Genomic DNA, 56,196 nt, shown 5'->3' on the forward strand with positions numbered 1-56,196 from the left:
TAGGATTTCGCTATGGCCAACACTTCACCAATCCGAACAACCCCGATGATTTCAGCAAACGCATCTACAGCTTTACCCACGCCAGTGGCTACCAATACGGCAGCAACTACCTGAACCTGGATGTGTTCCTGTCCGACAGCCACGACCCGCGCAAGGGCACCGACCATGGCGGCAGTGAGGTCTACGCCGTTTACCGGCATCAACTGTATGCATCGCGGGTGTTTGATGTGCCGCTCGGCACTGGGTTGATCAAGGATTACGCGCTGACACTGGGCTTTGATGCCAACCGCAACAACAACGTCGCCTCAGCCAAAAAGCGCGCACTCGTGATCGGCCCGACGCTGAAGTTCAACACGGTCGGTGTGTTGGACCTGAGCCTGATGTACTACAAGGAAAAGAACCACACCGGCATCCCCGGCGCGCAGGAGTCAAACCATACGTTTGACGACACCTACATGCTCAACCTGACGTGGATGCGCCCGTTCGACATCGCCAACCATGCGGCGAAATTCCAGGGTTTTATCAATTACGTCGGGGACAAAGGCGAGGACTACCATGGCCGCGACACCGCGCCAGAAACGCTGATGCGCACCGCGCTGATGGTGGCGGTGCGGCCGGGTAAAAACGTGAAGCCGAACCTGTATCTCGGGGTGGGCTATGAGTACTGGCACAACAAGTTCGGCGTGGACGGCGGCCGGGGGACTCGGACTTCCACGCCAACGCTGAACATGGAAGTCACGTTCTAACCCCTGAAGAAACCCAATCAACTGTGGGAGCTGGCTTGCCTGCGATGCAGACACCTGAGTACTTCGGAATCACCGAGGCGATGCTATCGCAGGCAAGCCAGCTCCCACATTTTTGATCGCAGTGCAGATTTAAGCGTTTGCGAGTTCCGAGTTATCCGTCTTCGGCCGCGCCAGCCAATACCCCAGCACCGCCAACGGCGCCGTTGCGAGCATCACAATCACGGTGATCAGCAACGGCTGGTCAATCATCGACGACACCAGCAGGCTGCTGAGAAAGCACAGCCCCAGCTGCAGGGTGTTTTGCAGTGCCGCTGCCTTGCCGGAATTTTCCGCAAACGGCATCAGCGCATTCGCCACCACGATCGGGTAACTGGCACCGTTGACCAGCGCCATCAGGCAGAACGGAATCAGCAAGGTGGTCAGGGTGGGCACGGTCAACGTGGCGACCAGGTACAACGCCACCATGCTGATGCAGTACGCCACCAGTAACCAGGGCAGCAGGGTTTTGCCCTGATAGCGCTGCAATGCGCTGCGGCAGCTGTAACCACCAATCAGAAACGCCAACGTCGGCAGCACGTAGCTCAGGCCGATGTCATTCGGGCTGTAACCCATGTCGCCCAAAATGAAGGGCGAAGCCGTCAACCAGGCAAAGAAACTGGCCGAGCAGGCAGCGAAGATCATCACGTTGCCGGTGAACACGCGGGAGGTCAGCAACTGCCCATAACCGAGGCGCGAAGGTTCGCCCTCCTCTGCCCGACGTTTGGGCATTTTGCGCAGCAACAACGTCGGCAGCAGCAACAGCAGCGACACGCCCAGCAGTACACCGAAGATCGCCTGCCAGCCGAAGTGATTCAACACCATGGCGCCCAGCAACGGCGCCAGGGCCGGTGACAGCGACATCAGCGGCATGATGCTGGCGAACACGCGATGCGCCTTATCGGCCGGATATCGGTCGATCACCAGTGCCTGCCAGCTCACCGCCGCAGAACACACGCCAATCGCTTGCATAAAACGCAACGCCAGCAGTTGCGGCGCGGTTTCGACCCAGAACATGCCCAGGCAACCCACTACAAACAGGCTCAGGCCCGCCAGCAGTATCGGCTTGCGCCCGAGGCGGTCGGACAACGGCCCCCACAACAACTGCCCCACCGCAAAACCGGCGAGGAAAATACTCAAGCTGGCGCCCACGGCACCCGCACTGATCTGCAACTGCTCGCCCATGGCGCCGAACGCCGGCAAGTACATATCCATGGCGAGATAACCGAGCATGCTCAGCCCCGCCAGGTACCACGTGAAACCAAAAGAATTTTTCATTGAAGCCTTGCTGAACTTGCCATCAAACTATTTGCTGACTGGCGCCCATTATGAAGCTGACAGTTTTGGTGTGAAGCGATAATAATTGGACACCTCTATCAAATATTTTGAAGGCAAACATCATGTGGTCCGAATACTCGCTGGATGTGGTGGATGCCGTGGCGCGCCACGGCAGCTTCAGCGCGGCCGCCCAGGAACTGCACCGCGTGCCTTCGGCCATCAGCTATACGGTGCGTCAGCTCGAGGAATGGCTGGCGGTGCCGCTGTTTGTGCGGCGACATCGTGACGTGGAGCTGACCCCGGCCGGCCGTCTATTTATAGACGAAGCCCGCGGCGTGATGAAAAAAATGCTCGGTACACGGCGTTTGTGCCAGCAGGTGGCGAATGGCTGGAGCGGCCAATTGAAGGTTGCGGTGGATTCCATCGTCAAACCCCAGCGCTGCCGGCAACTGGTGCTGGACTTCTATCGGCAGTTTCCCGAGGTGGAATTGCTGTTGGAATACGAGGTGTACAACGGCGTATGGGATGCCCTGGCCGATGAACGCACCGACATTGTGATCGGCGCCACCAGCGCGGTGCCGGTGGCCAGCCACTTCACCTTTCGCGACATGGGCCTGCTGAACTGGCTGTGTGTGGTCAGCGCCAGGCATCCGCTGGCGGCGCTGGACGGCTTGCTCAGTGACGATCAACTGCGGCCGTTCGCCTCGCTGTGCATGACCGACACCTCGCGCAACCTGCCCAAGCGCGACACCTGGACCCTGGATAACCAACGCCGGCTGGTGGTACCCAACTGGTCCTCGGCGCTTGATTGCCTGCGCGATGGCCTGTGCGTGGGCATGGCGCCGGCGCATCAGGTGTTGCCGTGGATCGAATGTGGCGAGCTGGTCGCGCTGCAATTGCGTCGGCCGTTCCCGGCCAGCCCATCGTGCGTGGCCTGGGCGCAGAGCAAATTGTCGCCGGCGATGAGTTGGTTGCTGGAGTACCTGGGCGATACCGACACCATGAATCAGGAGTGGCTCAACGGCCCAGATCTGTGAAAGTCACACGGATTCAATGTGGGCATGTGTGGGAGCTGGCTTGCCTGCGATGCAAGCGCCTCGGTCTTAATGTCAGACCGAGGTGATGCTATCGCAGGCAAGCCAGCTCCCACACTTTTACCGGGTTTCAGTCCAATAAGCGGGCGATGGCCCTTACGATCATCTCCACCTCCTTGGCCTCCAGCGTCAGCGGCGGCAGCAGGCGGATGATCTTGCCGCGCGTCACATTGATCAGCAGGCCGTGCTCGTGCGCTGCGCGATAGGCCAGATCGCGATAAGGCTGTGCCAGTTCGATCCCGACCATCAGGCCTTGCCCGCGAATCGCCAGCACCTGCGGATGCTCGCTCAACTCCACACGCAGCCGCGCCAACAGCCGCTCGCCCTGTTGCGCGGCGTTCTGCAGCAGGCCTTGCTCTTCAATAATGTCCAGCACCGTGCAGCCCACGCGGCAGGCCAGCGGGTTGCCGCCGAATGTGCTGCCGTGGCTGCCGGGTGTGAACAGCTGGGCCACAGCGGCCCGGGCCAGGCAGGCGCCGATGGGCACGCCATTGCCAAGGCCTTTGGCCAGCGTCATCACGTCCGGCACGATGCCTTCATGCTGGAAAGCAAACCATGCGCCGGTGCGGCCGATGCCGGTCTGGATTTCATCGAGCATCATCAGCCAGCCGTGGCGCGTGCAATGCTCGCGCAGGGCTTTGAGGTAGCCGGGCGGCGCTGGCAGCACGCCACTCTCGCCCTGGATCGGTTCCATCAGCACCGCGGCAATGCGCGGGCCGAATTGTTGCGTGATGGCTTCCAGCGCCGCCAGGTCGCCAAACCCGACCTTGAGAAAATCCCCCGGCAAGCGCTGAAACCCCAGGCGCACCGACGGCCCGTCGCTGGCCGCCATGGTGCCAAGGGTGCGCCCGTGAAACGCATTTTCCATCACGACCACCAGCGGCTCTTCGATGCCCTTTTTCCAGCCATGCAGCCGTGCGAGTTTCAGCGCTGTTTCGTTGGCTTCGGCGCCGGAGTTGTTGAAGAACGCACGGTCAAGGCCAGACAACTGTGCCAGGCGCTGGGCCAGTCGTTGCTGCCAATCAATGTTGTAGAGGTTGGAGGTGTGCAGCAACAGGCCCGCCTGTTCACTGATCGCAGTCACCAGCCGAGGGTGGGAATGCCCGACATTGGTCACCGCCACGCCGGCGACCGCGTCGAGGTATTCACGGCCCTGCTGGTCCCACAGGCGCGTACCCAGGCCGCGGGTGAAGCTCAGGGCCAAGGGTTGATACGTGGTCATCAGGCAGGCGGCGGTCATGGTGGCAGGCTCCAGTGCATCATGGTGATGGCACCAGTATCGTTAGCCACCCGAGCTGGATAAACTGCGCATTCCTGTAATGACTTTAAACCAAGGCTTGATAATGGATCTGTTCCAGGCAATGTCGGTGTACGTCAAGGTGGTGGAGAGCGGCAGCATGACGGCCGCCGCGCAGGAATGCGGGATGTCGACCACCATGGTCGGCAATCACCTCCGCGCCCTGGAGCAGCGCCTGGGCGTCAGCCTGCTCAAGCGCACCACGCGCAAGCAAAGCCTCACCGAGTTTGGTGGGCAGTATTACCAGCGCTGCCTGGAGGTACTGGGGCTGGTTGCCGACTCTGAAGTGTTGGCGGAGCAGGCCCACAGCGAAACGCCCAAGGGCAACCTGCGCATTACCGCGCCACCGGTATTCGGCACCGAACGCCTGACGCCTGCCCTGAGCGAATTTTCTCAGCGCTACCCGCTGATCAACCTCTACGTGGTGCTCAGCAACGAGCGGATGGACCTGGTCGACAGCGGCTTCGACGTAGCAATCCGCCTTGGTGAGCTGGAAACCTCCAGCCTGATCGCCCGGCCCATGCAGGCCTACACCCTCACCCTCTGCGCTTCACCGGATTACCTGGCACGCCGCGGCACGCCGCAGACACCCAGTGACCTGCAGCACCATGACTGCCTGGCGTTCGCCTACCCCGCGACCGACAACTGGCGCGACTCCGACAAACTCTGGCGCTTGACTGGCGGGGAAGGCGAGGTGGAGGTGCCGGTGTCCGGGTCATTGACCATCAACAGCTCGCAAGGCCTGCGCCAGGCGGCCCTGAACGGCATGGGCATCATCATGTTGGCCGATGCCCTGGTACAACCGGACCTGGAGAGCGGCAAGCTGGTAGCCTTGTTAACGTCCTACACGCTACCCCGCCGCCCCATGCACCTGCTTTACAGACAGGACCGCTACCGCCTGCCCAAGCTGCGCGCCTTTGTGGATTTCGCCATGGAAAAATGGGCGCGCTAAAAGTCCACGCCCAACGCCCGCAGGCGCGCCGCAGTACGCTCGGCCGACACGTGATGAATACCTTGCCAACCGAGGGCGACGGCGGCCTCGACATTGCCCGCCACGTCGTCGATAAACACCACCTCGCCCGGCTGGATATCCGGCAGATGGGCGCGCACCTGGCCGAGGCTCGCGTGATAGATCGCCGCGTCCGGCTTAATTTGCTTCAGCTCGCCGGAGACCACAATGTCGCGCAAATACTGCAGGAACGGGTAGTTGGCCCGCGCATAGGGAAAGGTTTCAGCCGACCAGTTGGTCAGCCCGAACAGCGGCATACCGGCTTGATGCAACGCCTCGAGAATCGCCACACCTTCTGGCAACGCGCCGCGCAGCATTTCGTGCCAACGGTCGTAATAGGCCTGGATCAAGGGTGCGTGTTCCGGGTACTGCTCGATCAGGTGGCGCGTGCCTTCGGCCAGGCTGCGACCGGCGTCCTGCTCGGTGTTCCAGGCTTGGGTGCAAATGGTGTCGAGAAAGTGTTGCCGCTCGTGATCGTCGGCAATCAGCTGGCGGTACAGGTGGTGCGGGTTCCAGTCGAACAGGACACCGCCGAAATCAAAAACTACTGCACGAATCGTCATCAGATCCTCCGTTAGCGTGGCTTGATAGCCGAAGGAGTCTGGCAGATTAAGGGCAGTGGCGGGAGCGCGATGGCGTTTAGGAGGGTTTTGAGTTCACACAAAGCAAATGTGGGAGCGGGCTTGCTCGCGAAAGCGGAGTGTCAGCCCCTGTATCTGATACTGACATACCGCATTCGCGAGCAAGCCCGCTCCCACATTTTTTGACCGTGTTTAGGCTTGGATCAGGCCTTTGATCTTCACGGTCGGGTTCACATCAGCTTCGTAATCAACGCCGTCGATTTCAAAACCGAACAAACGCAGGAACTCAGCCTTGTAACCGGCGAAGTCGCTGATTTCGTTAACGTTGTCGTCAGTCACCTGGTTCCACAGCGCCGCCACGGCGTCCTGGACTTTGGGCTCCAGCTCAGCCAGGTCGGCACGCAGGCGGCCGTCGGCATCCAGTTTCGGCTCTTTGCCGTACAGGCTGTCCTTGAACAGGCCGTAGACCTGCTCGATGCAGCCTTCGTGGGTACCCTGCTCTTTCATCACTTTGAACAGCAGCGACAGGTACAGCGGCATGATCGGGATCGCCGAACTGGCCTGGGTGACCACCGCCTTGAGCACCGACACACGGGCGTCGCCCTTGAGTGCAGCAAGGTTGTCGCGCAGGGTCAGGACTTTCTTGTCGAGGTCTTTCTTGGCTTCGCCGATGGAGCCGTTCCAGTAGATGTCCTGGGTCAGCTTTTCACCGAGGTAGGTGAAGGCGGTGGTCTTGGCGCCTTCAGCCAGCACGTCGGCGTCACGCAGCGCGTCGATCCACAGCTGCCAGTCCTCGCCGCCCATGACTTTCACGGTGCCGTCGATTTCTTCCTGGGTCGCAGGCTCAAGCGTGGTATCGACCACAACGCCTTTGTCGGTATTGATACCGCGCAGGGTCACGGCCTTGCCGATCGGCTTGAGGGTGGAGGTGTGCACCACGCCTTGCGGGTCGGTACGGCGTGGCGCGGCCAGGCTGTACACCACCAGGTCGATTTTGCCGAGGTCTTTCTTGATGGTTTCGATGGTCAGGCGCTTGATCTCGTCGGAGAACGCGTCGTCGTTGATGCTCTTGGCGTACAGGCCTTTTTCAACGGCAAACTTCTCGAACGCTGCGCTGTTGTACCAGCCGGCGGAGCTCAGCTTGCCTTCTTCGCCTTCTTTCTCAAAAAACACACCTAGGGTATCGGCGCCGCAGCCAAACGCAGCACTGATGCGCGCGGCCAGGCCGTAACCGGTGGAGGCGCCGAGGACCAGCACCTTCTTTGGGCCGCCTTCGATGACGCCATGCTGGGTGACGTAGTCGATCTGCTCTTTGACGTTCGCTTCACAGCCAACAGGGTGAGCGGTCACACAGATAAAGCCACGAACCCGCGGTTTGATGATCATAAAATTTCTGCCTCTTCCAAGGTGCCGAAGGCCAATGGTGGCCATTCAGCTTAATCGTACCGGTCTATGACGTCCAAAAAACCGAAGCGTCACGATAGTCGCAAATCTTCTGTTTACAAAATCCAATCAACAAAAGGCCGGATACGCCACCGCGCGGGTTAAAAACTGTGCCAGGCCTTCACAATTTCGCAATATTTAAAACGCCCAGCGCCGCCGGAACCCACTATCATGGCAACATTGTTTCGCTTTGTTTCAGGTTCGGAGCCACGCTTCATGAGTAAAAGTGCTGTTCAAAAAAAGCTGGTCTCAGCCGCCTGGGTGCTGGGCGTTCTGTTGTTCATGTACTGCTTCCCGCGCACCACCCTGGTATTTCTGTTGCTGGTGCTGTTCTGCGGCATTTATGACTTCCTGCGCAACGGCCTGTACGACCGCGACACGATCAAGAAATACTTCGTCGGCAACGGCCGCAACACGTGGATATTGGCGCCGTTCAATACCCTGTTCGACCTCTTCAGCCTGCGCAACCGCCACGTCTACACCATGAACGACCTGCCGCCCGCCTGGCGTGAAGACCTGCAACAGGTAATCGACGACGCCATGGCCCACAAGGACGAAATCATCGGTTACCTGGACGAACGCATGGCCGAGAAAAAGCGCGGCATGTTGTTTTTCCAATGGTACGGCCGCCCGATCGAAACCACGCTGGACATCCCGCAGCTGCGCAAAAAACTGCCGTTCGTGAAGACCATCGGGGTGTCGGTGTTCAACGAAAACCGCTCGACGTCGTTCCACTTCGGCCCGCTGCGCATGATGTTCCGAGTGCTCTACAACATGGCACCGGCGCCGCACCACGAGGGTGTTTACATCCAGGTGGGCAAACACAAGCATTATTGGCACGACGACCCACTGTTTATCTTCGATGACACGCTGATGCACGCGTCCTTCAACAAGAACGACGCCAAGCGTTACTGCCTGTTCATCGATATTGTGCGGCCGACCTTGCTGCCCTCCGTGCTCAACGCCGTGATCTCGGGCTTTGCCGGGCTGGTGTTCACCCTGCGTCGGGTTTTCTACAAAAACTGGAAGCTGATTCAGTAAGTTCTGCGGCATGATGGTGCTGGACGGAGTTTGCGCACGGCCTCATGCCTGCCAAACTGTGCGTCTCGTGCGACCGAGTTCGGCGCTCACCATTCTCCAGCCATCGCCACCCCTGGCGGGTGCGGTGGCTGTGCTTTCAAGGAATCAGAATGCCCCAACGTCAAGTCATCAATGCCTCCGTCAGCCCCAAGGGCAGCCTCGAAACCCTGTCCCAGCGTGAAGTCCAGCAACTGAGCGAAGCCGGTACCGGCAGCATCTACACGTTGTTCCGCCAGTGCGCTTTGGCCATCCTTAACACCGGCGCGCACATCGACAACGCCAAGACCATCCTCGACGCCTATAAAGACTTTGAAGTGCGTATCCATCAACAGGATCGCGGCGTACGCCTGGAACTGTTGAATGCGCCGGCCGACGCCTTCGTCGACGGCGAAATGATCGCCAGCACCCGCGAAATGCTGTTCAGCGCCCTGCGCGACATCGTCTACACCGAGAACGAGCTGGACAGCCAGCGCATCGACCTGAGCAATTCCCAGGGCATCACCGACTACGTGTTCCACCTGCTGCGCAACGCCCGTACGTTGCGCCCGGGTGTCGAGCCGAAAATCGTGGTGTGTTGGGGCGGCCACTCGATCAATACCGAAGAATACAAATACACCAAGAAAGTCGGCCACGAACTGGGCCTGCGCAGCCTCGACGTGTGCACCGGCTGCGGCCCTGGCGTGATGAAAGGTCCGATGAAAGGCGCGACCATCTCCCACGCCAAACAGCGCATCACCGGCGGCCGCTACCTGGGCCTGACCGAGCCGGGCATCATCGCTGCCGAAGCGCCAAACCCGATCGTTAACGAGCTGGTGATCCTGCCGGACATCGAAAAACGCCTGGAAGCCTTCGTGCGCGTCGGCCACGGCATCATCATCTTCCCGGGCGGCGCCGGCACGGCTGAAGAGTTCCTGTACCTGCTGGGCATCCTGATGCACCCGGACAACCGCGACGTGCCGTTCCCGGTCATCCTCACCGGGCCGAAACATGCGGCGCCGTACCTGCAACAACTGCATGCCTTCGTCGGTGCCACCCTCGGCGAAGCGGCGCAGGCGCACTACCAGATCATCATCGACGACCCAGCCGAAGTCGCGCGCCAGATGACGGCCGGGCTCAAGGCCGTGAAGCAGTTCCGCCGCGAGCGCAACGACGCCTTCCACTTCAACTGGCTGCTGAAGATCGACGAAGGTTTCCAGCGCCCATTCGACCCGACCCACGAAAACATGGCCAGCCTGCAACTGAGCCACGCCCTGGCGCCCCACGAACTGGCCGCCAACCTGCGCCGTGCGTTCTCGGGGATCGTGGCCGGTAACGTCAAGGACAAGGGCATTCGCCTGATCGAGCAGCACGGCCCGTACGAAATCCACGGCGACCCGGCCATCATGAAACCGCTGGACGAGCTGCTACAGGCGTTTGTCGCCCAGCACCGCATGAAGCTGCCGGGCGGTGCCGCGTATGTGCCGTGCTATCGCGTTGTGCAATGAATTAGCGCTGTACCGCCACACATTTGATTTCCACCAGTAACCCGGGATGCGCCAGTTCTGACACGCCGATGGTCGTCCAGGCGCAATGCCCGCGTGGGAACAGGCGGTTTTTCACCTCGCGAAAAACCGCCATGTGCTGGCTCATATCAACGTGATACGTGGTCATGTCGACCACGTCTTCAAAACGGCAGCCGCCCTCCTCCAATACTTGCCGCAGGTTCTCCCAGGCGGCGATGAATTGCGCCTCGGGGTCTTCTATCACGGCCAATTCCGGCGTGCGACCGACCTGGCCTGCGCAATACAAAGTGTTGCCAACTTTTACGGCAGGCACGTAGCCCGCGCGCTCTACGATGGCTTGCATGGCGGGCGGGATGATGCGGTGGCGGTCGGTCATAGCTTGTATCTCTTGGGGGCTCTAAAAAGCGTGTGAACGTGAAAACTTCGAACTAGGGTTTTACCTGTTCCCACCCACGCCTACCAGCAGAGCGACCTATGGACCAACGGATCTTGTCCTTCATCAATCCTTACCTTAGGGTAAGGAACATTACGATGGAGATCTTCACTATGGCGACCGCCACACTTACTTCAAAAGGGCAAATCACCATTCCTGTCCAAGTCAGGACCGCACTCGGCCTGGAAACCGGCGACCGGGTTGAATTTGTCGAAACGGAAGACGGCAAGTTTTCCATCATCGCAGCGAGCAAAACCGTTCAGGACCTCAAGGGGTTGATCCGCAAGCCCGCCCAGGCCGTGTCGATTGACGACATGAACCGCGCCATCGCTGCGCAGGGAGCAAAAGCGCAATGATCGGCCTGGATACCAATGTGCTGGTGCGGTATGTCACCCAGGATGATCCCGTTCAATCCCCGAAGGCGTCCGAGCTGATCGAATCGCTCACCACGCTTTCGCCGGGTTTCGTCAGTCTGGTGTGCGTGGTGGAACTGGTATGGGTATTACAAAGCTGCTACCAATCGGCCAAGAGTGACGTGGTGACGGTTTTGGAGACGCTGCTGCGTACGCGTGAATTGACCGTCGAACATGCCGAGATCATCTGGCAGGCGCTGCGACGATTCACGGCAGGCAAAGCCGAGTTTGCCGACTACCTGATAGAGCGCTGTGCCCATGCGGCAGGCTGTGAATACACCGCCACCTTTGACCTCAACGCGGTCAAGGCCACCGGGATGAAACGCCTGACCTGAGGCAGCGTTGCAGTGAATTGCGGCCTTTGGTAAAAACCGCCTCTACCCTTGATCGAGAGAAACCCAACGTGCGCACGCTTTTGCTCGCGGCCTTGGCCCTGACGCCGACCTTTACCCTGGCCGACACCATCGCCTGGCCCGACCTTCCGCAAACCTGCTTCGTCAGCGGCCGCCCCGCCACCAGTGTGGATGTCGACACTGGCTGCGCGGCGTTCCTGATCAATGTGCAAGGCAAGGCAGCGGGCACGCCGATCAAGCTGGATATTCCCCAGTACGCCCTGCATGTGGACGAAGCCACCGGCAAGGAAACGCCGGTGATCATCATCCAGGCCGAAGAAAACGGCGAGATCAAGGCGGTGGGCTACAAGGAATTGGGCACCGATCAGCTCGGTGCCGCGTTGCTGCGGGAGGTTCGGCTGCTGGGTACCCAAAAGCCGACCTAGTGGTTTTTTACAGGCGCGAACCCGCTCACGCCTGCGGCCAGGCGTTCGGCCAGGGTTCAGCGAACCCAGCCACCACCCTGCCAGTGGTAACCGTCATTGCGCTGCACCCAATGCGGATGCACATAACGATAGCCTTCGCGCACTTGCTCCCAATGGCCATGCACCGCGACGTATCGCCCGCCGGCCCAGCGCCAGTAGCCGCGTGACCAGACATAACCGTAGCGCGGAGCCGGTTCGACCTCGATCACTTGAACCGGCGGCGGTTGCGGCGCGACCACTTCGACATACTCACGCTGTACCGGCCCGCGCTCATGCACCACACGCTCTTGCACACACCCGGACGCTGCGACGACAACCGCCGCCAATGCCGCATAACGTAGCAACATACAAAATCCTCGGGCGCGTACGCCCCGCACCTGCACCAGTAAAAAATGCCCCCATGTTTCAGCCGCGCTCCTGCTTGGCTATGGGTTCTTTTTAACAGGTGATGTCTGTCGGCTTGCTGAACCTGCGGACCTCAGGAAGTACAGGCGACGGTCGGTTGTTTCAGACGCACCAGCACCAGCCCCGCCACCACCACTGCAATGCCGGCGTAGGTTGAGCCCTCGATCGCATCGCCAAACATCAACGCCGCCCACACCAGGGTGACCGGTGGCTCCAGATAGACCAGCGCTGCCACGTGGGTCGCTGTCATTACCCGCAACAACATCCACAAGCTCAAATACGCGACGAATGTGGAAAACACCGTCAGCCAGGCGATAGAGATCAACACGTCCGAGTCATGAGGAACACTGAAGGTGCCGGTATAGAGCACGGCGCCGGAAAAGCCGATCAGCGTGAGCAACGACTGGATGAACAGCGGCAACACCAACCCCGCGTCCTGGCGCTGCGCGGCCCGGCGCTCGTACAAGGTCGCCAGCGTCAGCCCCAGCGCTGCGGCCAGTGGCAACAAGTACATGACAAAGCCGACGCTCTGCCCGCCACTGCTGTACTGCCCGGCGATTACGATGGAGACCCCGGCAAAACTGATCATCAACCCGACCCACTGCCAACCACCGCTGCGCTCGGCAGCGCTGCCGGTCGACAATGCCGCCGTCATCAACGGCTGCAGCGCCGCGATGATGGCCGCAATGCCGGGCGGCAATCCGTTTTGGATCGCCACATACAGGCAGCTCAGGTAGAGGAACTGCGAGAGAAAGCCGATCACTGCGTAATGGCGAATCTGAGCCCAGGTGACCTTCAACAGCTTCACGTTCAAAAACAGCCCCAGGCACACCGACACCAGCAGGAAGCGCCAGAACAGCAGGTTGAATGCCCCGCTGCCTTGCGTACCCAACTTGGCGCCGATGTAGCCGGAGCTCCAGGACAGCACAAACGCCACCTGCAACAGCAGCCGTTTCAAGGTTGATCGCGTCATGAGGCCTCCCGTCAGTGCACGTTGACTCAAAGGCTAAGGGCCGCGCATGCTTCTGTACATTTGAATTACCTGCACCATAAATTCGTAGTAGTGGAATCATGGCCAAACAACTGAACATCGACTTGTTACGCACTTTTCACGCCGTGGCGCGCTTTCGGCGCTTCAACGAGGCGGCCGAACATGTGCACCGCAGCGCGTCGACCGTGACCACGCAAATTCAGAAGCTTGAGGCGCAAATCGGCCAGCGCCTGTTCAGCCGCAGCAACCAGGGCGTGGAGCTGACCCTGTATGGCCAGAAACTGCTCGGCGAAACCACCGAGTTTCTCAAGAGCCATGACCGCCTGCTGATCGCGCTGATGCCACAGCGCATGCAGGGCAAGATTCGTCTGGGCATTCCCGATACCTATGCGCCGGCGTTCATGCAGGCGTTTTTGCCGCGCTTGATCGCCGACAACCCCTTGCTGGAGCTGGAAGTCGAAGCGCGCACCAGCGGTGAACTGCTGAATATGTTTATGGCCAATCAGCTCGACCTGGCCATCACCGTCAGCGCACAACCGCTGGCTCAGGGCGAACGCCTGGGGCCAGTGCAGCCGTTGTGGGTGGCGGCCGAGGGCTTCAGTTGCGCGCCGAATGCGGCGCTGCCTATCACCGTGCCCGTTGCCGGCTGCCCGTACCGTGCGGCGGCGTTGCAGGCGCTGAAGGATCACGGGATTTACCACCGGTTATTGCTGGAGAGCCCCAATTCGACGGCGGTCGAGGCCTGTATCCGCAGCGGCGTGGCGGTGGGGTTGATCGAAGAAAGCCGCATGGGCAGCGGGCTGACGCAAAAGATTGCGGGGTTCGAGTTACCCCCACTGCCGGTGCATCATCTGTACCTGCTGTGCGATAGCAGCAATGCACTGGCCCTGCATCTGTATGCACAGGTAAAACAGGGCTTCCACATTTGAGCCCTCACGCCTGGCCGAAGCGTACCAGCACCGCCTCGACAAACCGTCGCAACTTGGCGGTGCGCTGTCGGTTGGCGGTGTAAACCAGGTGCATGGGGCGGCTGGGCGCCTCAAATGCCGGCAGTACCCGCACCAACTCGCCCCGGGCCAAGGCCGGACGCAGGAAGTCTTCGGCGCCCAGCACGATGCCGAAGCCATCCAGTGCCGCCGACATCAATGCCCGGCTTTCGTTGATTTGAAGGCGGCTGGCGACCTGCACCGTGTAGGGCGTCGCGCCTTGGTGGAAGACCCATTCACGGTCCGCCGGGCGTGACCAAAAGGCGTAGCCCAGGCATTCATGTTGCGCCAGGTCCGCCGGGCACTGTGGCGTCCCTCGCACCGCCAGATACGCCGGCGCCGCGCACACCACCAAGCGATAAGGTGCCAAGGGCCGGGCCGTTAAACCGGTGGTGGCCAAAGGGCCGATACGGAACGCCGCCTCATAGCCTTCCTCCACCAGGTCGACGAAACGATCCGTCAGGTGCAGGTCAATTTCTACGTCCGGGTTGTCACGCAAAAACGCGGTAATCAGCGGCATCAGACTGTAGGAACCGAAGGTGACCGGGGCGGTGACTCTCAGCTTGCCGCGCGGCGTGTCATTCATGATCTGGGCGAGCGAATCGGCAGCCTCGGCCTCCGTCAGGATATGTTTGCAGCGTTCGTAGTACGCGTGCCCCAGCTCGGTCAGGCTTTGCCGACGCGTGGTGCGGTTGAGCAAGCGCGCGCCGAGGCGTTGCTCCAGGGCGGTAACATGCTTGGCAACCATTTGCGCGGACAGGTTCAAGCGCTCAGCGGCGCGGGCGTAGGAGCCCAACTCGGCGGCCATCACAAAGGCATGCATGCTTGAAAGACGGTCCATCATTCCCTACTCCCAGTAACAACACCCACGCCAAAACGCTTATTTATCGCCAGCCAGTTGCTAATCATCATAACTGCTCGATGACTTACGAGGAGCAAGACCATGAAGATCGGCGTGATTGGAGCAGGTTTCATCGGGCGGGCCGTGGCACAGCTGGCGCTGGCCGCCGGGCATGAGGTGATGCTGAGTAATTCTCGTGGCCCGCAGACCATGAGCAGCGTGCTCAGCGGCCTGCTCGGCGTTGAGGTGGGCAGTGCCGAGGACGCTGCCCGGTTTGGCGACGTCGTGCTGGTGGCCATTCCGTTTGAACATTACCGCAGCGTGCCCGCGCAATGGCTGGAAGGCAAAACGGTGCTGGACGCCAACAATTACTACCCCAACCGCGACGGGCATATCGCCGTGCTGGACCGCTTTGAAACCACCACCAGCCGGCTGCTCGCAGAGCATCTACCGCATTCCCACGTGGTCAAGGTGTTCAATGCGATTTTTGCCCCCGACCTGACGCAAGACGCCCGCCCCCACGGCGCGCCCGACCGCCGTGCACTGCCGGTGGCCGCCGATGACGCCGCAGCGAAGGCGCAGGTCATCAAGCTGCTCGACAAGCTCGGTTTCGACGCCGTAGACGCAGGAGGGCTGGATGAAAGCTGGCGTTTTGAGCGGGCAAAACCTGCGTACTGCGTACCGCTGGACCAAGCGGGTTTAACTGCGGCGCTAGCAGCTGCCGAACGCACGGTGGAACTGCCGCCGGTCGAACGCGTGCGTGCCTGAACACGCGCGCACAAAAAAGCCCGCTGACCGTGACCGGTTCAGCGGGCTTCTTACAGCGGTTTAACCTTTGGCTTACAGCGCCAGGTCAGACGCCGGCTTGCTCGGCTCAGCCGAAGGCTTGGCAGCCTCGGTGGCTTCGGTTGCCTTTGGCGCGTTCAACTGCGGAATCGCAGGCGGTGGGGTCAGTTGCAGGATGCCGGCAGTGTAAGCCCACTCCTTCGCAACAGCCTCAGGGCTGTCATTCAGCTTGGTGCCGTAGCTCGGTACGATCTGGTGTAGTTTTGCCTGCCACTCAGGGGTCGCGACCTTGTCCTTGAACACTTTCTGCAGCACGGTGAGCATGATCGGGGCCGCGGTGGACGCGCCTGGCGATGCACCCAACAGGCCGGCGATGGTGTTGTCGGCGGAGCTGACCACTTCGGTGCCGAGTTTCAGGACGCCGCCCTGCTCTTCGTCACGCTTGATGATCTGCACGCGCTGACCGGCTTGCCACAGGCGCCAGTCTTCTTTCTTGGCGTTCGGGAAGTACTCTTTCAGGGCGTTGTAGCGGTCGTCATCCGACAGCATCAGTTGGCCGGCAAGGTACTCGACCAGTGGGTATTCACGAATACCGACTTTGGTCATTGGCCAGATGTTGTGGGTAGTGGTGCTGGTCAGCAGGTCCAGGTACGAGCCTTCTTTCAGGAACTTGGTCGAGAAGGTCGCGAATGGGCCAAACAGGATTACACGCTTGCCATCCAGCACGCGGGTGTCCAGGTGCGGAACCGACATCGGTGGCGCGCCAACCGAAGCCTTACCGTAGGCCTTGGCCAGGTGCTGCTCGGCAATCGTTGGGTTATCGGTCACCAGGAACGAACCGCCCACTGGGAAGCCCGCGTATTCCTTGGCTTCAGGAATGCCCGACTTCTGCAGCAGGTGCAGTGCACCGCCGCCGGCGCCGATGAACACGAACTTGGCGTCGGTTTCAGTCTTGGTGCCGTCTTTCAGGTTTTTGTAGCTCACACGCCACGAACCGTCGGCATTCTTGGTGATGTCCTGCACTTCGCTCGACAGTTTCAGATCAAACTTCGGCGTGGTCTGCAGGTGGGCCACGAACTGGCGGGTGATCTCGCCGAAGTTCACGTCGGTGCCGATCGGGGTCCAGGTGGCCGCGATTTTCTGGTTCGGGTCACGCCCTTCCATCATCAGCGGAACCCACTTGGCGATCTGCGCCGGGTCTTCGGAGTACTGCATGCCAGCGAACAGCGGGCTTGCTTGCAGGGCTTCGTAGCGTTTTTTCAGGAACTTGATGTTGTCATCGCCCCACACGAAGCTCATGTGCGGTGTGGAGTTGATGAACGAACGTGGGTTCTTCAGCACGCCCTGCTGGACCTGCCAGGACCAGAACTGACGGGAGATCTGGAACGCTTCGTTGATCTCGACCGCTTTCGGGATCTCAACGGTGCCATCCTTGTTTTCCGGGGTGTAGTTCAGCTCAGCCAGGGCCGAGTGACCGGTACCGGCGTTGTTCCAGCCGTTGGAGCTTTCTTCGGCCACGCCATCCAGGCGCTCGACCATCTCCATCGACCAGTCCGGCTGCAGCTCGTTGAGCCAAACACCCAGGGTCGCACTCATGATGCCGCCGCCGATCAGCAGCACATCGACTTTCTTTGCCTCTTCCGCGTGAACGGAGGTGATCCCCATCGACAAAGCCAGCCCCAGCAGGGCAGTGTTTACTTTTTTAAACATCAGTAGCACCTATGATAAAACGCCATCCGCCCTACCGCCCCTGAGCATGGGCAACCCTCTATCACGCCGCGCCAGGCAGCGCGCCGCGGGGTTTGCACATTTACGAGAGAGCCGCAGGGTGGGCACACAAGGCCGACGTATCGACCTCACTGTTTATGTCCCTTCTGCGCTGACTTTTTATCATTATTGGCTTCAGCTACCTGGACGACAGCCAACCGCCGGGACGTATACGGGTGTACGTGCCGGGGAAAGACCAGACCAAGACGGCGCGCAGAATATCACGCCATAGGGCGTTTATGCGCCGTTTGGCCAATTGACAGCTCTAAATCGCGGGTTTTAACCCGTCAGTGTCAAGCCTGGCAGGCGCGACGTGGCGTCACAGGTGGCCAGATGAAACTGAACTCTGCTGCAAACAGCTGTTCTAGACACCTCCGCCGTTGCTTGCGTAGCATCGGCGGCAGTCCTTCGTGCAATCCTTCCAAACAGAGTTACCCATGACTATCCAGCAAACACCCGGGCACGTACTGCCCGCGCGCAGCGCCGCCAAAATGGAAGCTGCCATGGCCGTGGGCGCCTTCGCGATCGGCACTGGCGAATTCGCCATCATGGGCCTGATGCCCGACATCGCCCACAACTTGAATTTGAGCGAACCCCAAGTCGGCCACGCCATCAGCGCCTACGCCCTCGGCGTCATGGTCGGCGCGCCACTGCTGGCCATCCTCGGCGCCAAGCTGCTGCGCAAACACATGCTTTTATTGCTGATGGGCCTGTACGCGCTGGGCAACCTCGCCACCGCCTTCACCCCGACCTTCGGCTCGCTGGTGGCCTTCCGCTTCATCAGCGGCCTGCCCCACGGCGCCTACTTCGGCATCGCCGCCGTCGTCGCCTCCAGCATGGTGCCCAACGATAAACGCGCCGGCGCCGTGGCCCGGGTAATGATGGGCCTCACCCTCGCCATGCTGCTCGGCAACCCCATCGCCACCTTCCTGGGCCAACACCTGGGCTGGCGCTCGGCGTTCGCCCTGGTCAGCGCCATCGCCGTGTGCACCATCGCACTCGTCTGGCAATTCGTGCCGGACCGCCGCGACGAACCGCGCAGCGACCCGCGCAAAGAACTGCGCGCCTTCACCAAACCCCAAGTGTGGATGGCCCTGTCCATCGGCGCGATTGGCTTTGCCGGCATGTTCTGCGTCTTCAGCTACCTCGCCCCGACCATGCTCGAAGTGACCAAAGTCTCGCCACAATGGATTCCCTTCGGCCTCGCCGCGTTTGGCGTAGGCGGCATCATCGGCAACATCGCCGGCGGCAAACTGTTTGACCGCATGCAATTTCGCGCCGTGGGCTGGATCATGGTGTGGTCGATGGCCGTGCTGATCTTCTTCACCTTCGCCGCCAGTGCGCTGTGGAGCGTGCTACTCGGTATCGGCCTGGTCGGCACCATGATTGCCATGGCCGCGCCGCTGCAAATTCGCCTGATGGACATCGCCCACGAAGCACCGAGTTTGGCGGCAGCGTCCAACCACGCGGCGTTTAATCTGGCAAATGCGCTGGGCCCGTGGTTTGGCGGGATGGCGATTACTGCAGGGTATGGCTGGACGAGCACCGGCTACATCGGCGCCGCCACAGCGCTGGTAGGCCTGGGCATCTACCTCATCGCCCGCCGCATGAAAGGCGGCCACTGACACGCCCCAGACCACCACAATCCTAATGTGGGCATTCTAAAGATGGGAGGGGGCTTGCCCCCGATAGCGGTGGGCCAGTCAACACACCTCTGACTGCCCCACCACCCCATCAATCATCATGCAACAACCCCGACCCATACTCCCCATAACTACTCCCCAACCCACCGCCGCCAAAATTCATCTTGGCGGTCTTGCTCGGGCTATGGTCCCCAAACGCCTGGCATCCGCCAGAGAAACAAGGGTCATCACTGCCGCCCGACGACCCCGTCGAACAAGCGCCCAACAGCAGCGTGCCAGCAATCAGCGCGACTTTAACCAGGTTCGAGATCATGTTTTCAGTTCCCTATGGGCTGGAGGTGCGGGGGGCCTCTCTTAAGTGGGAGCGTAGTCCTCAACGGTGCGGGGAATTATGAAACTTTGCTGGGTGACAGCGTGGGTTCAGGTTGCCGCCTTGGGTTAGGCGGCGGGGTTGGGGGTCAGGCTGTGGCGGCAGGCGCAACTTGGTCTTGGGCTCGGGCGATGAGTAGGGCGCTTAGGTCGATGAGTTGCTGGATGCCCAGGATGATGGCGCGGTGCGGGTCTTCGAGGTCGAAGGCCAGGGTGGCGGCCATTTGGTTTGCGGAGTCGAGGTTTTCGGCGGCGTTGGCTAGGAGGGTTTCGGTGTCGATGGTTGGATTGATCAGGAAGAGGTTATCGATTGAACGTTCGAGGGTAGCGGCTTCGTCGGATGGAGGCATGTGATGCTTGATGGCTCGCTGGGCTACGGCTTGAAGCTTGGGATCGACGGGCGATGCGCTTTGATCCATTGAAGAAGTCCGGGTGTTGTTGTGCATGGGCGAAGCTCCAAATATGTATGGGAGTTAAAAACGCCTTAGCAATACGGACTTCCACCTCCGGCCGCTGGGATTGCAGCAGCTTCAGGAGGTTAGCGATGGGTTTTCTGAGGGGCAAGCTGAAAAAAGTGTGGGAAATTTCAAAGTGAATACTGTGATACGAATCGATAGATCTAATACCCGAGCAATGAACTCAAATAGTTAAATGCAAAACCCACACCGAATGATGTCAATATGATATCATTCAGCACCTACTATCATAAATCTAAGGACAGCTATGGAAACTAGCGAAATACTCATATGGACATTAAGCTACATATCTATTGCATTAAAATGCTCTGGCATATTCGCGTGGGTTCTCCTAATTATTTTCATATGGCTTAAATATTCAAAAAAGAGCCAGCACAAGCTGCTCTCGAGCATGCCAATTAAGATACTTAGACTATTGGCGCACAGAGGCATTATATGGCTAATGCTTGTCAGCGCCGCATATATGCCACTGCGCTACATATCGCCGCATGGAATATATTATATCAGCGAATTGAAGATTTTACTTTACTCAATATTGGTAGGCACAGGCTTGCGGCTAATTATAGGACACAAGGGCTTAGGCATTCCATTGGGGGAAGGCCTGATAATGACTGTCGACAGAGCTCCAAAGCTACCGTTCAAGCTTTCAAGCTATGTTATCAGTTTTCACGTAGATAAAGACTTCCCCAAGAAACGCCGTACAATTACAAACCAAATAGCAAAAACCATTAATACCATCAAGGCACTTGACACAAGATATGACTTTATACTAAAAAGCTGGATGTTTTCGGACCGCGATAGCGTAGATCCAACTTCTACCTACTACATTAGATCGCGCATGTACCTCTTACAGAGCACACTTAAAACTTTCCTCCTATTTCTACTGATTTCGCTGGCAGTTTATGCCTACTCTGCCTATTCAGACGAAAGCTACGACTTTCTGAAGACGGTTTTAGCATTAATCATAGCAACTATAGGTGCAACAGCACTATCAACTGCTTTCATAATTCACCTCACAAAGAGAAGAACTCGAGCCGTCTGTTCGACCTTTAATTCAGTTTTGCCCTCCAATGCAACTCGGATACTTGCCCGAGAACTCGCCAGAAAAACAGCTAATTGCGACTATAATTTCATTACGCCTCAACCAATGCCAGCGTTTCACATTATTTCATTTAGCCTAATAGAAACAGCAGTTATTAAAGACTGCGTCGGCACAGAGACTGGATTCGTACTCATCCGACTTTAAAACAGACATCCAGCTAGAGGGGGGGGGGGCAGGCCATCAATGGGATATGGAGGTCAGCCCTCGTCTTCAGATACTTGTCATATTTCGCGTGCAGCTATGTTACGTGCTATATGGTTAGAGGCACACCACACGCTCTACTACTCCCAAGACCCATCCCTGATAAACTGCGCCCCATTCGCCTCGCTAACTCAGATCCCCCAATGCCCCTACAAACCGCTCCCCTCTCCCGCCGCTTCTCCGTCGCCCCGATGATGGATTGGACCGATCGCCACTGCCGGTTCTTCCTGCGCCTGCTCTCCAAGCGCGCCCTGCTCTACACCGAGATGGTCACCACTGGCGCGATCCTGCATGGCGACCACGACCGCTTCCTGCGTCACAACGAAGCCGAGCACCCGCTCGCGCTGCAGTTGGGCGGCAGTGTCCCCGCCGACCTCGCCGCCTGCGCACGTATGGCCGAGGCAGCCGGTTACGATGAAGTGAACTTGAACGTCGGCTGCCCGAGTGATCGGGTGCAGAACAATATGATCGGCGCGATCCTGATGGCGCACCCTGCCTTGGTGGCGGATTGCGTGAAGGCGATGCGCGATGCGGTGTCGATTCCGGTGACGGTGAAGCATCGGATCGGGATCAATGGGCGCGACAGTTATGCCGAGTTGTGTGATTTCGTCGGGACGGTGAGGGATGCCGGGTGCACCAGTTTTACGGTGCATGCGCGGATTGCGATTCTGGAGGGGTTGTCGCCGAAGGAGAATCGCGACATTCCGCCGTTGCGCTATGACGTGGCGGCGCAGTTGAAGCAGGATTTCCCGGAGTTGGAGATTAATCTCAACGGCGGCATCAAGACGCTGGAGCAGTGCCAGGAACATTTGCAGGTGTTTGATGGGGTGATGTTGGGGCGGGAGGCTTATCACAATCCGTATTTGCTGGCGGAGGTGGATCAGCGGTTGTTTGGCAGTGAAGCGCCGGTGGTTGGTCGGGCGGAGGCGTTGGCGCTGTTGCGGCCTTATATTGCGGAGCATTTGGCCAGTGGCGGGGTGATGCATCACATTACGCGGCATGTGTTGGGGTTGGGGACTGGGTTTCCGGGGGCTCGGAAATTTCGGCAGATGTTGTCGGTGGATATTCATAAGGCGAGTGATCCGTTGGCGTTGTTGGATCAGGCGGGGGAGTTGTTGGAGGGGCGGTGATGGTTTTTGGGTGTCAGGGGGTTATTTGGGGCTGACAGGCCGCTTTCGCGAGCAAGCCCGCTCCCACAGTTTTGGGTGATGGGTGTCAGGGGGATGTTTGGTGGCTGGGCGGGCGTTATCGCAGGCAAGCCAGCTCCCACATTCTAAACGGGGTGGTCATCGGGCAGTTGGGTTGAACCTGTCGGCGGTTTTGGTCTCCTAGTTAGCAGTACGGCCGGTGATTCAAACGGCTGTTTTCAGGTTGTTGCCCTCGCAAACGATCGAACGCATTTGCGCCCTTGAGCGCCTGCCGGCGCTCGGGTAATGTCATCAGACCCACAGGACAGAGCACGCCCATGACTTCCAAGCTGGAACAACTCAAGCAATTCACCACCGTTGTAGCCGATACCGGCGACTTTTCCACCCTCGCCAAGCTCAAGCCGCAAGACGCCACTACCAACCCTTCCCTGCTGCTCAAGGCCGCTTCGATCTCAGGCTATGCCAAGCTGCTGGATGAGTGCGTGAAGGACTGCAACGGCGACGTGGGCCTGGCCAGCGACCGTTTTGCGGTGGCGGTAGGTCAAGAGATTCTGAAAGTCGTGCCGGGCCGTATTTCCACCGAGGTGGATGCGCGCCTGTCGTTCGACGAAGCCGCCATTCTCAAGCGTGCGCACCGTCTGATCGACCTGTACGACAAAGCCGGCGTTGGCCGCGACCGTGTGCTGATCAAGATCGCCTCCACCTGGGAAGGCATCCGCGCGGCGGAGAAGCTGGAAAAAGAAGGCATTCAGACCAACCTGACGCTGCTGTTCTCGTTTGCCCAGGCCGTCGCCTGTGCCGAGGCTGGCGTGTTCCTGATTTCACCGTTCGTGGGCCGTATCTACGACTGGTACAAGAAGGCTAACGGTAACGACTACACCGGTTCCGATGATCCGGGCGTGCAGTCGGTGACGCGCATCTACAACTACTACAAGGCCAATGGCTACAAAACGGTAGTGATGGGTGCGAGCTTCCGTAACCTGAGCCAGATTGAAGAACTGGCCGGGTGTGATCGCCTGACCATCAGCCCGGACCTGCTGGAGAAGCTGGCGGCCGATGAGGGCAAGCTGGAGCGCAAGTTGGCGCCAGGCCATGCCGGTGAAGCGCGGGTGCATTTGACTGAAGCGCAGTTCCGTTGGGAGTCCAACGAGGATGCCATGGCGACTGAGAAGCTGGCGGAGGGGATTCGTCAGTTTGCTCGGGACCAGGAGAAGCTTGAGGCGCTGTTGACTGCCAAGCTGTAAACGCGGCGGTAGCAAAAAGGGCGGCACCCTCGCGGGTGCCGCCCTTTTTTGTGCCTTTCGCTGGTCTCAAGCCAAGCGCAGCTCAACTGTGGGAGCGGGCTTGCTCGCGAATGCGGTCGGTCAGCTAAAAATTTACTGACTGACACACCGCTTTCGCGAGCAAGCCCGCTCCCACATTTGGATTGGGTTTCAACAGGGAGCCTAGTGGCGTTCCAGGGCGTTCACGAGGTCGTGGAAGGCTTCGCGGTTGGACTCGTTCAGGCCCATCAGGATCTTGTGCGCTTCGAGCACCTTGACCCGTACCACTTCTTCAGACTGGTCTTGCGACGGCAGGTCGGTCAGGCATTCCGGGCATGGGATCGGGCGGTCAACGATGTTGAACACCTGGTCGAAGCCCATGGACTGCAGCAGCCGGGTGATGTCTTCGTGGGTGGTGACCACAGTCGGCAACAGGCCGACCTTCTGCCGAGACAGAATGGACAACTTGGCCAGCAGGCCCAGGGTGGTGCTGTCGATGCTGCGGGTTTCGGTCAGATCGATCACGATCGCCGAGAAATTCAGGGCAGTGAAAATCCGCTCAATCGTTGCATCCAGCGCCGAACACAAGGTCAGGCGCACTTCACCGACAAACTTCAGGACGAAGGTCCCGTCTTGCTCGGCGAATTGGATTCTTCCGGTACTCATCAAAGATTCCTGCTCAACACCAATAGGGCGATATCATCCGGCATCTCCCCTAGCGTGGCCAATCCAAAAACCTGCCGCAGGCCATCCAGGCTGCCGCCTGCCGACTTGACCTTTTCAGGCAAGGCGGCTTCTTTCTCTTTGAGTGTAGGCTCTGGAAGCAGGTCCAGGATGCCGTCGGACATCAGCGTCAGGCTGAAGGTCGGCGGCAGTTCCAGGATGTGGTCTTCGTAGGTGGCTTCATTGAACAAGCCCACCGGCAGACCACGGCCTTCCAGGTAACGCACACTGTCTGGAGTGTATAAAACCGGCATCGGCAGGTGACCGCCGATGCTGTAGGTCAAAAGACCGGTTTCTTCATCTATAACGCCGCCGACCATCGTTACGTGCTTACCCAGCTTGCAGCTGATCAGGCCTCGGTTGATGTGGCCCAGCACCTCGGAGGGGGTGAACTCCGGCAAGGTGCCATTGCGCTTGGATTCGAACAACAGCCGTGTGGTCATGAACTTCAACAACACGGTGACAAAAGCTGAGGATGCACCGTGGCCGGAAACGTCGGCCAGGTAGAACGCCACACGCCGCTCATCCACACGGAAATAGTCGACAAAATCACCCGACAGGTACAGCGACGGGATGATCTGGTGCGCGAACTTGAACTCATCAATGGTCCAGGGGCTCACCGGCAGCATGTTCATCTGCACCTGGCGACCGGCGTTCTGGTCTTCCTGAAGCAGGTTGAGGCTGGCTTCGAGTTCGCGGTTGGCGGTTTCGAGCTTTTCGCGGTAGCGCTGGTTTTCGAGCAGCAGGCGGGCACGGTCCAGTGCGCGGCGCACCGAGTGCTCCAGCACGGCCAGGTCTTCCAGGGGCTTGATCAGGTAATCGGCGGCGCCCAGGCGCAGGGCCTCGACGGCATCGTTCATCACACCGGCACCGGACACGACAATCACCGGCGTCTGCGGGGCGAGCTCAGTCACCTGGCGAATCAGCTCGAGGCCGCCCATCTGGGGCATGCGCAGGTCGCAGATCACAAGGTCGGGCTTGTCGCGCTCGAATACCTGGAGACCCTGTTGGCCATTGCTGGCCTGCAGGACGCTGAAGCCACTGTCTTCCAAATAGGCCGCGAGGCTCGCGCGCACTACTTCGTCGTCATCGATTATCAGCAGCGTGGCACTGGTTTTTTGCATGTGGGCAAACGGCGCCAGAATTAGGTTGGCGTAGGCGGCTCGGCAATGGCCGGGCTCACGTACTGGATTCGCTTTCTAGCCACTCTGTCCTACAAAGCATTGGGATTTCGCCCATGCACAACGGTAAAGCAGAGGTGCCCTTCTAAGGCGCAGACGGTACTCCCATCCGTCAGGGGTTTCAAGCTCATGCCGATGGTCGCCGGGCGTCTTTACACCGCAAATCACCGGGAGTTATAAGAACACCCACGACCACAACACAAAGTAAGGATGGAACCCGTGAGCGAACACGAGCGCGACTACGCCGAAAAACGCGATTTCATCCGCATGCGAGTGGATGCCGATGTGTCGCTGATCCACGCCGGACAGGAGATTGCCGGGGTCTGCGTGGACCTCTCCAGCTCCGGTATGCAGGTTCAAGCACCCCGCCAGTTTCAGGTGGGCGACCCGTTGACCGTGCGCATTGACTCGGAACACGCCGCCCTCGCGGGCCTGGAGGCAGATACCGAAGTGGTGTGGGCCAAAAACGAGGGCGAGCGCCAGCACCTGGGCCTCAAGATCCTGAAAATGCACTAAAAGCCGTGCACAAAAAAGGCGACCACTCGGGTCGCCTTTTTCATTTCAAAACGTCACGGCTTAAAAATCGTCGACGACCTTGCCGTCTTTGACCTTGAACTCGCGGTTCTGCAGGTAAGCGTTACGGATGAAGGTGTACTTGTCACCGGTGATCAGCTTCTCGCTGTCGAGCAGGCTGGCACGGGTATCGACAATGTTCAGGCCGAAGGTGCTGTTACGCCAGCCGATGTCGTTCATGTAGCGGTACGGTTGGGTGTAGCTGTCGACGTACTTGGACGGCGCATCACGCAAGGTGCTTGGGCCGAGCAGCGGCAGCATCACGTAAGGACCGCTGCCGACGCCCCAGTAACCGAGGGTCTGGCCGAAGTCTTCATCGTTGCGTTGCAGCCCCATTTTGGTGCCGACATCAATAAAGCCCAACACGCCAAAGGTGGTGTTCATCAGCAAGCGGGCAGTGTCGACACCGGCCGCGTGCGGCTTGAGCTGGAAAACGTCGTTGGCAAAGTTGCCGACATCACCGATGTTGCGGAAAAAGTTATGGATGCCGGTCTGGACGAATTGCGGGGTGACAAACTGATAGCCCTGGGCCAATGGCTTGAGCGCGTAAGTGTCAACGGTGTCGTTGAAGGTGAAGATCGGACGGTTAACGGCTTCCCATGGATCATCTTCCGACGCAGCGTTAGCGGCGAACGGGGCCAAAAGAACAGTGGCACACACAGATAGCTGAGCGAAATAGTGGCTCCAGCGCATAGCTTTGGCTCCTTGAATGGTCTGTCATGGGCGCTATGCCCTGAATAAGGCCGTCAGTATATGACGGAAGTGTCGAATAAGGCATCCAGTAGGATCGCTCTCATAGGAAATGCACAAAATTCCTACAATTACTGCCGATGTCACGCGCTTGTCATCCAGCCCCGATAGCGTCACAGCTATTTCAGGGATGTTGAAAATGCCTCACGCCGAGATTGCCGTCGCCAGCGCACCCTCCTTGACTGCCGTACTGTTTGGCCTTAGTGGCTGCCTGGTGGATTTTGGTTCCCTGGCGCGCACCGATAGCCCTTGCCCCGACTCTCATGCCACACCTGGCGCGCTGAAAATCCTGCGCAGCCTCAAAGACCAGGGCGTGCCCTGCGCTTGGCTGGATGAACTCCCTGGCGCGGTAACCACCCCTCTGGCCGCCGTACTGCCTGATTGGCTCAAAGCCGCATCGCCCTCCTCGATTCGCTGGCCGGCGCCGCATGCGTGCTGGCAGGCCTTGATGGAGTTGAACATCGAACGCCTTGAAGGCTGCGTGCTGGTCAGCGGCGAACCACGCTTGCTGCAATCGGGGCTCAATGCCGGGTTGTGGACCATTGGCCTGGCGTCCTGCGGCTCACTGTGCGGCCTGGCGCCCGAACAATGGCAGGCGCTGACCGAGCAGCAACGCGAGCACAAGCGCGCCAAGGCCACGGTGGCGCTGTATGGCTTGGGCGTGCATTCGGTGATCGATCACCTCGGCGAGCTCGGCACCTGCCTGGCGGACATCAGCCTGCGCCAGCTCAAAGGCGAGAAGCCCTGATCGAGATCATGCACGGTCGGCGCCGGTGGATTAATCTACTGCTCAGCCCGTAGACCTTTCCCGGCGTGCCGCGGTCTATGCCAGTGCCTATCGATAAAAGGAAGAACGCCATGCCTGCCCGCGAACAGTTGAAAGACCAAGTCAGAGAATTGCGCGAGCAATTGAATAGCGACCCGCTGATGTCGGCGGAGAAACGCGACGAACTCGAAGCATTGATTGCCGAACTTGAAGTTCAAGAGCCTTTGGAAGGCGCGATTCAGGACCCCAGCATTGCCGATGGCGTGAACCTGGCGGTGGAACGCTTCGAGCTGGACCACCCAGGCATTGCCGGGACCTTGCGCAATATTGTGGTGACGCTGGGCAATATCGGGATCTAACCCGAGCCCAGCCAAACACAGAACCAAAATGTGGGAGCGGGCTTGCCTGCGATGACGGTGTATCAGTCGCCAGATGTATGACTGAAAGACCGCTATCGCAGGCAAGCCCGCTCCCACATTTGTTTTGCGTGAACGCTACTGGCGGGCCAGGCGCAGGTTCTGGAACTGCATGGCCTCAGTGCTGCGATAAGGGTTGATATCCAACCCGCCGCGGCGCACATAGCGCGCATACACGGTCAGCTTCTGCGGCTTGAGCAAACGCTGCAGGTCGAGAAAGATTCGCTCAACACATTGTTCATGGAAGTCTGAGTGCTGGCGAAAGCTGACGATGTATTCGAGCAGGCTGGCGTGATCCAACGCGTGGCCACGGTACTCGACCACCACACTGCCCCAATCCGGCTGGCTGGTGACTGGGCAATTGGATTTGAGCAAGTGGCTGTGCACGCTCTCCTCGACAATGCGCGAGTCATCGCAACGCAGCAGTTCCGGGCGCGGGTGTTCGTAGTTGCTGACGCTGATGTCGAGGTCGTCAATGCACGCGCCCGGCAGCGCTTGCACGCCTTCGGCTTCAACCTCGGCCAGGCTGCGGATGCGCACGCTGACCGGCTTGCCGGCGGCGGCGCTGAGGTCGGTGCGCAGTGTCGCTTCCAGGCTGGCCGTGTCGGCAAACGCGGTCTGGTTCAGCGAATTGAGATACAGCTTGAAAGACTTGGACTCGATGATGTTCGGCGAGTCGGCCGGGATGCTGAACTCTGCGATAGCCACTACCGGCTTGCCCGATGGCAGCAGCCAGGACAGCTCGAAGCAGTTCCAGAAATCCACCCCTTTATACGGCAGGGTTTCGGCGCTCAGGCCCAGCTCGGCCCACTTGGCGGCGCGAGGGATCGGGAACAGCAACGATGGGGTGTACGTGGAGATGTATTCACTGGACTTGCCCAGCGGCGAATGTTCGGCTGCGGGATGCATGGCGGAAACCTGGCTAAATAAACCGCGCCAGTCTACCAGCCTTTGCTCCCGCCCTTAAGAATCGCCTCACTCAACGGTCAGTGTGCCGACCATGCCCGCCTGGTAATGCCCCGGAATGTTGCAGGCAAACTCAAGGCCCGTGGCCTTGGTGAAGGTCCAGGTCAGCTCGGCGGTCTTGCCCGGCTCGACCAGCACGCTGTTGGGATCGTCATGCCGCATGCCCGCCATATCGCCGTGCCCCATCGCACTGTGGTCCATCTTGCCCATGCCGGTGGCGGTGGCGGTGGCGGTGGCGGTGGCGGTGGCGGTGAGCATGCCGCTGGCTTGCATCTTGAGCATTTCTTTTTGGTGTTCGGCGTGCATCACCGCGTCACCCAGGTTGAATTCGTGAAGCAACTGGCCTTTGTTCACCAGCACAAAGCGCACGGTCTCACCGGCTTTTACGTCCAACGCCTTGGGAGAAAAGGAAATGTCCTGCAGCACCACTTCTACCGTGCGCGTGGCTTTATCGGCGGCTGCCGGCTGGCCGAACGCGAAAGTATGGGCCGTGTCCGCCAGCGCATCAAAACTCAATGCCAGCAGGCAACCCGCCAATATCAGAGGTGTACGCAGCGCCATGTCGATTCTCCAAAAGTGTGTGAACGGCTCTGTCAGCACTCTAAGATGGCGCCGCTGCCAGCCAGCTGACTGCTAGATTACAACTTTGTCAGGTTGCGCCCCTGCCCTGGCACCCACGGTATAAAGCCCGTTGTTCACCGCTGCCAAGAGTCGCCCATGAAACTGCTGATCGTCGAAGACCAACCGAAAACCGGCCATTACCTGCGCCAGGGCCTGAGCGAGGCGGGCTTTACCACCGAACTGGTGGCCGACGGCACCAGCGGGCAGCACTTGGCACTGACCGGTGATTACGACCTGCTGATCCTCGACGTGATGCTACCGGGCCGCGACGGCTGGCAAATTCTGCAAGCGGTACGCGGCGCCGGCCTGGACATTCCTGTGCTGTTCCTCACCGCCCGCGATGCCGTGGAAGACCGCGTGCACGGCCTGGAACTGGGCGCCGACGATTACCTGGTCAAGCCGTTCGCCTTTTCCGAACTGCTGGCCCGCGTGCGCAGCCTGTTACGCCGTGGCAGCAGCGCGCCACAGGAAACCGCGCTGCAACTGGCCGACCTGCGCCTGGACCTGATCCGCCGCCGCGTCGAACGCGACGGCCAGCGTATCGACCTCACCGCCAAGGAATTTTCCCTGTTGGAACTGCTGCTGCGCCGCCAGGGCGAAGTACTGCCCAAATCGCTGATCGCCTCGCAGGTGTGGGACATGAACTTCGACAGCGACACCAACATTATCGAAGTGGCCATCCGCCGCTTGCGCCTGAAAATCGACGACCACTTCCCCCACAAACTGATCCACACCGTGCGCGGCATGGGTTATGTGCTGGAGGAGCGGTGCAATTGATCAAGCGCCTGTCCCTGGCCAGCCGTCTGGCGCTGCTGTTTGCGGCGTGCACCGCCGTGGTGTCGTTGCTCGCCGGCGTGCTGTTCAACCACGCCAGTGAGGCGCACTTTATCGAGCTGGACCAGCAACAACTCGACAGCCAGCTGGTGGCGCTGCGCAGCACTTTGCAGGGGGTCGACTCGCCATCATTATTTGCGCAACGCGAAGCGCAACTGCGCGCCGAGCTCAATCGCCAACCCGAACTGGCGCTGCGCGTTACTGCCCAGGGCCAGCGCTGGTTTGACGGCGCGCCCGGCATCAGCCTGCCTGAAGCGCCGGGCTTGCACAGCCTGCAAAATGCCGGGACTGAGTATCGCGTGTACAACGCGCCGCTGGTCGCCGGCCAACCCGGCTCGCCGCGACTGACGCTGATGCTCGACATCACCCATCACCAGCACTTCCTGCAACGCATGCAGCACCTGATCTGGCTGACCGTCGGCCTCTCGGCCCTGGCCACCGCGCTGCTCGGCGCCTGGGCCGCGCGCAGTGGGTTGCGGCCGCTACGGCGCATGGGTGAAGTGGCCGCCAGCGTGTCGGCGCACTCCCTGACCCAACGCCTGCCCCAGCAGCACATGCCGGTGGAGTTGGCTGAACTGGCCCAGGCCTTCAACGCCATGCTCGGGCGCCTGGACGACGCCTTCCAGCGCCTCTCGGCCTTCTCCGCCGATATCGCCCACGAACTGCGCACGCCTCTCTCCAACCTGCTGACCCACACCCAAGTGATCCTCACCCAGCCGCGCCCGCTGGAGGACTACCGCGAGGCGCTGCACAGCAACCTGGAAGAGTTGCAATGGATGGCCCAACTGGTGAATGACATGTTGTACCTGGCCAAGGCCGACCACGGCTTGCTCATGCCCAAGCGCGAGGCTCTGGTGCTGGACGATGAAGTGGAAGCGTTGATCGAGTTCTTCGCGTTGCTGGCCGAGGACGCGCACGTCAGCCTGGTGCGCGAGGGCACGGCGCATACGGCGGGTGATCGCGGCATGTTGCGCCGGGCGTTATCGAATTTGCTCGATAACGCGCTCAGGTTTACCCCGGCCGGTGGCGAGGTGCAGGTGCGGATGGTTGAGACCGAGCGAGGTGTGACGCTGGCCGTGGAAAATACCGGGGAAGGTATTCCTGCGGCGTTGTTACCGAAGTTGTTTGATCGGTTCTACCGGGCCGACCCGGCGCGCCGAGAAGGCAGCAGCGAGCATGCGGGGCTGGGGTTGGCGATTACCCAGTCGATTGTGCGGGCACATGGCGGGAGGATTTATTGCGAGTCTGGGGCGGACTGGACGCGGTTTGTGATTGAGTTGCCCAAGAGAGACTGATGCAAGCTGGGCCGGCCCCTTCGCGAGCAAGCCCGCTCCCACATTTGTCCGCGTACATCCTTTGGAAAGCGGTCGAATGTGGGAGCAAGCTTGCCTGCGATGGCGGTCTCAGCCCTTACGAATACCTGAGCGCATGTGCCGGCTCAATCTTCGCCGCCCGATACGCCGGGTAAATCGTCGCCAAAAAGCTCAACACGAACCCGGCCGTGCAAATCAGCAGCACATCCCCACCCTGCAGTTCCGAAGGCAGGTTGCTGACGAAATACACGTCCGAACTGAAGATATGCTGCCCGGTCACGCGCTCCAGCCAACCCACCAGTTCGCTCACGTTCAGCGCCGCAATCACGCCCAGCACGCCGCCGATCAAAGTGCCGACGATGCCGATCACGGTGCCCTGCACCATGAAGATCGCCATGATCTGCCGTGGCGTGGCGCCAATGGTGCGCAAGATCGCGATGTCGGCGCCCTTGTCGTTCACCACCATGATCAAGGTGGCGATGATGTTGAACGCGGCGACGGCGACGATCATCAGCAACAACAGGCCGATCATGGTCTTTTCCATCTTCATCGCGCTGAACAGGCTGCCCTGGGTGTGGGTCCAGTCATCCGGCTTGTAGGCCGCGCCGAGGCTGGCGGCGATGTCCGCCGAGACCTTCGGTGCCGCGTACAGGTCTTTCACCGCCAGGCGCACGCTTTGCACCTGGTTCGGCTGCCAATGCTGGATTTCGGCGGCGTCGGCCATGTTGATCAGGGCCATGGAGCCATCCAGCTCGGCGCCGACCTTGAAGATACCGACCACGTTGAGCCGCTGCATGCGCGGGGTGATGCCACCCGGCGCCGTGCTGATTTCCGGCACGATCAGGGTCAGCTTGTCACCCACGTTCAGGCGGAAGCGCCGTGCAGTGATGTCGCCAATGACCACACCGAACTCGCCGGCTTTCAGGTCATCCAGTTTGCCGCGCACGATGTGCTGGGCCACGATCGAGACTTTTCCTTCCTGGGCCGGGTCGACGCCGCTGATCTCGATCGGTTGCATCGCGCCCTTGTAGGAGAACATCCCATCCATCTGCGTGAACGGTACGGCGGCAGTCACTTGCGGGTTCTTCATGGCGGCGGCGGCCACCGGCTGCCAGTCATCAATCGGGTTCACGCCGACGATGGTCGCGTGGGGCACCATGCCGAGGATGCGTGAGCTCATTTCGCGCTGGAAGCCGTTCATCACCGACAACACCACGATCATCGCCAACACGCCCAGGGCGAGGCCGATCATCGAGGTCATCGAGATAAACGAAACAAAACGGTTGCGGCGCTTGGCGCGGGTATAGCGCGTGCCGATGAAAATCGATAACGGTCTGAACATTCGCGGGCACCGTTTAAAAAAATGAAAAAGCCCAGCGCCAGGCGCCGGGCTTGAAACGGGTCAGATGGCGACCAAGTGACCTTCCTGCAGGTGCAGCACGCGGTCCATCTGGCGGGCCATGCTCATGTCATGGGTCACCACCAGGAACGCGGTGCGCATCTGGGTGCTCAGTTCGAGCATCAAATCCTTGATGCCCTGGGCGGTGTGGGAGTCGAGGTTGCCGGTTGGCTCATCGAGCATCACCAGGCCTGGGTTGTTGACCAGGGCACGGGCAATCGCTACACGCTGGCGCTCGCCACCGGACAACTCGGCCGGTTTGTGCTCCAGGCGATGACCGAGGCCGACGCGCTCCAGCAACGCCTTGGCGCGCTGGCGCGCTTGCGGAATAGCAGTCTTGCCGATCAGCAGCGGCATGCAGACGTTTTCCAGCGCAGTGAATTCCGGCAGCAGGTGGTGGAACTGGTACACGAAACCCAACGAGCGGTTACGCAGTTGGCCACGCGCTTTCTCACCCAGGGCCGACAGCTCTTCGCCAGCCAGCCACACGCTGCCCTGGGACGGCGTATCCAGGCCGCCCAACAGGTTGAGCAAGGTACTTTTGCCGGAGCCGGAACTGCCGACGATCGCCACGCGTTCGCCCGGGTGCAGCTCAAGTTGCAGGTTGGACAACACCACCACCGATTCCGGACCTTCCTCGTAGGATTTGCCCAGGTTGCGGCAGCTCAGGATTGCTTTTTCACTCATGCCCGATTCACTCATAACGTAAGGCCTGTGCTGGCTGGGTACGTGCCGCGCGCCAGGCTGGATACAGGGTGGCAAGGAAGCTCAATACCAACGCGGCGCCGCCTACCATCAACACGTCCTGGGCCTGAACCTGGGACGGCAAGTAGTCGATGAAGTAGACGTCGGCGTTGAGAAACTTGTGACCGATGACTTTTTCCAGCGCGGCGATGGCGGCGCTGACGTTCAGCGCGGCCAGGATGCCGACCGCGGTGCCGATCAAGGTGCCGACCACGCCGATCACGGTGCCCTGCACCATGAAGATCGCCATGATCTGCCCCGGCGTGGCGCCCAGGGTGCGCAGGATGGCGATGTCACCCTTCTTGTCGTTCACCACCATCACCAGGGTGGAAATGATGTTGAACGCGGCCACGGCGACGATCAGCAGCAACAGCAGGCCGATCATGGCTTTTTCCATGCGGATGGCCTGGTAAAGATTGCCGTGGGTGCGGGTCCAGTCGCGGGCGTAGTACTGGGATTCACCCAAATGCTGGGCGATTTCCCAGGCGCCGCGCGGGGCGTCGAACAGGTCATTGAACTTGAGGCGCAGGCCCTGCACCTGATCCGGCTTCCAGCGGTGCAGGCGGGCCAGGTCGGTGAGGTTGGTCAGGCCTAGGTAGCCATCGATCTCACCGGCGCCGACGTGGAAGGTGCCGACCACGGTGAAGCGCTTCATGCGCGGGAACATGCCGGCCGGGGTCACTGTAACTTCCGGAGCAACAAACGTCAGCTTGTCGCCGACGCCCACGCCGAGTTTGGCCGCCGCCTTGTCGCCGATCACGATGCCGAAGCTGCCGGGCGCCAGGTCGTCGAGTTTGCCCTGCAACATGAACTTGTCGATGATCGACACGTTACGTTCCTGGGCCGGGTCGATGCCATTGAGCAGGATCTTCTGCACCTTGCCGTCGTTGGTCAGCAACCCCTGCATCTGGGTAAATGGCGCAACGGCCACCACCTTGGGGTTCTGCTTGACCTTGTCGGCAAGGCTGGGCCAGTCGCTGATGGGCGAATCGCCCTCGATGGTTGCGTGGGGCACCATGCCCAGCACGCGGGTGCGCATCTCATGATCGAAGCCGTTCATCACCGACAGCACCACGATCATCACGACCACGCCCAAGGCGAGCCCGATCATCGAGGTCAGGGAAATGAACGACACAAAATGATTGCGACGCTTTGCACGGGTATAACGCGTGCCGATAAATACGAAGAGAGGTCTGAACATGTCGGGGCTTGTTCGGAGGAAAAGAAGACGTCCCGGTGGCGGGGTCAGGTAAGCAGCTTTACACTCAGACCATTACCGCTACTTTGGGTTCGCCATGTCGACATTAGATGAAGAAGAACGCCGCGAATACTACCGTATCGACGACATGATCGCACTTCAAATCAGCACCCTCTCTGCCCCCGAAGCGGCGAGCAAGGAAGTGTTGCTGGATGATTCGCCGCTGTTCAACCTGCTCAGCGAATTGCACCTCAGCGAATTCGAAGCCCAGCACCTGCTGCGCCAGATCAGCGAGAAAGATCGCAGCCTGGCCGCCTTCCTCAAAGTCCAGAACAAACGCGTGGACCTGCTCAGCCAGATCATGGCGCGCGGCCTGCTGGATGAGGTGGGCGCACCGCAGCCGGTGATCCTTTCCGAAGGCGGCATCGACTTCAAGCACCCAACGCCGCTGGCGCCCGACACACACCTGGCGGTCAAGCTTGTGTTGATGCCCCAGGCACTCGGCTTGCTGCTGCGTGCCCGCGTGACGCATTGCGACGCCAAGGGCGACGGCTTTGACGTGGGCACGGAATTCGAATCGATGACCGATGCCCAACGCCAATTGCTGGCGCGCTACATCCTGCAGAAACAAGCCCAGGAACGACGCCTGGCGCGGGAACAAAGCGACGCCCAAGACACCTGAATTTCGTATGACCCCGCCGGGCTATCTGGCGCAAAGGAGCAACTGTGACCCTGATTTATGGCCACCGCGGTGCCAAAGGCGAAGCACCGGAAAACACCCTGACCAGCTTTCAGGAGTGCCTCAAGCACGGTGTACGCCGCTGCGAACTGGATTTGCACCTGTCCATGGACGGCGAGCTGATGGTCATCCACGACCCGACCCTCAAACGCACCACCGACCGGCGCGGCAAAGTCGTCGAGTATTCGGCAGCCGACCTTGTGAAGATGGACGCGCGCAAAGGCGGCCCGGGCTGGGTCAGCCCCTGCCCGATCCCACGCCTGGAAGAGCTGTTCGAAAAATGCGACTTCGATCACTGGCAGCTGGAAGTCAAAAGCGCTTCGCGCACCCGCGCCGCAACGACCGTACTGGCAATTCGTGAGATGGCCGTGCGTCATGGCCTGATGGACAAGGTCACCGTGACCTCAAGTTCGCGGGAAGTCTTGAAAGCGGCCGTGGAGCTTACCCCGGACCTGTCACGCGGCCTGGTCGCCGAATACGCGTGGCTCGACCCGCTGAAGGTCGCGCAAAACTACGGCTGTGAATACCTGGCATTGAACTGGACGCTGTGCACCCCCGAGCGTCTGGAAAAAGCCCAGCGTCAGGGTTTGCACGTGTCCGTGTGGACGGTCAACGAACCGGCGCTGATGCGCAGGCTCGCTGACTTCGGCGTAGATAGCCTGATTACAGACTTTCCCGGTTTGGCCACTGCCACCCTCGAGAATTACTGAAATCGGTCTCCCCGGCCGGCTCAGGCCACCGGCCGGAGCCGCTCAAAAAAGCCGGTTGAGGCCGTCATAGGCCGCTACCCGATAGGCTTCGGCCATGGTCGGGTAGTTGAACGTGGTGTTCACAAAATACTTGAGGGTATTTTGCTCGCCCGGCTGGTTCATGATGGCCTGGCCGATATGCACGATCTCCGAGGCCTGATAGCCGAAGCAATGCACGCCGAGGACTTCCAGGGTCTCGCGGTGGAACAGGATCTTGAGCATGCCTTGCGGCTCACCGGCGATCTGCGCACGCGCCATGCTCTTGAAGAACGCCTTGCCGACTTCGTAAGGCACCTTAGCCTTGGTCAGTTCGTGTTCGTTCTTGCCGATCGAGCTGATCTCCGGAATCGTGTAGATGCCGGTCGGCACGTCGTTCACATAACGCCAGCTGCCATTGTCGACAATGCTGCCGGCCGCTGAACGGCCCTGGTCATGCGCGGCACTGGCCAGGCTTGGCCAGCCGATCACGTCACCGGCGCCATAGATATTGGTCACGCAGGTGCGGTAGTTCTCGTCCACTTCGATCTGGCCACGGCTGTTGACCTTCACGCCGATGTTTTCCATGCCCAGCTTGTCGGTGTTGCCGGTACGGCCGTTGCACCACAGCAAGGCGTCGGCCTTGATCTTCTTGCCGGATTTGAGGTGCAGGATCACACCGTTGTCCAGGCCTTCGACCCGCTCGTACTCTTCGTTGTGGCGCACGGTGATGTTGTTGTTGCTGAAGTGGTAGCTCAACGCCTGGGAAATTTCCGAGTCGAGGAAGCTCAGCAACTGGTCGCGGTTATCCACCAGCTCCACCAATACGCCCAGGCCGCTGAAAATCGAGGCGTATTCACAGCCAATCACGCCGGCGCCGTAGATGATCAATTTGCGCGGGGTGTGGCCCAGGCTCAGGATGGTGTCGCTATCGTAGATTCGCGGGTGGTGGAAATCGATATCGGCCGGGCGATACGGGCGCGAACCGGTAGCGATGATGATGTGCTTGGCCACCAGCTTCTCGACCACGCCGTTGGCGCAGACCACTTCAACGGTTTGCTCGTCGGCAAAACTGCCGGTGCCGAAGAACAGGTCGACGCGGTTACGGGCGTAGTAGCCGGTGCGCGACGCGACTTGCTTGGAGATGACTTTTTCGGCGCTTTTCAATACGTCCGGGAACGAGAACCAGCGCGGCTCACCAATGGCCCGGAACATCGGGTTGGTGTTGAACTGCATGATCTGGCGCACCGAGTGACGCAAGGCCTTGGACGGGATGGTACCCAGGTGGGTGCAGTTACCGCCGACCTGGCGACGGCTATCGACCATCGCCACCTTGCGCCCAGCTTTGGCGGCGTTCATCGCCGCACCTTCTCCAGCCGGGCCGGAACCCAGTACCACCACGTCGTAGTTGTAGACAGCCATGCGTACTCCTCAGAACAGGCCAGGCGTACGGTTGGACGCCTGGCTAAATCATGCCGCGGCCAGCGGGCATGAAGGACAATTTGGCTCAAGTGTGTGAGCCGGGGCACAGTCTATAGAAGGCTCAACGCCGCGAACATTAACCCTTGGTCGCGTCGTAGGCCAGTCTTGCCTTTACTACAGAACCCGCAAATTGCAATTAGACTGCTGACACGCACCTTTTGCAGGAAGAGCCATTATGCGGCATGTCGTTTTCTGTTTATTGCTGATTTTCTGTGTGGCAGTGCAGGCCAGTGAGGCGGACCGCCTGAAGCAGGCCGGTTTTCCTGCGCAATCTCATGACCTGATGCTGAAAAACCAGGCGGTGCTGGTGTATCTCTGGGCGGATGTGTATGCGGCAGCGGTGTATGCCGCCGCCGACACCAGCGCCAAAGCCGCCTGGGACCAGCAAAAGAATCTGCGCCTGGCGCTGTATTACTTTCGCGACATCGACCGTAACGACGTGATCAAGGCGGCCACCACGACCTTGGAGCGCCAGCAAAGCAGCGCCACCCTCGCCCGCTTGAAGCCGCAACTGGACCAACTGCATGCACGCTTTCGCAATATCCGCAGCGGCGATCGTTACGCCCTGGACTTTCGGCCTGGGCGCGGCTTGAACCTGGAGATCAACGACAAGGTGTTGTTCAGCAGCCGCGATGAGGAATTGGCGAAAGCCTATCTCGGCATTTGGCTGGCGCCGAAGGGCTTGTCCGACAGCTTGCGCAACTCCCTCCTCAACTGATCAACACCCGCCAAGACACCTGCGCATTTAGTCAGCTTGCTATCAGTTTTTATTGCGGGTAGTGGCCAATACACATATGGTTACAAAGAAGCAGCAAGGATGAGCGATGACCTGGGATCACTAATAAGATAGCCAAAATGAGTGCATGACATGTCCACTACCACGGGCAAAGGCAAGGCGATTTTTCGCGTTGTCAGCGGCAACTTCCTCGAGATGTTCGACTTCATGGTCTATGGCTTCTACGCCACGGCCATTGCCAAAACCTTCTTTCCCACCGACAGCGCGTTTGCTTCCTTGATGCTGTCCCTGGCGACCTTCGGCGCCGGCTTCCTGATGCGGCCTCTGGGCGCGATCTTCCTCGGCGCCTACATCGACCGCCACGGCCGTAAGAAAGGCCTGGTCATCACCCTGGCCATGATGGCCGCCGGCACCGTCCTCATCGCTTGCGTCCCTGGCTATGCTGGGCGTGGCGGCGCCGTTGCTGGTGCTGTTTGGTCGCTTGCTGCAAGGTTTCTCCGCCGGCGTCGAGCTGGGCGGTGTGTCGGTGTACCTGGCCGAAATCGCCACACCCGGGCGCAAGGGCTTCTTCGTCAGCTGGCAGTCCGCCAGTCAGCAGGCCGCGGTGGTGTTCGCCGGGTTGCTCGGCGTGGGCCTGAACCACTGGCTCAGCCCCGAAGAAATGGGTGACTGGGGCTGGCGCGTGCCGTTCCTGATCGGCTGCCTGATCGTGCCGGTGATCTTCGTGATTCGCCGCTCGCTGGAAGAAACCCCTGAGTTCCAAGCGCGTAAACACCGCCCTACCCTGCAGGAAATTGTGCGCTCGATCGGTCAGAACTTCGGCATCGTCATCGCCGGCATGGCGCTGGTGGTGATGACCACCGTGTCGTTCTACCTGATCACCGCCTACACCCCGACCTTCGGCAAGGCCGAGCTGCACCTGTCGGACTTCGATGCGTTGCTGGTGACCGTGTGCGTGGGCATCTCCAATTTCATCTGGCTGCCGGTGATGGGCGCGGTGTCCGACAAGATCGGACGCAAACCCCTGCTGCTCGGCGCGACAATTCTGGCGATTCTTACCGCGTATCCGGCGTTGTCGTGGCTGGTGGCCAATCCGAGCTTCAGCCATCTGCTGATCGTGCTGCTGTGGTTGTCGTTCCTGTATGGCTCGTACAACGGTGCGATGGTGGTGGCGCTCACCGAGATCATGCCGGTGGAAGTGCGCACTACCGGGTTTTCCCTGGCCTACAGCCTGGCAACCGCGACCTTTGGTGGGTTTACACCGGCGGCCTGCACCTACCTGATCCACGTGCTGGACAACAAGGCAGCGCCTGGGATCTGGCTCAGTGGTGCGGCGATACTCGGCTTGATCGCTACATTGATACTGTTCAAGGGCAACCGGCATGAACTGCGCACTGCGCAGGCGTCAGTGGTGGGCGGCGCCTGATAGACCGCTATCGCAGGCAAGCCAGCTCCCACCTTTGACTGTATGCACACATCAACCCTGTGGGAGCCGGGCTTGCCCGCGATGAGGCCCGAACATTCACCACAAAACAGCAGCCATAAAAAAAGCCCCGAACCAGTCGGGGCTTTTTCATTTACCGCAAAGGCTTAGCGCGGGAATGCAGGCGGGTTGACCCCAGCCATGTCTTCCATCACGCGAACCACTTGGCAGCTGTAACCGAACTCGTTGTCGTACCAGACGTACAGCACAACGCGGTTGTCCTGGGTGATGGTTGCCTCGGCATCCACCACACCGGCGTGGCGCGAGCCCACGAAGTCGGTCGACACCACTTCCTGCGAGTTAACGAAGTCGATCTGCTTATGCAGGTCCGAGTGCAGCGCCATGTAGCGCAGGTACTCGTTCATTTCTTCACGGGTGGCGGCTTTCTCAAGGTTCAGGTTGAGAATGGCCATCGACACGTTCGGCGTCGGCACGCGGATCGCGTTACCGGTCAGCTTGCCGGCCAGCTCAGGCAGGGCCTTGGCAGCAGCGGTGGCAGCACCGGTCTCGGTGATGACCATGTTCAACGCGGCGCTACGGCCACGGCGATCGCCTTTGTGGAAGTTGTCGATCAGGTTCTGGTCGTTGGTGTACGAGTGAACTGTTTCAACGTGACCATTAACGATGCCGAACTTGTCATTCACAGCCTTCAGCACCGGCACGATGGCGTTGGTGGTGCAGGAAGCAGCCGACACGATCTTGTCGTCAGCGGTGATTTCGCCGTGGTTGATACCGTGAACGATGTTCTTCAGCTTGCCTTTGCCAGGCGCGGTCAGCACAACGCGGTCGATACCCGGGCAGGCCAGGTGCTGGCCCAGGCCCTCGGCATCACGCCATACGCCGGTGTTGTCCACCAGCAGGGCGTCCTTGATGCCGTACTGGGTGTAATCCACCTCAGACGGGTTCTTCGCGTAGATCACCTGGATCAGGTTACCGTTGGCGGTGATGGTGTTGTTTTCTTCGTCGATGACGATGGTGCCGTTGAACGGACCGTGTACCGAGTCGCGGCGCAAGAGGCTGGCGCGTTTGGTCAGGTCGTTCTCGGCGCCTTTGCGCACAACGATGGCACGCAGGCGCAGGCCGTCGCCGCCACCGGTTTTTTCGATCAGGATGCGCGCCAGCAGGCGGCCGATACGGCCAAAGCCGTACAGCACAACGTCAGTGCCTTTACGGGCAGCGGCGTTTTGCTGGCCAACCACATCGGCCATTTCTTCACGCACGAACTGCTCGGCGGTGCGGCCAGCGCCTTCTTTGCGGAATTTGTAAGCCAACTTGCCCAGGTCTACCGAGGCCGCGCCGAGCTTGAGCTCGCTCATGGCTTTAAGCAGAGGGAATGTTTCGTGGACGGAGAGTTCGCTGTCGTCGGCGGAACGATGGCGAGCAAAGCGATGCGCCTTGAGAATCGCGATGACTGATTGGTTGATCAGGCTGCGGCCATAGATCGAGCTCACCACATTGTTATTGCGGTACAGCTGACCGATAAGCGGAATCATCGCTTCAGCGAGTGCTTCACGGTCGATCCATTCACCAAGACACTGGTCGGGCTTCTGAGTCACGGGAACCTTCCACATGTAGGGGCAGAAAAAAGGGGCTACATTATGTCGTCCGACCGGCCGTTGAGCAATGCGCCAACCACAACAAAAAGCGCTTGCAAAAAAACACCACCCCGCTACAGCCCAGTAAATACGCGGGTTCCAGAAGGCCACCAATGACGCCGCGCCGCCAACTTGTCCGTAACCCTCCGAAACATCCGCACTTTTTGGCACTACATATTGAGTCAAAACCCACCATTGTTTGTCTTAGCCACTACATTTCCTGCAAACCGTAATAGGCTCAGTCAGCAACTGACAGGCGGCACCTCGGGCCGTTACAATTACCGACTTTGTCGCAACGCTTGGAGCTCAACCTTCCGTGCCCGTTCTGCGTCTACCGATTCTCCCTGCCGCGGCAGGTAAACAGCACTGGGGCAACCTGCCCGGTGCCGCCCTGAGCCTGGCCATCGCCGAGGCTGCCAGCGCAGCCAAGCGCTTTACCCTGCTGCTCACCGCCGACAGCCAAAGTGCCGAGCGACTGGAGCAGGAGCTGAGCTTCTTCGCCCCCGATTTGCCGGTGCTGCACTTTCCCGACTGGGAAACCCTGCCCTACGACCTGTTCTCGCCGCACCAGGACATCATTTCCCAGCGCATCGCCAGCCTGTACCGCTTGCCGGAACTGGCCCACGGCGTGCTGGTGGTGCCGATCACCACGGCCCTGCATCGCCTGGCGCCAACCAAGTTTCTGCTGGGCAGCAGCCTGGTGCTGGATATCGGCCAGAAGCTCGACGTGGAACAGATGCGCACGCGCCTGGAAGCCAGCGGCTACCGCTGCGTCGACACGGTGTACGAACACGGTGAGTTCGCCGTGCGTGGCGCGCTGATCGACCTGTTCCCGATGGGCAGCAAGCTGCCGTACCGCATCGACCTGTTCGACGACGAAATCGAGACACTGCGCACCTTCGACCCGGAGAACCAGCGCTCGATTGATAAAGTCGAGTCGATCAAACTGTTGCCGGCGCGGGAATTCCCGCTGCAAAAAGATGCCGTCACACGCTTCAAGGCCCGCTTTCGCGAACGCTTCGACGTAGACTTCCGCCGCTGCCCGATCTTTCAGGACCTGAGCAGCGGGATTACACCGGCCGGTATCGAGTACTACCTGCCGCTGTTCTTTGACGAAACCTCCACCCTGTTCGATTACCTGCCCCAGGACACCCAAGTGTTCTCGCTGCCAGGCATTGAGCAGGCAGCGGAAAACTTCTGGAACGATGTGCGCAATCGCTATGAAGAGCGCCGCGTCGATCCATCGCGGCCTTTATTGCCGCCTGCCGAGCTGTTCCTGCCGGTAGAAGAATGCTTCGCCCGCTTGAAAAACTGGCCGCGCGTAGTCGCCAGCCAACAGGACGTGGACGCCGGCAGCGGCCGCGAGCGCTTCCCGGCGAGCACGCTGCCGGACCTGGCGATTCAGGCCAAAGCCACGCAGCCGCTGGAAGCGTTATCCAACTTCCTCGGCGACTTCCCCGGCCGCGTGCTGTTTACCGCCGAGTCCGCCGGCCGCCGCGAGGTGCTGCTGGAGTTGCTCGAACGCCTGAAGCTGCGCCCGAAAACCGTCGACAGCTGGCCGGACTTTGTTAAGAGCAAAGACCGCCTGGCGATCACCATTGCGCCGCTGGATGAAGGTTTGTTGCTGGATGACCCAGCGCTGGCGCTGATCGCCGAGAGCCCGCTGTTCGGCCAGCGCGTGATGCAGCGCCGCCGCCGTGAAAAACGCGCCGACATCAACAACGACGCAGTGATCAAAAACCTGACCGAGCTGCGCGAAGGCGCGCCGGTGGTGCATATCGACCACGGCGTGGGCCGCTACCTCGGGCTGCAAACCCTGGAGATCGACAACCAGGCCGCCGAATTCCTCACCATGGAATACGCCGAGGGCGCCAAGCTTTACGTGCCGGTGGCCAGCCTGCACCTGATCGCGCGCTACACCGGCAGCGACGACGCCCTGGCGCCGTTGCACCGCCTGGGCTCCGAGACCTGGCAGAAAGCCAAGCGCAAAGCCGCTGAACAGGTGCGCGACGTCGCCGCCGAACTGCTCGACATCTATGCACGCCGCGCAGCCCGCGAGGGTTATGCCTTCGCCGACCCGAAAGCCGACTACGCCACGTTCAGTGCCGGCTTCGCCTTCGAGGAAACCCCGGACCAGCAAACCACCATCGAAGCGGTGCGCGCCGATATGCTCGCGCCCAAGCCGATGGACCGTCTGGTGTGCGGCGACGTGGGCTTCGGTAAAACCGAGGTGGCCATGCGCGCCGCCTTTATTGCCGTGCATGGCGGCAAGCAGGTGGCGATTCTGGTGCCGACCACCCTGCTCGCCCAACAACACTACAACAGCTTCCGCGACCGCTTTGCCGACTGGCCGGTGAGCGTGGAAGTGATGAGCCGCTTCAAGTCCGCCAAAGAGGTGAACGCCGCTGTCGCCGACTTGGCTGAGGGCAAGATCGACATCGTGATCGGCACCCACAAGCTGCTGTCGGACGATGTGAAAATCAAAAACCTCGGCTTGGTGATCATCGACGAAGAGCACCGCTTCGGAGTGCGCCAGAAAGAACAACTGAAGAACCTGCGCAGCGAAGTCGACATCCTCACCCTCACCGCCACGCCGATTCCGCGCACGCTGAACATGGCCGTGTCGGGCATGCGTGACCTGTCGATCATCGCCACGCCGCCGGCACGTCGCCTGTCGGTGCGCACCTTCGTGATGGAACAGAACAAAAGCACGGTCAAGGAAGCGCTGTTGCGTGAACTGCTGCGCGGCGGCCAGGTGTACTACCTGCACAATGACGTCAAAACCATCGAGAAATGCGCCGCCGACCTTGCCGAACTGGTGCCGGAAGCCCGCATCGCCATCGGCCACGGGCAGATGCGCGAGCGCGAACTCGAACAGGTGATGAGCGACTTCTACCACAAGCGCTTCAACGTGCTGATCGCCTCGACCATCATCGAGACGGGCATCGACGTGCCGAGCGCCAACACCATCATCATCGAGCGCGCCGACAAGTTCGGCCTGGCGCAGCTGCACCAATTGCGCGGCCGCGTCGGGCGCAGTCACCACCAGGCCTATGCCTACCTGTTGACGCCGCCGCGTCAGCAGATTACCTCCGATGCCGAGAAGCGCCTGGAGGCGATCGCCAATACCCAGGACCTGGGTGCCGGCTTTGTGCTGGCCACCAACGACCTGGAAATCCGTGGCGCCGGCGAACTGCTCGGCGACGGCCAGAGTGGGCAGATCCAGGCCGTCGGTTTCACCCTCTATATGGAGATGCTCGAGCGTGCGGTGAAAGCCATCCGCAAGGGCGAACAACCGAACCTCGATCAACCCTTGGGTGGCGGCCCGGAAATCAACCTGCGCTTGCCGGCATTGATTCCCGAAGACTACCTGCCGGATGTTCACGCGCGGCTGATTCTGTACAAGCGCATCGCCTCGGCCACCGACGAAGAAGGTCTCAAGGACCTGCAAGTGGAGATGATCGACCGCTTCGGCCTGTTGCCCGAGCCGACCAAGAACCTGGTGCGCCTGACCCTGCTCAAATTGCAGGCCGAGCAGTTGGGCATCAAGAAGGTCGACGCCGGGCCGCAAGGCGGGCGTATCGAGTTCGAAGCGCAAACGCCGGTGGACCCACTGGTGCTGATCAAGCTGATTCAGGGCCAGCCCAACCGCTACAAGTTCGAAGGGGCTACGCTGTTCAAGTTCATGGTGCCGATGGAACGTGCCGAAGAACGCTTTAATACATTAGAGGCGCTGTTTGAGCGCCTCATCCCGAAATCTGCTTGAAGGACGCCCCAATGCGCCTGTTCCGCATTTTGAGCCTGTTGTTGGTGGTCGTTGCTCCTTCGGCGTTTGCCGACAGCCCCTATCTGGTGGAAATGATTCTGGTGCGCCAGAACGCCGAGCCGGTGATCAATAGCCGCGCGGCACCGGAAAACTGGGACGCCGGGGCACCACGGCTGCCGGCGGACAAAATCAGCCCGCCGCGGCTGGGCAACATCGTCGACAAGCTCAGTGCCGACACCGGTTACACGGTGCTGCTGCACCGGGCCTGGGACCAGAACCTGGGCGAGCAGCCGGTGAAGCTGGCCATCAGCGATGGCCAGGAGCAGTTTGGCCAGTTTCCCATCGAAGGCACGCTGAACCTGCAACTGGGGCGCTTTACCGATATCGACGCAGACTTCTGGATCAACCAGTTCGACGCCAACGGCAGCGTCATCGCCAGCGAACACTTGAGCCAGCAAGGCGTGCGCACCAAGAACAACCAGCTCAACTACCTGGACGGCGGCCACTTGGCCCTGCTGATCAAGATCACTTCGCTGACCGCCAAACCACCCAGCGCACCACCGCCCGACGCTCAGGACTGATCCAGCGCCATGCCCCTGACATCGTCACTGACCAAACCCCTGGCCCCTTCGTGGGCCAATCGCTTTAAAGAGCAAAGCCTTGAGCGCGGGCGGCGCTACGCCCTCGAAAACCGCGTGCGCATCGTCGAGTCCGGCGACAGCACCATTGTTGCCAGCTGCGAAGGCTCGGGCGGTAACGTTTACCGGCAGACCATCTCGCTGCGCGAATCGGCCAAGGGCATGCTGATTCTGGTGGACAGCCGCTGCACGTGCCCGGTGCACACCAACTGCAAACACATTGCGGCGGTGCTGCTCAAGGTCCAGGAAACCCTGGCTTACCCGGCGGCGGCGCAAGATGCCGAGTTGCTGGAGAAACTCCAGGCCGTGCTGGATAACCGCGTGGTACTGCCGCAAGTGGTGATGGAAGATGTGCGGCCGGTGCCGCGCCTGTGGCTGGCGAGTGTCGAGTTCAGCGCGTTTGAACCGCGCAATGGCAAGATGCAGCGCTATATCCAGCACCGTGCGGCGTTGTCGTTCAACTACCTGGGCAACTATGTCAGCGGGCAAAAAAATGCCGACATCGTGGTGCGCCAGGAAACCCAGAGCCTGCGCATCAAGCGCCATCCGGAGCTGGAGCAGCCGTACCGCGAACAACTGCGCCTGCTCGGTTTCAAGATCGCCACGCGCCAGAGCAAGGCACTGCCGGAGAGCGCCGGCGAATTGTTCGAGATGGTCAACGACAGCGCCTGGCTGAACTTCACCCTCAACGCCTCGCCGACCTTGCGCGCCGAGGGCTGGGAGTTGCAGATCGATGAGGATTTCGGTTTCGACTTGAGCGCCGTCGATGACTGGTATGCCACCGTCGATGAAGGCCCGGAACGCGACTGGTTTGACCTGGAGCTGGGCATCATCGTCAACGGCGAGCGCCTGAGCCTGCTGCCGATTCTATTGAACCTGATGCGCTCGCACACCGAGATCCTCAACCCGGAAAAGCTCGCCCGACGCCGCGATGATGAGCTGATCCTGGTAAACATCCCCGGTCTGCCTAACGGCCACGGGCCGCTGCAAGTGGCGCTGCCCTACGGCCGCTTGAAACCGGTGCTGGCCACCCTTGGCGAGTTTTACCTGCAGGAATCGGGCACCACCACCCTGCGCCTGGCCAAGGCCGATGCGATTCGCCTCAACCCGCTGGAAGACCTGCCGCTGCAATGGGAAGGCGGCGAGAAGATCCGCAACTTCGCCCAGCGTCTGCGCGACATCAAGGATTTCACCTGCGAGGCGCCCGAGGGCTTGAACGCGACACTGCGCCCGTATCAACTCGAAGGCTTGAGCTGGATGCAGTCGCTGCGCCAACTCGATGTGGGCGGGATTCTTGCGGATGACATGGGTCTGGGCAAAACCCTACAGACGCTGGCGCATATTCTCAGTGAAAAAATCGCCGGGCGCCTGGATCGGCCGTGCATGGTGGTGATGCCTACCAGCCTGATCCCCAATTGGCTCGATGAAGCCGCGCACTTTACGCCGCAACTCAAGGTATTGGCGCTGTATGGCGCGACACGCAAAAAGCACTTCGCCAACCTGCAGGACTACGACCTGCTGCTGACGACTTATGCGCTGCTGCCCAAAGACATCGAGCAACTCGCCGCCCTGCCCTTGCATGTGCTGATCCTCGACGAAGCCCAGTACATCAAGAACCCCAACAGCAAGGCCGCTCAGGCCGCGCGCGAGCTCAATGCGCGCCAGCGCCTGTGCCTGAGTGGTACGCCGCTGGAAAACCACCTGGGTGAGCTGTGGTCGCTGTTCCACTTCCTGCTGCCGGGCTGGCTGGGCGACGTAAAAAGCTTCAACCGCGATTACCGCGTGCCCATAGAAAAGCGCGCCAGTGATGTGCGACTGCAGCACCTCAACGGTCGGATCAAACCCTTCCTGCTGCGCCGTACCAAGGAACAGGTGGCCACGGAATTGCCGCCCAAGACCGAGATCATCCATTGGGTCGATCTCAACGAAGCCCAGCGTGATGTGTACGAAACCATGCGCCTGGCCATGGACAAGAAGGTGCGCGACGAAATCACCCGTAAGGGCGTGGCGCGTAGCCAGATCATTATTCTTGAAGCGCTGCTCAAGCTGCGCCAGGTGTGCTGCGACCTGCGCCTGGTCAACGACGCCGCCCTGCCCGCGCGCGGCAGCAGCTCGGGCAAGCTCGACAGCCTGATGGAAATGCTCGAGGAGCTGTTTGCCGAAGGACGCCGGATTTTGCTGTTCTCGCAGTTCACTTCGATGCTGAGCCTGATCGAAGTCGAACTGAAAAAGCGCGGCGTGCCTTACGCACTGCTGACCGGCCAGACCCGCGACCGCCGTACACCGGTGAAGGATTTCCAGAGCGGCAAGTTGCAGATCTTTCTGATCAGCTTGAAGGCTGGCGGTGTGGGCTTGAACCTGACAGAAGCCGATACGGTGATCCACTATGACCCGTGGTGGAACCCGGCCACGGAGAACCAGGCGACTGACCGCGCGTATCGCATCGGTCAGGAGAAGCCGGTGTTCGTCTACAAAATGATTGCGCGGGGCACGGTGGAGGAGAAAATCCAACACCTGCAAAAGGAAAAGTCCGACCTGGCGGCGGGCGTGCTGGATGGGCGTACGACGGGAGATTGGCAGTTGGGCAACGAGGACATCGAGGCGTTGTTTGCGCCGCTGCCCAATAAGCAAGAGAAGCGCTGACCTTCAGATTGCTATCGCGGGCAAGCCCGCTCCCACATTCTGATGTGTGAATACATTCAAGTGTGGCAGCTGGCTTGCCTGCGATGGGCGCACCACGGTGTTCAGCCGACCAGTTGAGCATCCCGCAACGCAGTAAGCGCCGTCAGCCACCGCGGGTCCTGCTTATAGTCCGTCGACGCAATCGCCTGCCCGCGCATCCGCGCAATTCGCGCAGACGGCGTAACCTTCATCCGCTGCGCCGCGGTGAGAGCAAGCTCAGCTGCCGCACGGTCGTTGCACACCAAGCCCATGTCGCAGCCGGCGGTCAGCGCCGCTTCGATCCGGCTGGCCGCATCACCAACCACATGCGCCCCGGCCATGGACAGGTCATCACTGAAAATCACCCCATCGAACTGCAACTCGCCGCGCAGGATGTCCTGCAACCAGCGCCGCGAGAAGCCAGCGGGTTGAGCATCCACCTGCGGATAGATGACGTGCGCCGGCATAACCGCTGCCAATTGCTTGCTCAGCCGTGCGAAAGGCACCAGGTCATTGGCGCGAATCTGTTCCAGGCTACGCTCGTCATTGGGAATGGCGACGTGGGAATCGGCCTCAGCCCAGCCGTGGCCAGGGAAGTGTTTACCGGTGGCAGCCATGCCCGCGCTGTTCATGCCGCGAATGAAGGCACCGGCAAGCACGGCGGCGCGCTCGGGGTCGCTTTCAAACGAGCGGGTGCCGACCACGGCGCTGCGCTGGTAATCCAGGTCCAGCACCGGGGCGAAACTCAGGTCAAGGCCAACCGCCAGTACTTCAGTGGCCATGATCCAGCCGCACTGCTCGGCCAGGTATTCGGCATTCGGCTTATCCGCCAACAAACGCATGGCCGGCAGACGCACAAAGCCCTGGCGCAGGCGCTGCACGCGCCCGCCTTCCTGGTCTACGGCCAGCAGCAGGTCGGGGCGCACGGCACGGATCGCCGCGCTCAACTCGCGCACCTGGCGTGGGTGCTCGATATTGCGTGCAAAAATGATCAGGCCGCCCACTTCAGGCTGACGCAACAGGTGACGATCCTCGGCCGTCAGCCAGGTACCGGCCACATCAACCATCAAAGAACCTTGCAGGGCAGCAGTCATAAACCTTCCTTAAATAACGCACACAACCCGTTGCCCTCACTTGGCGCAATAAGCGCGGTGAGCACAACGGGTTGCGAGTAAATAGCTGAAATCGGCATGGCGGCTAGCTTAGCGGATGCAAGCGGCCGCGCACACCCGCGGCAATCACGCCTTGGCGACGGCCGGCGTGGATTTACTGCGTGGGCGCAACTGCGCGGCCGCCATGGCCTGGTCGGTCACACCGGTTTCGGCGCGCATGCCGGCGGCAAGGAACGGCACCATCAGGCGCATCACTTGTTCAATGGAGGTATTCACGCCGAAATCGGTCTCGGCAATTGCGCGCAAGGCTTTGATGCCGGACATGCTGAATGCGGCAGCACCGAGCATGAAGTGCACGCGCCAGAACAGTTCGATCGGCGGAATACGCGGCGCGGCTTCGTTCACCAGCAACATGTAGCGGCGGAACACCTTGCCGTACATGTCTTCCAGATAACGCCGCAAGTGGCCCTGGCTCTGGCTGAACGCCAGGCCCAGCAAACGCATGAAGATCGACAGGTCATTGCCGCTGCGCGGTTGAACCACCAGCGCTTGCTCAACCAGAATTTCCAGCAGGTCTTCCAGGCTTGGCTGGTTTTCAGGCTTGGTCTGACGGCGCTCCAGCTCACGGTCGAGGCTGGCGCAGAACGGCCCCAGAAAGCGCGAAAACACTGCCTGGATCAGGGCTTTCTTCGAGCCGAAATGGTAATTCACTGCAGCCAGGTTAACCCCAGCCTTGCTGGTGATCAGCCGCAATGAAGTTTCAGCAAATCCTTTTTCCGCGAACAATTGCTCGGCAGCATCGAGAATGCGTTCAACGGTTTCCGACTGGGCCATGGCTACTCCGCCTGACAAACACTTGTTTGAAACATACGTTTCAGGGTGTGTCTTGTCAAGCCTGCGAGTCCGTTTTCCGGCCGGGCAGTCATCTATTTAACCGCTATTTAATCACATCCTTCCTGGTCTGTAGGCAGCGCTGTCTCTGCCTTGTAGGAAGGGTGACGAATGACCGTCCAGCGGTGTGCCCAAAAAGGATGATTGCCAAGCGCAGTTCACTGTATATAATCCCAGTCACTGTATAAAAAGACAGAGCGATCAACATGCTAAAACTGACGCCACGCCAAGCTGAGATTCTGGCTTTTATCAAGCGCTGCCTCGATGACAACGGCTACCCGCCGACACGAGCGGAAATTGCGCTGGAGCTGGGGTTCAAATCCCCAAACGCTGCTGAAGAACACCTCAAGGCCCTCGCTCGCAAAGGCGCGATCGAGATGACCCCAGGGGCTTCTCGCGGTATTCGCATCCCTGGCTTTGAAGCCAAGGCCGACGAATCGACCCTGCCGATCATTGGCCGCGTCGCCGCCGGTGCGCCGATTCTGGCGCAACAGCACGTCGAGGAATCCTGCAACATCAACCCGACCTTCTTCCATCCGCGCGCCGACTACCTGTTGCGCGTACACGGTATGAGTATGAAGGACGTGGGCATTTTCGACGGCGATCTGCTGGCCGTCCACACTACCCGTGAAGCCCGTAATGGCCAGATCGTCGTTGCGCGTATCGGCGATGAAGTCACCGTAAAACGCTTCAAGCGCGAAGGCAGCAAGGTCTGGCTGATGGCCGAAAACCCTGAGTTCGCCCCGATTGAAGTGAACCTGAAAGATCAGGATCTGGTGATCGAAGGCTTGAGCGTCGGCGTCATTCGCCGCTAAAGGAGGCACCATGCAGCTCGTGCACACCCCACAACACACACAACTGTCGCTGTTCGAGGCCTTCATGGCTCAACCCCTTGCGCCTATCCTCAAGGAAACGGTCGAGGCCCCGTGGGGCTCCGAACCTGAGGCGTTCAGTGAATTGTCGTTGCGCGGTGCAGCTGGAAGCTGCCTGAGCCTGCTGGCGCCGATCCTGCGTGAACTGAGCGAAGAGCAGGACGCACGTTGGCTGACGCTGATCGCTCCACCTGCCAGCCTGACCCAGGCCTGGCTGCGAGACGCCGGCCTCAACCGCGAGCGCATCCTGTTGCTGCAACCACGTGGCGCGCAAAGCGCCCAACAGTTGACCTGCGAAGCCTTGCGTCTGGGACGTAGCCATACGGTGGTGAGCTGGTTGAACCCGTTGAATACGGCGGCCAAGCAACAACTGATCAGCGCCGCACGGACGGGCGATGCGCAGAGCTTGAATATTCGATTGGGGTGACAGGGAGCTAGCTGATTGCGTAGGTGACAGATAGCTATCTGTGCCGCGCGGGCTTCTGTAGCGAGCGGGCTTGCCCCGCGTTGGGCTGCGGAGCAGCCCCATAACCAAGCACCGTGGAATACCTGATATACCGCGTTAATCCATTAGGGCCGCTTCGCGCCCCAACGCGGGGTAAGGCCGCTCGCCACAACAAGCCCACTCACCACAACAAGCCCCACTCGCCTCAGCGGCCTGCTTACTGCAGCGACCTGCTCACTGCAACAAGACCGCCTACAACGAAAAGCGCACTTAACTGCAAAACTCAGTGCAGAACTCGCGGCCCGTCGTCCTTCTCCGGTTCGCCTTCTGCCAGGCGACCCGCCATCTGCACACCAACGCTCAACATGGCTTTCGCCACTTCCACGTGCTGGCCTTGCAGGAATGCTTTTGCGTCTTCGGAAAAATCCAAGATAACCAGAGAACCCTCGTCCTCAGCCCGACGCAGCTCGATTCGGCCGTCAGGCAATTCAACAATTTCCAGAAAGGACGTTGGCATAAAAGTCTGTTCTCCACGAAAGGCCGGGATTATATCAGTCATCCACCCAGCCTCGCTGAGGATCTGAACAGGTTTCTCTACGGCTTGATGAATGGTGCCTTTTGAGCCCCGCACCGGACTTTCTCTCTAACTCGGTACAAATGTGGGAGCGGGCTTGCTCGCGAATGCGGCGGATCAGTAATGAATCTGTCGACTGACACTCCGTTTTCGCGAGCAAGCCCGCTCCCACATTTTTGACCGTGTTCAGTCAGCGACTCCGTCTCAGCACTCGTTCAAGCCTTCACGAAACCGCAGCGCCATCTTCTTCAGCTCCTGGCGCCAGCTCTCCAGCTCTTCGCGACTCAGCGGCTTGGGCTCATCCTCTTGCAGGGCAACAGCGACGATCAGCGGCTGCGTCACGTCCCCCTTGGGCACATGAGGAATACGTGGCGGCTGGAACATGTCGGCATGTGCCTTGAGCAGGCGGGCCACCCAGCTGTCGGGGCTTTGGGCCATTTCCACCAACTCGGCCAGCTCAGGAATGGCCATGCTCTCCAACACTTCGCGGTTCATGATCAGTTCTGCACGCGGCGAACCGGCCTGGGGCAAACGGTAGAACCCGGCGATTTCATGGCACAGCCCCAACAGGGCGCCGTAGAGGTGGAACAATGCAGCCTCACGCCCCGCCTGGACCAGCGCGATGGCGTTCATCTCCTTCCCTTCCTCGGCACGGCCAAGGGCTTCCAGGGACAAACCCGCGAAGTAAATTTTTTGATTGGTACGGGTATAGAGTTCGTTGGCCATAACGGCAGTCTCCACAACGAAATAAGCCTGATGCTGGCTCAACAGTGTCACGGATCAGCCGAGACTCCTGCAAGCGCAAAAAAAGGCCGCCCATGCAGGCGGCCTTTGTATTTCGCAGCGTAGTCGATCAAGCGCCCTGGCGCTTGTCCTCGACCTTCCACTTGCCGCCGTCGTAGAACGCTTTCCAGCCCGTAGGCTTGCCGTCCACTTCGGTCTGCACGTACTGCTCCTTGGTTTTGCGGCTGTAGCGGATCACGGCCGGGCGACCGTCGGGATCCTTCTTCGGCGCTTCGCACAGGAAGTGGTACTTCGGGTCGATCTCGTCTTTGTGCGGCACGATTTCCAGCACCAGCGGCGCACGGGTCTCGCGGTTTTTCGGAAACTGGCTGGCCGCCAGGAACAACCCCGAGGCACCGTCACGCAGAATGTAGGTGTCGTTGACCTTCTCGCACTTGAGTTCAGGCATCTTCACCGGGTCCATCTTCGGCGGCGCCGCGTCACCGCTTTTCAGCAGTTTGCGGGTGTTCTTGCACGTCGGGTTGGTGCAACCGAAGAACTTGCCGAAACGGCCGGTCTTGAGCTGCATCTCACTGCCGCACTTGTCGCATTCCAGGCTCGGGCCTTCGTAGCCCTTGATGCGGTAGCTGCCCTCTTCGATTTCGTAGCCGTCGCAATCCGGGTTGTTACCGCAGATGTGCAACTTGTGCTTCTCGTCGAGCAAGTAGGCATCCATTGCCGTGCTGCAGATCGGGCAACGGTGCTTGCCACGCAATACCAGCGACTCGGATTCACCCTCGTCGTCAGCAGCGATCTCATCACCCGGCACCAGGTTGACGGTGGCCTTGCAGCGCTCTTTCGGCGGCAGGCTGTAGCCCGAGCAACCGAGGAACACGCCGGTGGACGCAGTACGAATCTGCATCGGACGGCCGCAGGTCAGGCACGGGATGTCAGTCATCACCGGCTGGTTGGCACGCATGCCGCTTTCAGGGCTTTCGGCCACTTCGAGCTTCTTCTTGAAGTCGCCGTAGAACTCATCCAGTACGTTTTTCCAGTCGCGCTCGCCCTGGGCCACGTCGTCGAGGTTCTCTTCCATGCCGGCGGTGAAGCCGTAGTCCATCAGGTTGGAGAAGCTCTCGGACAGGCGCTCGGTAACGATGTCGCCCATCTTTTCCGAGTAGAAACGACGGTTGTGCAGCGCGACGTAGCCGCGGTCCTGGATGGTCGAGATGATCGCCGCGTAGGTCGAAGGACGACCGATACCGCGTTTTTCCATCTCTTTTACCAGGCTGGCTTCCGAATAACGCGCCGGCGGCTTGGTGAAGTGCTGGGACGGGTCGAGCTTGATCAGCTTCAACGTGTCGCCCTGGGCCATGTCCGGCAGCACATCGTCATCGCCAGGCTTGGCGATTTGCGGCATCACGCGGGTGTAGCCGTCGAACTTGAGGATACGGCCCTTGGCACGCAGCTCGAAGTCGCCAGCACCGACACTGACAGTGGTGGACAGGTATTGCGCCGGCAGCATCTGGCAGGCCAGGAACTGGCGCCAGATCAGCTCGTAAAGGCGCTCAGCGTCGCGCTCCATGCCGGTCAGCTTGCTTGGCTCGGTATTGGCGTCGGAAGGACGAATCGCTTCGTGAGCCTCCTGTGCGCCTTCCTTGCTGCTGTAGACGTTCGGCTTCTCCGGCAGGTACTTCTTGCCGAATTCGGTTTCAATATAAGTACGCGCCATCGCCACCGCGTCTTGCGACAGGTTGGTGGAGTCGGTACGCATATACGTGATGTAGCCAGCTTCATACAGACGCTGAGCCATCATCATGGTTTTCTTCACACCAAAGCCCAGGCGGTTACTCGCGGCCTGTTGCAGGGTGGAGGTGATGAACGGCGCCGACGGCTTGCTGCTGGTCGGTTTGTCTTCACGCTTGACGATGCTGTAGCTGGAAGCCTTGAGCTTCTCCAGCGCGGCCATGGCCTGGGCTTCGTTCAGCGGCTTGAAGGCCTCGCCTTTCTCGCGGGCCACTTCAAAGCGCACGTTGGCACCCTTGGCGGTGCCGAGGTCAGCGTGGACTTCCCAGTACTCTTCAGGGTTGAACGCACGAATCTCGCGCTCACGCTCCACCACCAGCTTTACCGCCACCGATTGCACACGACCGGCCGACAGGCCACGGGCGATCTTGGCCCACAGCAGTGGCGAGACCATGTAACCCACCACGCGGTCGAGAAAACGACGGGCCTGTTGAGCGTTTACACGATCGATGTCCAGTTCGCCCGGCTTGGAGAAGGCTTCCTGGATGGCTTTCTTGGTGATTTCGTTGAACACCACACGCTTGTAGCGGCTGTCATCACCACCGATGGCTTCGCGCAGGTGCCAGGCAATGGCTTCCCCTTCGCGGTCCAAGTCGGTTGCGAGATAGATGGTGTCAGCATCCTTGGCGAGCCGGCGCAGCTCTTCGATGACCTTTTCCTTGCCGGGAAGGATCTCGTACTTGGCCTTCCAGCCATGTTCCGGGTCTACACCCATGCGCGAGACCAGCTGCTTGCGCGCCTTCTCTTTAGGCGTGAGC

General features: G+C 60.2%; 53 protein-coding genes and 1 pseudogene (2 of these 54 only partly in view). 28 read left to right on the forward strand and 26 right to left on the reverse strand.

All coding sequences use genetic code 11. From position 1 onward, the window contains the following. Positions 1 to 746 carry the 3' portion of a nucleoside-binding protein gene (locus AACW30_RS19955; RefSeq protein WP_200623165.1) on the forward strand. It extends 88 nt beyond the left edge of the window, so 746 of the gene's 834 nt are visible here — the last part of the coding sequence; its start codon lies off the left edge, out of view; it ends in the stop codon at positions 744 to 746. A 129-nt stretch (positions 747 to 875) separates the two neighbouring features. On the opposite strand, the gene punC is transcribed toward AACW30_RS19955, so the two are convergent. Beyond that, positions 876 to 2,060 (reverse strand): purine nucleoside transporter PunC, encoded by a 1,185-nt coding sequence (gene punC / locus AACW30_RS19960; RefSeq protein WP_106576888.1) that lies wholly within the window; start codon positions 2,058 to 2,060, stop codon positions 876 to 878. A gap of 122 nt (positions 2,061 to 2,182) precedes the next feature. Between punC and punR the strand changes: the two genes are divergently transcribed. Then, the gene (gene punR, locus AACW30_RS19965; RefSeq protein WP_200623166.1) at positions 2,183 to 3,097 is read left to right on the forward strand and encodes a DNA-binding transcriptional activator PunR; all 915 of its coding nucleotides are present in this window, start codon (positions 2,183 to 2,185) and stop codon (positions 3,095 to 3,097) included. A 127-nt stretch (positions 3,098 to 3,224) separates the two neighbouring features. On the opposite strand, the gene AACW30_RS19970 is transcribed toward punR, so the two are convergent. Then, complete coding sequence (locus AACW30_RS19970; RefSeq protein WP_200623167.1) at positions 3,225 to 4,394, reverse strand: aspartate aminotransferase family protein; 1,170 nt, start codon at positions 4,392 to 4,394, stop codon at positions 3,225 to 3,227. A gap of 103 nt (positions 4,395 to 4,497) precedes the next feature. Here AACW30_RS19970 and AACW30_RS19975 point away from each other — a divergent pair, with 103 nt between their 5' ends. Continuing rightward, positions 4,498 to 5,403 (forward strand): LysR family transcriptional regulator, encoded by a 906-nt coding sequence (locus AACW30_RS19975; protein ID WP_106576892.1) that lies wholly within the window; start codon positions 4,498 to 4,500, stop codon positions 5,401 to 5,403. On the opposite strand, the gene AACW30_RS19980 is transcribed toward AACW30_RS19975, so the two are convergent. Continuing rightward, positions 5,400 to 6,023, reverse strand: a complete 624-nt coding sequence (locus AACW30_RS19980) for an HAD family hydrolase (protein WP_200623168.1) — start codon at positions 6,021 to 6,023, stop codon at positions 5,400 to 5,402. The two genes, AACW30_RS19975 and AACW30_RS19980, sit on opposite strands and share 4 nt — an antisense overlap. A gap of 210 nt (positions 6,024 to 6,233) precedes the next feature. Then, positions 6,234 to 7,427: an enoyl-ACP reductase FabV gene (gene fabV, locus AACW30_RS19985; protein WP_200623170.1), complete on the reverse strand. Its 1,194-nt coding sequence runs from the start codon at positions 7,425 to 7,427 to the stop codon at positions 6,234 to 6,236. Between the two features lie 273 nt (positions 7,428 to 7,700). On the opposite strand from fabV, the gene AACW30_RS19990 reads away from it, so the two are divergent. Both AACW30_RS19990 and ppnN read left to right on the forward strand, forming a co-directional pair. After that, positions 7,701 to 8,525 (forward strand): aspartyl/asparaginyl beta-hydroxylase domain-containing protein, encoded by an 825-nt coding sequence (locus AACW30_RS19990; protein WP_106576895.1) that lies wholly within the window; start codon positions 7,701 to 7,703, stop codon positions 8,523 to 8,525. Positions 8,526 to 8,674: 149 nt separating this feature from the next. Beyond that, positions 8,675 to 10,048, forward strand: a complete 1,374-nt coding sequence (gene ppnN, locus AACW30_RS19995) for a nucleotide 5'-monophosphate nucleosidase PpnN (RefSeq protein WP_106576896.1) — start codon at positions 8,675 to 8,677, stop codon at positions 10,046 to 10,048. 1 nt (position 10,049) lies between these two features. Here the strand turns inward: ppnN and AACW30_RS20000 are convergent, their stop codons facing one another. Then, positions 10,050 to 10,442: a RidA family protein gene (locus AACW30_RS20000; RefSeq protein ID WP_200623172.1), complete on the reverse strand. Its 393-nt coding sequence runs from the start codon at positions 10,440 to 10,442 to the stop codon at positions 10,050 to 10,052. A gap of 155 nt (positions 10,443 to 10,597) precedes the next feature. On the opposite strand from AACW30_RS20000, the gene AACW30_RS20005 reads away from it, so the two are divergent. From AACW30_RS20005 to AACW30_RS20015, 3 genes are all read left to right on the forward strand, one after another. Further along, positions 10,598 to 10,855 (forward strand): AbrB/MazE/SpoVT family DNA-binding domain-containing protein, encoded by a 258-nt coding sequence (locus AACW30_RS20005; RefSeq protein ID WP_106576898.1) that lies wholly within the window; start codon positions 10,598 to 10,600, stop codon positions 10,853 to 10,855. Beyond that, positions 10,852 to 11,247, forward strand: coding sequence for a PIN domain-containing protein (locus tag AACW30_RS20010; protein WP_200623174.1), 396 nt, complete (start codon positions 10,852 to 10,854; stop codon positions 11,245 to 11,247). Before AACW30_RS20005 ends, AACW30_RS20010 begins: the two co-directional genes overlap by 4 nt. A 68-nt stretch (positions 11,248 to 11,315) precedes the next feature. Further along, positions 11,316 to 11,690 (forward strand): hypothetical protein, encoded by a 375-nt coding sequence (locus AACW30_RS20015; RefSeq protein WP_106576900.1) that lies wholly within the window; start codon positions 11,316 to 11,318, stop codon positions 11,688 to 11,690. A gap of 56 nt (positions 11,691 to 11,746) precedes the next feature. Here the strand turns inward: AACW30_RS20015 and AACW30_RS20020 are convergent, their stop codons facing one another. After that, on the reverse strand, positions 11,747 to 12,076 hold the full coding sequence (locus AACW30_RS20020) for a YXWGXW repeat-containing protein (RefSeq protein ID WP_106576901.1): 330 nt from the start codon (positions 12,074 to 12,076) through the stop codon (positions 11,747 to 11,749). Positions 12,077 to 12,207: 131 nt separating this feature from the next. Then, the gene (locus AACW30_RS20025) at positions 12,208 to 13,107 is read right to left on the reverse strand and encodes a DMT family transporter (RefSeq protein WP_200623176.1); all 900 of its coding nucleotides are present in this window, start codon (positions 13,105 to 13,107) and stop codon (positions 12,208 to 12,210) included. A gap of 98 nt (positions 13,108 to 13,205) precedes the next feature. On the opposite strand from AACW30_RS20025, the gene AACW30_RS20030 reads away from it, so the two are divergent. Next, positions 13,206 to 14,054, forward strand: a complete 849-nt coding sequence (locus AACW30_RS20030) for a LysR substrate-binding domain-containing protein (protein WP_200623181.1) — start codon at positions 13,206 to 13,208, stop codon at positions 14,052 to 14,054. Between the two features lie 4 nt (positions 14,055 to 14,058). Here the strand turns inward: AACW30_RS20030 and AACW30_RS20035 are convergent, their stop codons facing one another. Then, entirely contained in the window at positions 14,059 to 14,955 is an 897-nt protein-coding gene (locus AACW30_RS20035) for a LysR family transcriptional regulator (protein ID WP_200623182.1), read from the reverse strand. Between the two features lie 99 nt (positions 14,956 to 15,054). Between AACW30_RS20035 and AACW30_RS20040 the strand changes: the two genes are divergently transcribed. After that, positions 15,055 to 15,720: an NADPH-dependent F420 reductase gene (locus AACW30_RS20040; protein ID WP_119739232.1), complete on the forward strand. Its 666-nt coding sequence runs from the start codon at positions 15,055 to 15,057 to the stop codon at positions 15,718 to 15,720. Positions 15,721 to 15,792: 72 nt separating this feature from the next. Here the strand turns inward: AACW30_RS20040 and mqo are convergent, their stop codons facing one another. Then, positions 15,793 to 17,448 carry a malate dehydrogenase (quinone) gene (gene mqo, locus AACW30_RS20045; RefSeq protein WP_119739230.1) on the reverse strand — a complete coding sequence of 552 codons (1,656 nt, stop codon included), beginning with the start codon at positions 17,446 to 17,448 and terminating at the stop codon, positions 15,793 to 15,795. A 494-nt stretch (positions 17,449 to 17,942) separates the two neighbouring features. Here mqo and AACW30_RS20050 point away from each other — a divergent pair, with 494 nt between their 5' ends. Next, positions 17,943 to 19,130 (forward strand): MFS transporter, encoded by a 1,188-nt coding sequence (locus AACW30_RS20050; RefSeq protein ID WP_119739228.1) that lies wholly within the window; start codon positions 17,943 to 17,945, stop codon positions 19,128 to 19,130. A gap of 109 nt (positions 19,131 to 19,239) precedes the next feature. Here AACW30_RS20050 and AACW30_RS20055 read toward each other — a convergent pair whose 3' ends face one another. Together AACW30_RS20055 and AACW30_RS20060 are read right to left on the reverse strand one after the other, a co-directional pair. Then, entirely contained in the window at positions 19,240 to 19,461 is a 222-nt protein-coding gene (locus AACW30_RS20055) for a hypothetical protein (RefSeq protein ID WP_200623184.1), read from the reverse strand. Positions 19,462 to 19,606: 145 nt separating this feature from the next. Further along, positions 19,607 to 19,963 (reverse strand): DUF6124 family protein, encoded by a 357-nt coding sequence (locus AACW30_RS20060; protein WP_200623187.1) that lies wholly within the window; start codon positions 19,961 to 19,963, stop codon positions 19,607 to 19,609. A gap of 277 nt (positions 19,964 to 20,240) precedes the next feature. On the opposite strand from AACW30_RS20060, the gene AACW30_RS20065 reads away from it, so the two are divergent. The 3 genes from AACW30_RS20065 (at position 20,241) to tal (ending at position 23,688) form a co-directional block, all read left to right on the forward strand. Next, on the forward strand, positions 20,241 to 21,239 hold the full coding sequence (locus AACW30_RS20065; protein ID WP_200623189.1) for a hypothetical protein: 999 nt from the start codon (positions 20,241 to 20,243) through the stop codon (positions 21,237 to 21,239). A 200-nt stretch (positions 21,240 to 21,439) separates the two neighbouring features. Beyond that, positions 21,440 to 22,426 (forward strand): tRNA dihydrouridine(20/20a) synthase DusA, encoded by a 987-nt coding sequence (dusA, locus tag AACW30_RS20070; protein WP_200623192.1) that lies wholly within the window; start codon positions 21,440 to 21,442, stop codon positions 22,424 to 22,426. 335 nt (positions 22,427 to 22,761) lie between these two features. Then, positions 22,762 to 23,688 (forward strand): transaldolase, encoded by a 927-nt coding sequence (tal, locus tag AACW30_RS20075; protein WP_200623193.1) that lies wholly within the window; start codon positions 22,762 to 22,764, stop codon positions 23,686 to 23,688. Positions 23,689 to 23,889: 201 nt separating this feature from the next. Here the strand turns inward: tal and rssC are convergent, their stop codons facing one another. Together rssC and rssB are read right to left on the reverse strand one after the other, a co-directional pair. After that, positions 23,890 to 24,372 (reverse strand): anti-sigma factor antagonist RssC, encoded by a 483-nt coding sequence (gene rssC / locus AACW30_RS20080; RefSeq protein WP_003172602.1) that lies wholly within the window; start codon positions 24,370 to 24,372, stop codon positions 23,890 to 23,892. Beyond that, positions 24,372 to 25,553, reverse strand: coding sequence for a two-component system response regulator RssB (gene rssB, locus AACW30_RS20085; RefSeq protein WP_064451404.1), 1,182 nt, complete (start codon positions 25,551 to 25,553; stop codon positions 24,372 to 24,374). Before rssB ends, rssC begins: the two co-directional genes overlap by 1 nt. A 276-nt stretch (positions 25,554 to 25,829) precedes the next feature. Between rssB and AACW30_RS20090 the strand changes: the two genes are divergently transcribed. Further along, a complete protein-coding gene (locus AACW30_RS20090) occupies positions 25,830 to 26,126 on the forward strand; it encodes a PilZ domain-containing protein (protein ID WP_106576914.1) in 297 nt (98 codons plus the stop codon). Between the two features lie 60 nt (positions 26,127 to 26,186). Here AACW30_RS20090 and AACW30_RS20095 read toward each other — a convergent pair whose 3' ends face one another. Continuing rightward, positions 26,187 to 26,876 carry an MlaA family lipoprotein gene (locus AACW30_RS20095; protein ID WP_106576915.1) on the reverse strand — a complete coding sequence of 230 codons (690 nt, stop codon included), beginning with the start codon at positions 26,874 to 26,876 and terminating at the stop codon, positions 26,187 to 26,189. Between the two features lie 196 nt (positions 26,877 to 27,072). Here AACW30_RS20095 and AACW30_RS20100 point away from each other — a divergent pair, with 196 nt between their 5' ends. Both AACW30_RS20100 and AACW30_RS20105 read left to right on the forward strand, forming a co-directional pair. Beyond that, positions 27,073 to 27,681, forward strand: coding sequence for a phosphatase (locus AACW30_RS20100; protein ID WP_106576916.1), 609 nt, complete (start codon positions 27,073 to 27,075; stop codon positions 27,679 to 27,681). 110 nt (positions 27,682 to 27,791) lie between these two features. After that, the gene (locus AACW30_RS20105) at positions 27,792 to 28,058 is read left to right on the forward strand and encodes a DUF4404 family protein (protein ID WP_106576917.1); all 267 of its coding nucleotides are present in this window, start codon (positions 27,792 to 27,794) and stop codon (positions 28,056 to 28,058) included. A 135-nt stretch (positions 28,059 to 28,193) separates the two neighbouring features. On the opposite strand, the gene queF is transcribed toward AACW30_RS20105, so the two are convergent. Next, positions 28,194 to 29,024: an NADPH-dependent 7-cyano-7-deazaguanine reductase QueF gene (gene queF, locus AACW30_RS20110; RefSeq protein ID WP_124416724.1), complete on the reverse strand. Its 831-nt coding sequence runs from the start codon at positions 29,022 to 29,024 to the stop codon at positions 28,194 to 28,196. A 66-nt stretch (positions 29,025 to 29,090) separates the two neighbouring features. Then, positions 29,091 to 29,642 carry a copper-resistant cuproprotein CopI gene (gene copI, locus AACW30_RS20115; protein ID WP_200623195.1) on the reverse strand — a complete coding sequence of 184 codons (552 nt, stop codon included), beginning with the start codon at positions 29,640 to 29,642 and terminating at the stop codon, positions 29,091 to 29,093. A gap of 156 nt (positions 29,643 to 29,798) precedes the next feature. Here copI and AACW30_RS20120 point away from each other — a divergent pair, with 156 nt between their 5' ends. Continuing rightward, entirely contained in the window at positions 29,799 to 30,479 is a 681-nt protein-coding gene (locus tag AACW30_RS20120; protein ID WP_200623197.1) for a heavy metal response regulator transcription factor, read from the forward strand. Beyond that, positions 30,476 to 31,831, forward strand: a complete 1,356-nt coding sequence (locus AACW30_RS20125) for a heavy metal sensor histidine kinase (RefSeq protein ID WP_200623333.1) — start codon at positions 30,476 to 30,478, stop codon at positions 31,829 to 31,831. The genes AACW30_RS20120 and AACW30_RS20125 overlap by 4 nt, the downstream gene beginning before the upstream one ends. Positions 31,832 to 31,946: 115 nt before the next feature. Here AACW30_RS20125 and AACW30_RS20130 read toward each other — a convergent pair whose 3' ends face one another. From AACW30_RS20130 to AACW30_RS20140, 3 genes are read right to left on the reverse strand one after another with little or no spacing between them, the layout of a single operon-like run. Beyond that, on the reverse strand, positions 31,947 to 33,191 hold the full coding sequence (locus AACW30_RS20130) for a lipoprotein-releasing ABC transporter permease subunit (RefSeq protein WP_106576921.1): 1,245 nt from the start codon (positions 33,189 to 33,191) through the stop codon (positions 31,947 to 31,949). A 60-nt stretch (positions 33,192 to 33,251) separates the two neighbouring features. Continuing rightward, positions 33,252 to 33,935: a lipoprotein-releasing ABC transporter ATP-binding protein LolD gene (gene lolD, locus AACW30_RS20135; RefSeq protein WP_164487915.1), complete on the reverse strand. Its 684-nt coding sequence runs from the start codon at positions 33,933 to 33,935 to the stop codon at positions 33,252 to 33,254. A gap of 7 nt (positions 33,936 to 33,942) precedes the next feature. Beyond that, a complete protein-coding gene (locus tag AACW30_RS20140) occupies positions 33,943 to 35,193 on the reverse strand; it encodes a lipoprotein-releasing ABC transporter permease subunit (RefSeq protein ID WP_119739210.1) in 1,251 nt (416 codons plus the stop codon). Between the two features lie 94 nt (positions 35,194 to 35,287). On the opposite strand from AACW30_RS20140, the gene AACW30_RS20145 reads away from it, so the two are divergent. After that, positions 35,288 to 35,872 carry a PilZ domain-containing protein gene (locus tag AACW30_RS20145; RefSeq protein ID WP_119739208.1) on the forward strand — a complete coding sequence of 195 codons (585 nt, stop codon included), beginning with the start codon at positions 35,288 to 35,290 and terminating at the stop codon, positions 35,870 to 35,872. A 44-nt stretch (positions 35,873 to 35,916) separates the two neighbouring features. Beyond that, the gene (locus AACW30_RS20150; RefSeq protein ID WP_106576925.1) at positions 35,917 to 36,639 is read left to right on the forward strand and encodes a glycerophosphodiester phosphodiesterase; all 723 of its coding nucleotides are present in this window, start codon (positions 35,917 to 35,919) and stop codon (positions 36,637 to 36,639) included. 42 nt (positions 36,640 to 36,681) lie between these two features. Here the strand turns inward: AACW30_RS20150 and sthA are convergent, their stop codons facing one another. Next, positions 36,682 to 38,076, reverse strand: coding sequence for a Si-specific NAD(P)(+) transhydrogenase (gene sthA, locus AACW30_RS20155; protein WP_005786183.1), 1,395 nt, complete (start codon positions 38,074 to 38,076; stop codon positions 36,682 to 36,684). 235 nt (positions 38,077 to 38,311) lie between these two features. Here sthA and AACW30_RS20160 point away from each other — a divergent pair, with 235 nt between their 5' ends. Both AACW30_RS20160 and AACW30_RS20165 read left to right on the forward strand, forming a co-directional pair. Beyond that, positions 38,312 to 38,854, forward strand: a complete 543-nt coding sequence (locus tag AACW30_RS20160; RefSeq protein WP_200623199.1) for a chalcone isomerase family protein — start codon at positions 38,312 to 38,314, stop codon at positions 38,852 to 38,854. 150 nt (positions 38,855 to 39,004) lie between these two features. Further along, positions 39,005 to 40,298, forward strand: a pseudogene (locus AACW30_RS20165) (MFS transporter). Between the two features lie 164 nt (positions 40,299 to 40,462). Here AACW30_RS20165 and AACW30_RS20170 read toward each other — a convergent pair. Then, complete coding sequence (locus AACW30_RS20170) at positions 40,463 to 41,926, reverse strand: glyceraldehyde-3-phosphate dehydrogenase (RefSeq protein WP_023659083.1); 1,464 nt, start codon at positions 41,924 to 41,926, stop codon at positions 40,463 to 40,465. Between the two features lie 340 nt (positions 41,927 to 42,266). On the opposite strand from AACW30_RS20170, the gene mfd reads away from it, so the two are divergent. From mfd to AACW30_RS20185, 3 genes are read left to right on the forward strand one after another with little or no spacing between them, the layout of a single operon-like run. Further along, positions 42,267 to 45,716, forward strand: coding sequence for a transcription-repair coupling factor (gene mfd, locus AACW30_RS20175; RefSeq protein WP_200623201.1), 3,450 nt, complete (start codon positions 42,267 to 42,269; stop codon positions 45,714 to 45,716). A gap of 11 nt (positions 45,717 to 45,727) precedes the next feature. Next, positions 45,728 to 46,297: a CsiV family protein gene (locus AACW30_RS20180; RefSeq protein ID WP_124416717.1), complete on the forward strand. Its 570-nt coding sequence runs from the start codon at positions 45,728 to 45,730 to the stop codon at positions 46,295 to 46,297. Positions 46,298 to 46,306: 9 nt separating this feature from the next. Next, complete coding sequence (locus AACW30_RS20185) at positions 46,307 to 48,997, forward strand: DEAD/DEAH box helicase (protein ID WP_200623204.1); 2,691 nt, start codon at positions 46,307 to 46,309, stop codon at positions 48,995 to 48,997. 101 nt (positions 48,998 to 49,098) lie between these two features. Here AACW30_RS20185 and nagZ read toward each other — a convergent pair whose 3' ends face one another. Next, positions 49,099 to 50,109 carry a beta-N-acetylhexosaminidase gene (gene nagZ / locus AACW30_RS20190; RefSeq protein WP_200623207.1) on the reverse strand — a complete coding sequence of 337 codons (1,011 nt, stop codon included), beginning with the start codon at positions 50,107 to 50,109 and terminating at the stop codon, positions 49,099 to 49,101. Between the two features lie 144 nt (positions 50,110 to 50,253). Next, entirely contained in the window at positions 50,254 to 50,961 is a 708-nt protein-coding gene (locus AACW30_RS20195) for a TetR/AcrR family transcriptional regulator (protein ID WP_200623209.1), read from the reverse strand. Positions 50,962 to 51,224: 263 nt separating this feature from the next. Here AACW30_RS20195 and lexA point away from each other — a divergent pair, with 263 nt between their 5' ends. Continuing rightward, positions 51,225 to 51,833 carry a transcriptional repressor LexA gene (gene lexA / locus AACW30_RS20200; RefSeq protein ID WP_017137423.1) on the forward strand — a complete coding sequence of 203 codons (609 nt, stop codon included), beginning with the start codon at positions 51,225 to 51,227 and terminating at the stop codon, positions 51,831 to 51,833. Between the two features lie 10 nt (positions 51,834 to 51,843). Continuing rightward, complete coding sequence (gene sulA, locus AACW30_RS20205; RefSeq protein WP_106576933.1) at positions 51,844 to 52,317, forward strand: SOS-induced cell division inhibitor SulA; 474 nt, start codon at positions 51,844 to 51,846, stop codon at positions 52,315 to 52,317. Positions 52,318 to 52,618: 301 nt separating this feature from the next. Here the strand turns inward: sulA and AACW30_RS20210 are convergent, their stop codons facing one another. From AACW30_RS20210 to topA, 3 genes are all read right to left on the reverse strand, one after another. Then, positions 52,619 to 52,852 carry a hypothetical protein gene (locus AACW30_RS20210; protein ID WP_053255041.1) on the reverse strand — a complete coding sequence of 78 codons (234 nt, stop codon included), beginning with the start codon at positions 52,850 to 52,852 and terminating at the stop codon, positions 52,619 to 52,621. Positions 52,853 to 53,113: 261 nt separating this feature from the next. Continuing rightward, positions 53,114 to 53,635 carry a DUF6586 family protein gene (locus AACW30_RS20215; protein WP_119739194.1) on the reverse strand — a complete coding sequence of 174 codons (522 nt, stop codon included), beginning with the start codon at positions 53,633 to 53,635 and terminating at the stop codon, positions 53,114 to 53,116. 127 nt (positions 53,636 to 53,762) lie between these two features. Continuing rightward, on the reverse strand, positions 53,763 to 56,196 hold the 3' portion of the coding sequence (gene topA, locus AACW30_RS20220) for a type I DNA topoisomerase (protein ID WP_119739192.1). It continues 188 nt past the right edge of the window; only the last 2,434 of its 2,622 coding nucleotides appear in the window; its start codon lies beyond the right edge, outside the window; it ends in the stop codon at positions 53,763 to 53,765.

Origin of the sequence: Pseudomonas sp. MF6747 (assembly GCF_963890955.1) — a bacterium.
Lineage (GTDB): Bacteria > Pseudomonadota > Gammaproteobacteria > Pseudomonadales > Pseudomonadaceae > Aquipseudomonas.

Excerpts from the sequence above, each read along its gene's own strand:
- punC (WP_106576888.1), bottom strand. The coding sequence starts at position 2,060 with ATGAAAAATTCTTTTGGTTTCACGTGGTACCTGGCGGGGCTGAGCATG.
- punR (WP_200623166.1), top strand. The coding sequence starts at position 2,183 with ATGTGGTCCGAATACTCGCTGGATGTGGTGGATGCCGTGGCGCGCCAC.
- AACW30_RS19970 (WP_200623167.1), bottom strand. The coding sequence starts at position 4,394 with ATGACCGCCGCCTGCCTGATGACCACGTATCAACCCTTGGCCCTGAGC.
- AACW30_RS19975 (WP_106576892.1), top strand. The coding sequence starts at position 4,498 with ATGGATCTGTTCCAGGCAATGTCGGTGTACGTCAAGGTGGTGGAGAGC.
- AACW30_RS19980 (WP_200623168.1), bottom strand. The coding sequence starts at position 6,023 with ATGACGATTCGTGCAGTAGTTTTTGATTTCGGCGGTGTCCTGTTCGAC.
- fabV (WP_200623170.1), bottom strand. The coding sequence starts at position 7,427 with ATGATCATCAAACCGCGGGTTCGTGGCTTTATCTGTGTGACCGCTCAC.
- AACW30_RS19990 (WP_106576895.1), top strand. The coding sequence starts at position 7,701 with ATGAGTAAAAGTGCTGTTCAAAAAAAGCTGGTCTCAGCCGCCTGGGTG.
- ppnN (WP_106576896.1), top strand. The coding sequence starts at position 8,675 with ATGCCCCAACGTCAAGTCATCAATGCCTCCGTCAGCCCCAAGGGCAGC.
- AACW30_RS20000 (WP_200623172.1), bottom strand. The coding sequence starts at position 10,442 with ATGACCGACCGCCACCGCATCATCCCGCCCGCCATGCAAGCCATCGTA.
- AACW30_RS20005 (WP_106576898.1), top strand. The coding sequence starts at position 10,598 with ATGGAGATCTTCACTATGGCGACCGCCACACTTACTTCAAAAGGGCAA.
- AACW30_RS20010 (WP_200623174.1), top strand. The coding sequence starts at position 10,852 with ATGATCGGCCTGGATACCAATGTGCTGGTGCGGTATGTCACCCAGGAT.
- AACW30_RS20020 (WP_106576901.1), bottom strand. The coding sequence starts at position 12,076 with ATGTTGCTACGTTATGCGGCATTGGCGGCGGTTGTCGTCGCAGCGTCC.
- AACW30_RS20025 (WP_200623176.1), bottom strand. The coding sequence starts at position 13,107 with ATGACGCGATCAACCTTGAAACGGCTGCTGTTGCAGGTGGCGTTTGTG.
- AACW30_RS20030 (WP_200623181.1), top strand. The coding sequence starts at position 13,206 with ATGGCCAAACAACTGAACATCGACTTGTTACGCACTTTTCACGCCGTG.
- AACW30_RS20035 (WP_200623182.1), bottom strand. The coding sequence starts at position 14,955 with ATGATGGACCGTCTTTCAAGCATGCATGCCTTTGTGATGGCCGCCGAG.
- AACW30_RS20040 (WP_119739232.1), top strand. The coding sequence starts at position 15,055 with ATGAAGATCGGCGTGATTGGAGCAGGTTTCATCGGGCGGGCCGTGGCA.
- mqo (WP_119739230.1), bottom strand. The coding sequence starts at position 17,448 with ATGTTTAAAAAAGTAAACACTGCCCTGCTGGGGCTGGCTTTGTCGATG.
- AACW30_RS20050 (WP_119739228.1), top strand. The coding sequence starts at position 17,943 with ATGACTATCCAGCAAACACCCGGGCACGTACTGCCCGCGCGCAGCGCC.
- AACW30_RS20055 (WP_200623184.1), bottom strand. The coding sequence starts at position 19,461 with ATGATCTCGAACCTGGTTAAAGTCGCGCTGATTGCTGGCACGCTGCTG.
- AACW30_RS20060 (WP_200623187.1), bottom strand. The coding sequence starts at position 19,963 with ATGCACAACAACACCCGGACTTCTTCAATGGATCAAAGCGCATCGCCC.
- AACW30_RS20065 (WP_200623189.1), top strand. The coding sequence starts at position 20,241 with ATGGAAACTAGCGAAATACTCATATGGACATTAAGCTACATATCTATT.
- dusA (WP_200623192.1), top strand. The coding sequence starts at position 21,440 with ATGCCCCTACAAACCGCTCCCCTCTCCCGCCGCTTCTCCGTCGCCCCG.
- tal (WP_200623193.1), top strand. The coding sequence starts at position 22,762 with ATGACTTCCAAGCTGGAACAACTCAAGCAATTCACCACCGTTGTAGCC.
- rssC (WP_003172602.1), bottom strand. The coding sequence starts at position 24,372 with ATGAGTACCGGAAGAATCCAATTCGCCGAGCAAGACGGGACCTTCGTC.
- rssB (WP_064451404.1), bottom strand. The coding sequence starts at position 25,553 with ATGCAAAAAACCAGTGCCACGCTGCTGATAATCGATGACGACGAAGTA.
- AACW30_RS20095 (WP_106576915.1), bottom strand. The coding sequence starts at position 26,876 with ATGCGCTGGAGCCACTATTTCGCTCAGCTATCTGTGTGTGCCACTGTT.
- AACW30_RS20100 (WP_106576916.1), top strand. The coding sequence starts at position 27,073 with ATGCCTCACGCCGAGATTGCCGTCGCCAGCGCACCCTCCTTGACTGCC.
- AACW30_RS20105 (WP_106576917.1), top strand. The coding sequence starts at position 27,792 with ATGCCTGCCCGCGAACAGTTGAAAGACCAAGTCAGAGAATTGCGCGAG.
- queF (WP_124416724.1), bottom strand. The coding sequence starts at position 29,024 with ATGCATCCCGCAGCCGAACATTCGCCGCTGGGCAAGTCCAGTGAATAC.
- copI (WP_200623195.1), bottom strand. The coding sequence starts at position 29,642 with ATGGCGCTGCGTACACCTCTGATATTGGCGGGTTGCCTGCTGGCATTG.
- AACW30_RS20120 (WP_200623197.1), top strand. The coding sequence starts at position 29,799 with ATGAAACTGCTGATCGTCGAAGACCAACCGAAAACCGGCCATTACCTG.
- AACW30_RS20130 (WP_106576921.1), bottom strand. The coding sequence starts at position 33,191 with ATGTTCAGACCGTTATCGATTTTCATCGGCACGCGCTATACCCGCGCC.
- lolD (WP_164487915.1), bottom strand. The coding sequence starts at position 33,935 with ATGAGTGAAAAAGCAATCCTGAGCTGCCGCAACCTGGGCAAATCCTAC.
- AACW30_RS20140 (WP_119739210.1), bottom strand. The coding sequence starts at position 35,193 with ATGTTCAGACCTCTCTTCGTATTTATCGGCACGCGTTATACCCGTGCA.
- AACW30_RS20145 (WP_119739208.1), top strand. The coding sequence starts at position 35,288 with ATGTCGACATTAGATGAAGAAGAACGCCGCGAATACTACCGTATCGAC.
- sthA (WP_005786183.1), bottom strand. The coding sequence starts at position 38,076 with ATGGCTGTCTACAACTACGACGTGGTGGTACTGGGTTCCGGCCCGGCT.
- AACW30_RS20160 (WP_200623199.1), top strand. The coding sequence starts at position 38,312 with ATGCGGCATGTCGTTTTCTGTTTATTGCTGATTTTCTGTGTGGCAGTG.
- AACW30_RS20170 (WP_023659083.1), bottom strand. The coding sequence starts at position 41,926 with ATGTGGAAGGTTCCCGTGACTCAGAAGCCCGACCAGTGTCTTGGTGAA.
- AACW30_RS20180 (WP_124416717.1), top strand. The coding sequence starts at position 45,728 with ATGCGCCTGTTCCGCATTTTGAGCCTGTTGTTGGTGGTCGTTGCTCCT.
- AACW30_RS20185 (WP_200623204.1), top strand. The coding sequence starts at position 46,307 with ATGCCCCTGACATCGTCACTGACCAAACCCCTGGCCCCTTCGTGGGCC.
- nagZ (WP_200623207.1), bottom strand. The coding sequence starts at position 50,109 with ATGACTGCTGCCCTGCAAGGTTCTTTGATGGTTGATGTGGCCGGTACC.
- AACW30_RS20195 (WP_200623209.1), bottom strand. The coding sequence starts at position 50,961 with ATGGCCCAGTCGGAAACCGTTGAACGCATTCTCGATGCTGCCGAGCAA.
- lexA (WP_017137423.1), top strand. The coding sequence starts at position 51,225 with ATGCTAAAACTGACGCCACGCCAAGCTGAGATTCTGGCTTTTATCAAG.
- sulA (WP_106576933.1), top strand. The coding sequence starts at position 51,844 with ATGCAGCTCGTGCACACCCCACAACACACACAACTGTCGCTGTTCGAG.
- AACW30_RS20210 (WP_053255041.1), bottom strand. The coding sequence starts at position 52,852 with ATGCCAACGTCCTTTCTGGAAATTGTTGAATTGCCTGACGGCCGAATC.
- AACW30_RS20215 (WP_119739194.1), bottom strand. The coding sequence starts at position 53,635 with ATGGCCAACGAACTCTATACCCGTACCAATCAAAAAATTTACTTCGCG.